The 55,845-nt window shown below is 75.2% G+C and carries 49 protein-coding genes, 2 tRNA genes, 2 pseudogenes and 1 riboswitch (1 of these 54 only partly in view); of the genes and pseudogenes, 28 read left to right on the plus strand and 25 right to left on the minus strand.

Translation table 11 applies throughout. The annotated features are described in order from the left end of the window. Positions 1-153: 153 nt before the first annotated feature. Positions 154-1,431, minus strand: a pseudogene (locus ACIQ87_RS36455) (SpoIIE family protein phosphatase); the annotation flags it as partial. 170 nt (positions 1,432-1,601) lie between these two features. Next, a complete protein-coding gene (locus ACIQ87_RS36460) occupies positions 1,602-2,987 on the minus strand; it encodes an NAD(P)/FAD-dependent oxidoreductase (RefSeq protein ID WP_402415772.1) in 1,386 nt (461 codons plus the stop codon). Between the two features lie 542 nt (positions 2,988-3,529). On the opposite strand from ACIQ87_RS36460, the gene ACIQ87_RS36465 reads away from it, so the two are divergent. Both ACIQ87_RS36465 and ACIQ87_RS36470 read left to right on the plus strand, forming a co-directional pair. Beyond that, positions 3,530-4,420, plus strand: coding sequence for a TetR/AcrR family transcriptional regulator (locus tag ACIQ87_RS36465; protein WP_402415653.1), 891 nt, complete (start codon positions 3,530-3,532; stop codon positions 4,418-4,420). Positions 4,421-4,758: 338 nt separating this feature from the next. Further along, complete coding sequence (locus ACIQ87_RS36470; RefSeq protein WP_402415656.1) at positions 4,759-7,017, plus strand: sigma-70 family RNA polymerase sigma factor; 2,259 nt, start codon at positions 4,759-4,761, stop codon at positions 7,015-7,017. Positions 7,018-7,121: 104 nt separating this feature from the next. Here the strand turns inward: ACIQ87_RS36470 and ACIQ87_RS36475 are convergent, their stop codons facing one another. The 3 genes from ACIQ87_RS36475 to ACIQ87_RS36485 all read right to left on the minus strand — a co-directional run bounded on the left by ACIQ87_RS36475 (position 7,122) and on the right by ACIQ87_RS36485 (position 11,265). Further along, on the minus strand, positions 7,122-7,826 hold the full coding sequence (locus tag ACIQ87_RS36475; protein WP_402415659.1) for a DsbA family oxidoreductase: 705 nt from the start codon (positions 7,824-7,826) through the stop codon (positions 7,122-7,124). An 86-nt stretch (positions 7,827-7,912) separates the two neighbouring features. Then, on the minus strand, positions 7,913-8,434 hold the full coding sequence (locus tag ACIQ87_RS36480; RefSeq protein ID WP_402415660.1) for a universal stress protein: 522 nt from the start codon (positions 8,432-8,434) through the stop codon (positions 7,913-7,915). Positions 8,435-9,114: 680 nt separating this feature from the next. After that, a complete protein-coding gene (locus ACIQ87_RS36485) occupies positions 9,115-11,265 on the minus strand; it encodes an asparagine synthase-related protein (RefSeq protein WP_402415663.1) in 2,151 nt (716 codons plus the stop codon). Between the two features lie 817 nt (positions 11,266-12,082). Between ACIQ87_RS36485 and ACIQ87_RS36490 the strand changes: the two genes are divergently transcribed. The 7 genes from ACIQ87_RS36490 to ACIQ87_RS36520 all read left to right on the plus strand — a co-directional run bounded on the left by ACIQ87_RS36490 (position 12,083) and on the right by ACIQ87_RS36520 (position 20,881). Further along, the gene (locus ACIQ87_RS36490) at positions 12,083-13,510 is read left to right on the plus strand and encodes an MFS transporter (protein WP_402415666.1); all 1,428 of its coding nucleotides are present in this window, start codon (positions 12,083-12,085) and stop codon (positions 13,508-13,510) included. Between the two features lie 629 nt (positions 13,511-14,139). Further along, positions 14,140-15,717 (plus strand): TROVE domain-containing protein, encoded by a 1,578-nt coding sequence (locus ACIQ87_RS36495; RefSeq protein WP_402415669.1) that lies wholly within the window; start codon positions 14,140-14,142, stop codon positions 15,715-15,717. Positions 15,718-15,877: 160 nt separating this feature from the next. After that, positions 15,878-16,708 (plus strand): tRNA (guanosine(46)-N7)-methyltransferase TrmB, encoded by an 831-nt coding sequence (gene trmB, locus ACIQ87_RS36500; RefSeq protein WP_402415671.1) that lies wholly within the window; start codon positions 15,878-15,880, stop codon positions 16,706-16,708. A gap of 115 nt (positions 16,709-16,823) precedes the next feature. Next, positions 16,824-18,158, plus strand: a complete 1,335-nt coding sequence (locus ACIQ87_RS36505; protein ID WP_402415674.1) for a PrsW family intramembrane metalloprotease — start codon at positions 16,824-16,826, stop codon at positions 18,156-18,158. Between the two features lie 50 nt (positions 18,159-18,208). After that, positions 18,209-18,282, plus strand: a tRNA-Met gene (locus tag ACIQ87_RS36510). A gap of 195 nt (positions 18,283-18,477) precedes the next feature. Next, positions 18,478-19,269, plus strand: coding sequence for a hypothetical protein (locus ACIQ87_RS36515; RefSeq protein ID WP_402415677.1), 792 nt, complete (start codon positions 18,478-18,480; stop codon positions 19,267-19,269). Positions 19,270-19,732: 463 nt separating this feature from the next. Next, positions 19,733-20,881 (plus strand): hypothetical protein, encoded by a 1,149-nt coding sequence (locus ACIQ87_RS36520; RefSeq protein ID WP_402415680.1) that lies wholly within the window; start codon positions 19,733-19,735, stop codon positions 20,879-20,881. Here the strand turns inward: ACIQ87_RS36520 and ACIQ87_RS36525 are convergent. The 4 genes from ACIQ87_RS36525 to ACIQ87_RS36540 form a co-directional block, all read right to left on the minus strand. Beyond that, entirely contained in the window at positions 20,878-21,330 is a 453-nt protein-coding gene (locus ACIQ87_RS36525) for a GNAT family N-acetyltransferase (RefSeq protein WP_402415683.1), read from the minus strand. The two genes, ACIQ87_RS36520 and ACIQ87_RS36525, sit on opposite strands and share 4 nt — an antisense overlap. Before the next feature lie 36 nt (positions 21,331-21,366). Next, entirely contained in the window at positions 21,367-22,113 is a 747-nt protein-coding gene (locus tag ACIQ87_RS36530) for a hypothetical protein (protein WP_402415686.1), read from the minus strand. Between the two features lie 94 nt (positions 22,114-22,207). Further along, positions 22,208-22,948 (minus strand): sensor domain-containing protein, encoded by a 741-nt coding sequence (locus ACIQ87_RS36535; protein WP_402415689.1) that lies wholly within the window; start codon positions 22,946-22,948, stop codon positions 22,208-22,210. A gap of 113 nt (positions 22,949-23,061) precedes the next feature. Then, positions 23,062-23,649 (minus strand): GNAT family N-acetyltransferase, encoded by a 588-nt coding sequence (locus ACIQ87_RS36540; protein WP_402415692.1) that lies wholly within the window; start codon positions 23,647-23,649, stop codon positions 23,062-23,064. A 42-nt stretch (positions 23,650-23,691) separates the two neighbouring features. Here ACIQ87_RS36540 and ACIQ87_RS36545 point away from each other — a divergent pair, with 42 nt between their 5' ends. Continuing rightward, positions 23,692-24,567 carry a hypothetical protein gene (locus ACIQ87_RS36545; protein ID WP_402415695.1) on the plus strand — a complete coding sequence of 292 codons (876 nt, stop codon included), beginning with the start codon at positions 23,692-23,694 and terminating at the stop codon, positions 24,565-24,567. A 60-nt stretch (positions 24,568-24,627) separates the two neighbouring features. On the opposite strand, the gene ACIQ87_RS36550 is transcribed toward ACIQ87_RS36545, so the two are convergent. Continuing rightward, entirely contained in the window at positions 24,628-25,476 is an 849-nt protein-coding gene (locus tag ACIQ87_RS36550; protein WP_402415698.1) for a M23 family metallopeptidase, read from the minus strand. A 12-nt stretch (positions 25,477-25,488) separates the two neighbouring features. Further along, positions 25,489-25,647: riboswitch (cyclic di-AMP (ydaO/yuaA leader) on the minus strand. A gap of 195 nt (positions 25,648-25,842) precedes the next feature. Here ACIQ87_RS36550 and ACIQ87_RS36555 point away from each other — a divergent pair. From ACIQ87_RS36555 to ACIQ87_RS36595, 9 genes are all read left to right on the plus strand, one after another. Next, positions 25,843-26,133, plus strand: coding sequence for a YiaA/YiaB family inner membrane protein (locus ACIQ87_RS36555; protein WP_402415701.1), 291 nt, complete (start codon positions 25,843-25,845; stop codon positions 26,131-26,133). Positions 26,134-26,222: 89 nt separating this feature from the next. After that, complete coding sequence (locus ACIQ87_RS36560; RefSeq protein ID WP_402415704.1) at positions 26,223-27,104, plus strand: alpha/beta fold hydrolase; 882 nt, start codon at positions 26,223-26,225, stop codon at positions 27,102-27,104. A 159-nt stretch (positions 27,105-27,263) separates the two neighbouring features. Continuing rightward, positions 27,264-27,830 carry a TetR/AcrR family transcriptional regulator gene (locus ACIQ87_RS36565; RefSeq protein WP_402415707.1) on the plus strand — a complete coding sequence of 189 codons (567 nt, stop codon included), beginning with the start codon at positions 27,264-27,266 and terminating at the stop codon, positions 27,828-27,830. A gap of 310 nt (positions 27,831-28,140) precedes the next feature. Then, positions 28,141-29,403 carry a sensor histidine kinase gene (locus tag ACIQ87_RS36570; RefSeq protein WP_402415775.1) on the plus strand — a complete coding sequence of 421 codons (1,263 nt, stop codon included), beginning with the start codon at positions 28,141-28,143 and terminating at the stop codon, positions 29,401-29,403. Next, entirely contained in the window at positions 29,387-29,800 is a 414-nt protein-coding gene (locus tag ACIQ87_RS36575; RefSeq protein WP_392881869.1) for a roadblock/LC7 domain-containing protein, read from the plus strand. Before ACIQ87_RS36570 ends, ACIQ87_RS36575 begins: the two co-directional genes overlap by 17 nt. Continuing rightward, positions 29,797-30,144 (plus strand): DUF742 domain-containing protein, encoded by a 348-nt coding sequence (locus ACIQ87_RS36580; RefSeq protein ID WP_392881867.1) that lies wholly within the window; start codon positions 29,797-29,799, stop codon positions 30,142-30,144. The genes ACIQ87_RS36575 and ACIQ87_RS36580 overlap by 4 nt, the downstream gene beginning before the upstream one ends. Next, the gene (locus ACIQ87_RS36585; RefSeq protein ID WP_402415711.1) at positions 30,122-30,757 is read left to right on the plus strand and encodes a GTP-binding protein; all 636 of its coding nucleotides are present in this window, start codon (positions 30,122-30,124) and stop codon (positions 30,755-30,757) included. Before ACIQ87_RS36580 ends, ACIQ87_RS36585 begins: the two co-directional genes overlap by 23 nt. Positions 30,758-32,078: 1,321 nt before the next feature. Then, entirely contained in the window at positions 32,079-33,296 is a 1,218-nt protein-coding gene (locus tag ACIQ87_RS36590) for a cytochrome P450 (RefSeq protein WP_402415714.1), read from the plus strand. A gap of 43 nt (positions 33,297-33,339) precedes the next feature. Further along, positions 33,340-33,600, plus strand: a complete 261-nt coding sequence (locus ACIQ87_RS36595; protein WP_402415716.1) for a hypothetical protein — start codon at positions 33,340-33,342, stop codon at positions 33,598-33,600. A 133-nt stretch (positions 33,601-33,733) separates the two neighbouring features. Here ACIQ87_RS36595 and ACIQ87_RS36600 read toward each other — a convergent pair whose 3' ends face one another. Continuing rightward, positions 33,734-34,558, minus strand: a complete 825-nt coding sequence (locus ACIQ87_RS36600) for an isocitrate lyase/phosphoenolpyruvate mutase family protein (RefSeq protein ID WP_402415719.1) — start codon at positions 34,556-34,558, stop codon at positions 33,734-33,736. Beyond that, on the minus strand, positions 34,555-35,055 hold the full coding sequence (locus ACIQ87_RS36605) for a carboxymuconolactone decarboxylase family protein (protein ID WP_402415721.1): 501 nt from the start codon (positions 35,053-35,055) through the stop codon (positions 34,555-34,557). The genes ACIQ87_RS36600 and ACIQ87_RS36605 overlap by 4 nt, the downstream gene beginning before the upstream one ends. A 141-nt stretch (positions 35,056-35,196) precedes the next feature. Between ACIQ87_RS36605 and ACIQ87_RS36610 the strand changes: the two genes are divergently transcribed. From ACIQ87_RS36610 to ACIQ87_RS36620, 3 genes are all read left to right on the plus strand, one after another. Next, positions 35,197-35,979, plus strand: a complete 783-nt coding sequence (locus ACIQ87_RS36610) for an NRDE family protein (protein ID WP_402415724.1) — start codon at positions 35,197-35,199, stop codon at positions 35,977-35,979. A 122-nt stretch (positions 35,980-36,101) separates the two neighbouring features. Further along, positions 36,102-36,302 carry a hypothetical protein gene (locus tag ACIQ87_RS36615; RefSeq protein ID WP_402415727.1) on the plus strand — a complete coding sequence of 67 codons (201 nt, stop codon included), beginning with the start codon at positions 36,102-36,104 and terminating at the stop codon, positions 36,300-36,302. A gap of 114 nt (positions 36,303-36,416) precedes the next feature. Continuing rightward, a complete protein-coding gene (locus tag ACIQ87_RS36620; protein ID WP_402415729.1) occupies positions 36,417-37,334 on the plus strand; it encodes an undecaprenyl-diphosphate phosphatase in 918 nt (305 codons plus the stop codon). On the opposite strand, the gene ACIQ87_RS36625 is transcribed toward ACIQ87_RS36620, so the two are convergent. Then, complete coding sequence (locus ACIQ87_RS36625) at positions 37,319-38,029, minus strand: alpha/beta fold hydrolase (protein ID WP_402415732.1); 711 nt, start codon at positions 38,027-38,029, stop codon at positions 37,319-37,321. The genes ACIQ87_RS36620 and ACIQ87_RS36625 overlap by 16 nt on opposite strands. A 188-nt stretch (positions 38,030-38,217) precedes the next feature. Between ACIQ87_RS36625 and ACIQ87_RS36630 the strand changes: the two genes are divergently transcribed. Then, a complete protein-coding gene (locus ACIQ87_RS36630; protein ID WP_402415734.1) occupies positions 38,218-39,660 on the plus strand; it encodes a PLP-dependent aminotransferase family protein in 1,443 nt (480 codons plus the stop codon). 128 nt (positions 39,661-39,788) lie between these two features. On the opposite strand, the gene ACIQ87_RS36635 is transcribed toward ACIQ87_RS36630, so the two are convergent. The 10 genes from ACIQ87_RS36635 to ACIQ87_RS36680 form a co-directional block, all read right to left on the minus strand. Continuing rightward, the gene (locus ACIQ87_RS36635; protein WP_402415737.1) at positions 39,789-39,965 is read right to left on the minus strand and encodes a DUF6126 family protein; all 177 of its coding nucleotides are present in this window, start codon (positions 39,963-39,965) and stop codon (positions 39,789-39,791) included. Positions 39,966-39,997: 32 nt separating this feature from the next. Further along, the gene (locus ACIQ87_RS36640) at positions 39,998-40,633 is read right to left on the minus strand and encodes a helix-turn-helix domain-containing protein (protein ID WP_402415739.1); all 636 of its coding nucleotides are present in this window, start codon (positions 40,631-40,633) and stop codon (positions 39,998-40,000) included. 85 nt (positions 40,634-40,718) lie between these two features. Continuing rightward, entirely contained in the window at positions 40,719-42,431 is a 1,713-nt protein-coding gene (locus tag ACIQ87_RS36645) for a pyruvate dehydrogenase (protein WP_402415778.1), read from the minus strand. Positions 42,432-42,547: 116 nt separating this feature from the next. After that, positions 42,548-44,953 carry a glycoside hydrolase family 65 protein gene (locus ACIQ87_RS36650; protein ID WP_402415741.1) on the minus strand — a complete coding sequence of 802 codons (2,406 nt, stop codon included), beginning with the start codon at positions 44,951-44,953 and terminating at the stop codon, positions 42,548-42,550. Then, a complete protein-coding gene (locus tag ACIQ87_RS36655) occupies positions 44,950-45,696 on the minus strand; it encodes an HAD family hydrolase (RefSeq protein WP_402415744.1) in 747 nt (248 codons plus the stop codon). Before ACIQ87_RS36655 ends, ACIQ87_RS36650 begins: the two co-directional genes overlap by 4 nt. A gap of 143 nt (positions 45,697-45,839) precedes the next feature. Next, on the minus strand, positions 45,840-46,640 hold the full coding sequence (locus ACIQ87_RS36660; RefSeq protein WP_402415746.1) for a VOC family protein: 801 nt from the start codon (positions 46,638-46,640) through the stop codon (positions 45,840-45,842). Between the two features lie 250 nt (positions 46,641-46,890). Beyond that, a complete protein-coding gene (locus tag ACIQ87_RS36665; RefSeq protein ID WP_402415749.1) occupies positions 46,891-47,376 on the minus strand; it encodes an SRPBCC domain-containing protein in 486 nt (161 codons plus the stop codon). Between the two features lie 132 nt (positions 47,377-47,508). Continuing rightward, entirely contained in the window at positions 47,509-49,209 is a 1,701-nt protein-coding gene (locus tag ACIQ87_RS36670) for an LCP family protein (RefSeq protein WP_402415752.1), read from the minus strand. Between the two features lie 525 nt (positions 49,210-49,734). Beyond that, positions 49,735-49,810 (minus strand) — tRNA-Lys (locus tag ACIQ87_RS36675). Between the two features lie 46 nt (positions 49,811-49,856). Continuing rightward, positions 49,857-50,627, minus strand: a complete 771-nt coding sequence (locus tag ACIQ87_RS36680) for a DNA polymerase beta superfamily protein (RefSeq protein ID WP_402415755.1) — start codon at positions 50,625-50,627, stop codon at positions 49,857-49,859. A 125-nt stretch (positions 50,628-50,752) separates the two neighbouring features. Between ACIQ87_RS36680 and ACIQ87_RS36685 the strand changes: the two genes are divergently transcribed. The 3 genes from ACIQ87_RS36685 (at position 50,753) to ACIQ87_RS36695 (ending at position 53,596) form a co-directional block, all read left to right on the plus strand. After that, the gene (locus ACIQ87_RS36685) at positions 50,753-52,018 is read left to right on the plus strand and encodes a DNA glycosylase AlkZ-like family protein (RefSeq protein ID WP_402415758.1); all 1,266 of its coding nucleotides are present in this window, start codon (positions 50,753-50,755) and stop codon (positions 52,016-52,018) included. 10 nt (positions 52,019-52,028) lie between these two features. Beyond that, complete coding sequence (locus ACIQ87_RS36690) at positions 52,029-52,790, plus strand: SDR family oxidoreductase (RefSeq protein WP_402415761.1); 762 nt, start codon at positions 52,029-52,031, stop codon at positions 52,788-52,790. A gap of 110 nt (positions 52,791-52,900) precedes the next feature. Further along, positions 52,901-53,596, plus strand: a complete 696-nt coding sequence (locus ACIQ87_RS36695; protein WP_402415763.1) for a tyrosine-protein phosphatase — start codon at positions 52,901-52,903, stop codon at positions 53,594-53,596. Positions 53,597-53,603: 7 nt separating this feature from the next. On the opposite strand, the pseudogene ACIQ87_RS36700 reads toward ACIQ87_RS36695, so the two are convergent. Then, positions 53,604-54,062, minus strand: a pseudogene (locus ACIQ87_RS36700) (RICIN domain-containing protein); the annotation flags it as partial. A gap of 89 nt (positions 54,063-54,151) precedes the next feature. Here ACIQ87_RS36700 and ACIQ87_RS36705 point away from each other — a divergent pair. Continuing rightward, a complete protein-coding gene (locus tag ACIQ87_RS36705; RefSeq protein ID WP_402415765.1) occupies positions 54,152-55,246 on the plus strand; it encodes a hypothetical protein in 1,095 nt (364 codons plus the stop codon). A gap of 74 nt (positions 55,247-55,320) precedes the next feature. Next, positions 55,321-55,656 (plus strand): hypothetical protein, encoded by a 336-nt coding sequence (locus ACIQ87_RS36710; protein WP_392881812.1) that lies wholly within the window; start codon positions 55,321-55,323, stop codon positions 55,654-55,656. A 94-nt stretch (positions 55,657-55,750) separates the two neighbouring features. On the opposite strand, the gene ACIQ87_RS36715 is transcribed toward ACIQ87_RS36710, so the two are convergent. Then, positions 55,751-55,845, minus strand: the 3' end of a protein-coding gene (locus ACIQ87_RS36715) for a TIGR02452 family protein (protein WP_402415769.1). It continues 739 nt past the right edge of the window; the window shows 95 of its 834 coding nt (coding positions 740-834); the start codon falls outside the window, past its right edge; it ends in the stop codon at positions 55,751-55,753.

Here is a 55,845-nt window from a genome sequence, read left to right on the forward strand (position 1 = left end):
GGCACGAACCGGAAGTGGTGTTTCAGAGGATTGGCTGCCCCGGGACCGTCCGCGCGGTGCGTGTCCGGTGCTCCCTGCCAGGCAGCTCGAAGAACATTAGACCTCTGGACCCTCCGGGTCAAGCGGCGCAAGCGGATTTCCGGCTCTCTCTTCCGCCGGCAGCTGGAAGGCCAGGACGGCGACGTCGTCGTCGTGCTCGGAGGTCACGCCCATCGCCCGCAGCAGCCGGGCGCAGACCACCTCGGGGGCGCCGATCGCTCCGGTCAGGGTGCGGGCCAGGAGGTCGAGGCCCTGGTCGATGTCCTCGTCGCGACGTTCGACCAGTCCGTCGGTATAGAGGACGCCGGTCGTGCCGGGGAGCAGGCGCAGGGTGTGGGAGACGTGCAGGCCTCCGCCGGTGCCGAGCGGCGGGCCGTTCTGTTCCTCGCTGCGCAGGATGGTGCCGTCGGGGCAGCGCAGCAGGACGGGCAGGTGTCCGGCGGAGGCGTAGGAGAGGGTGCGGCGCTGCGGGTCCCAGACGGCGTAGGTGCAGGTGGCGATCTGGTTGGCGTCGATCTCCATGGCGAGGCCGTCGAGCAGGCGCATGACCTCGTGCGGGGGCAGGTCGAGGCGGGCGTAGGCGCGGACGGCGGTGCGCAGCTGGCCCATGACGGCGGCGGCGCGCAGGCCGCGGCCCATGACGTCACCGATGACGAGGGCCGTGCGCCCGCCGTCGATGGCGATGACGTCGTACCAGTCGCCGCCGACCGCGGCCTCGGCGCCGCCCGGTTGGTAGGTGGCGGCGACCCGCAGGCCGGCCGGCTGGTCGAGCTTCTGCGGGAGCAGGCTGCGCTGGAGGGTGACGGCGGCCTCGCGCTGGCGGCGTTCGGCCTCGCGCAGGCGGGCGGCGGCGAGGACCTGGTCGGTGACCTCGGCGGCGAAGATCAGCACTCCGGCGGGTTGCCCCTCGACGGGGGTGTCGCCGCTCTCCCCGGCGCCGAGCGGGACGCAGGAGACGTTGTAGTAGCGGTTGCCGGTGAGGCCCAGGATGCAGCGGGCCTTGACGCTGCGCGGGCGGCCGCCCCGGATGACCTGGTCCATCAGGGGCAGGACGCCCATGGTGGCGAGTTCGGGGAGCGCCTCCGCGGCCGGCAGGCCGGTGGGGCGTTCGCCGAAGAGTTCGCGGTACGCGCGGTTGGCGTAGCCGAGCTGGTGGAGCGGGCCGTAGGTGACGGCGACCGGGGCGGGGATGCGGTTGAGCACCTCGCGCAGGTTCTGCGGCTTGTGCGGGTCGAGGAGCTCGGCGGGGGCGGCGGGGCCGGTCGGGTCCCGGGGACTGGGCACGACGACGCCCTCGGGGCAGGGCGCACCGTCCTCGGTGCCGGTCCCGGTGGGCGGGAGGGCACGCCAGGGGACTCCGGCGAGCCGGGCGCTCCAGCGCATGAGGTTCAAACGACGGCCGCTTCCTCGTTTTCCAGGCATATCATCACTTTTTGTGTGCGCAGCACCACAAGGGGTAATGACCAGGTCGGGCTGATCCTGTCAGGCGGAGGCCCGGTTCCGGAAGTCGCACGCCCGGCGTGGCCGTCCGGACGACTGCCGGGCCGGCCCGGCGGGCGCGGTCACCGGGGGGCATCCGGGCCGGCGTCGGACCGCCGCCCGGTCTTCGGGTCGAACCCTCCCTCGAAGGCCGAACGCGGGTGCTCCGTCGCGCCCAGCGAGACCACCTCGCGGGAGAACACCCCGCCGAGCACCCAGTCCATCAGCACCCGCACCCGGCGTTCGGCGCTCGGCAGCCGCCGCAGGTGCCGGGCCCGGTGCAGCCACCACGCCCGGCGGCCGGTGAGCGTGCCGCCCCGCCGGGTGTGCGCGACGGCCCGGCGCGGGCCGAGCGAGGTCGAGCAGGCGGCGGGTCCCGGCCGGTAGTCGGCCAGGCGGGGGTCGTGCGGCCCGCCGTCCAGCGCCACCACGACGTTGCGGGCGAGCAACTCGGCCTGGGCGAACGCGTGCTGGGCGTTGGGGGCGCAGGGGGCGCCGTCCGCGTTCGGGTCGGGTACGGCGGCGCAGTCGCCGGCCGCCCAGACCCCGGGCAGGGCGCGTCCGTCCGGTCCGACGGCCTGCAGGGTCGCCAGGCACCGCACCCGGCCGAGGGTGTCCAGCGGCAGGTCGGTCTCACGCAACAGCGGGGACGGCCGGACGCCCGCCGTCCAGACCAGGGTGCGGGCGCCGAAGCGGCTGCCGTCGGAGAGCGCCACGACCCGGTCGGCGGCGGACTCCAGGGTGGTGCGCAGCCGGACGTCGACGCCGCGCTCGCGCAGTTCGCCCAGGGTGTGTTCGGCGAGTTCGGGCGACTCCCCGGCGAGGATCCGGCCGGTCGCCTCGACCAGGATCCAGCGCAGGTCCTCGGCGCCGACGTTGTGGTAGCCGCGCACGGCGGTGCGGGCCATGTCCTCCAGTTCGGCGAGCGCGCCGACGCCCGCGTAGCCGGCGCCGACGAAGACGAAGGTGAGCGCGGACTGGCGCAGCGCCGGGTCACGGGTGGCGGAGGCCAGGTCGAGCTGCTCCAGGACATGGTCGCGCAGGCCCACCGCCTCGCCGACGGTGGAGAAGCCGAGGCCGTGTTCGGCGAGCCCGGGCACCGGAGCCGTGCGGGAGACCGAGCCGGGGGCCACCACGAGGACGTCGTAGGGCAGTTCGACCGGGGCGGGGGGTTCGCCGGGGCCGGCGGCGTCGGCCAGGGCGCGCCGGGCGGCGTGTTCGATCCGGGTGATCCGGGCGGTGACCACCCGGCAGTCCGGCAGGACCCGGCGCAGCGGCACGACCACGTGTCTCGGGTCGATCGAGCCGGCCGCCACCTCGGCCAGCAGCGGGTGGTAGGTGAAGTAGGCCTGGGGCTCGACGACGGTGATCTCCACCTCGCCGCGCCGCAGCCGTTCCCGCAGGGCGCGCTGGAGGTGGAGTGCGGCGGCCGTTCCGGCGCAGCCGCCGCCGGCGATCAGGATCCTGATGGTGCGCCTCCTGCCGATGCGACGTTTCGTCCCCGGCCGCCCCGCGGCCGGGTGTGTCCCCCCATCACGCCCCCTATGAAGGACCGGCGGAGGCGGTCTTGTCCACAGTCCGTACGGGGCTGGTTGCGACGCGAGTGACCACCGTGGCCAGTTGTGCCTACTGGGCGACTTTCTGACGCACTTTCGGCCTCGGAGACTGGTGAACTATGGTCGGATTGTGTACCGGGGCGGCCGTCGCCATGACAATCGGCGGCGACGCACCGTGGAGCGGCCACTACGGCCAGTTCCAGCGTTGGCGTGTAAACCCGACTGGGGGACAGTCATCCGGGGAAGGGTAGTTCCCGGACAGGGCCCCGGACGGTGCCGACGCGCCGAGCCGGAGGTGGACCCGGCACGGCGGCACGAACCGTGGTCACCGGATCGGGACGGGCGGCACGAGCAATGGGTCATCGGGTCATTTCTGACGGGCTGAGCTGCACCGGGGGGTGCAGGGGCCGGCGACGACAGGGTCCGGTTTCGGACGCCTGCGGGGGAGAGCTGGGATGATGGATCAGGAGCAGGTGTTGGGGCGGGCGGTCGCACCGCAGGCCGGGCCGGGCATGGTGCCCGAGCAACGCGGCCCGGTGGAGCTGCCGTCGCAGAGCGGGCTCGGGCAGCTCGGCACGGTCCAGGCGGCCGTGCCGTACCGGGCCGAGCCGGCGGCGGCCGCCGCGGCGGTGCCCGGGGCCAGGCTGCGGGTGGACGCCCGGCGGAACCTGGAGAGCGTGCTGCGGGCGGCCCGCGAGGTGTTCGGCGAGTTCGGCTACGGCGCGCCGATGGAGGAGGTCGCGCGCCGGGCCGGGGTCGGGGTCGGCACCGTCTACCGGCGCTTCCCGAGCAAGGAGGTGCTGGTCCAGCGGATCGCCGCCGAGGAGGTGGCGTGGCTGACCGCCCAGGCGCGGGAGTCGCTGTACGGCGGTGACGGCGCCTGGGACGCGCTGGCCGGCTACCTGGCCCGCGCGGTGAGCAGCGGTGCCGGGCGGCTGCTGCCGCCGGAGGCGTTCCGTTACGCGGAGGAGCTGGGCCGGGTGCCCGAGCAGCGGACGGTGGAACAGCCCGCGGCGGTCCGCTTCGACCTGCGGGGCGAGGAGGCCCGCTCCGGCGGGGTGGTCGAGCCGTCGGCGGCCGACGCCGACCCCCGGCTGCTGCTTCAGTTGCTGGCCGCCCTGGTGGCGCGGGCCGGTGCCGCGGGCGAACTGCGGCCGGGCGTCACGGTGTCGGACGTGGTGCTGGTGCTGACCGCCTCGGTGCCGGTGCACGCGGTCCGTCCGTCGCTCTCCGCGCCGGCGGCCGGCGGTTTCTCGCCGATTTCTCCGCAGACGGACGGTCAACCGGTGGCCGGGCCCTCGGACCGACTGCTGCAGATCCTGCTGGACGGTCTGCGGGAGCGCTGACGCCCGTCGGCCGGCCGGTCCGCCACGCCCGGCGGGCACGGGAGTTGAAGGAAGGACCGGCGCGCGGCCCGGGTGCGCGCGCCGGGTGTGGGAGTCGCACACCCCACCGCCGCACGCTGGGCGAACACTCCCGCGACGGCCCCTCGGAGGGGTGGAAGGCGGTCGCTCCGGCTACCGCCCGCCCCTGCGCTATGCCATCCTTTGCCCGTGGTTGGAGCCAATGTCCCGATGCGCGCCGTTCGCGCGCCGTCGGCGCCGTACGCCGGGGAACCGTGCGCCCACGCACGCCCGCGCGCGCTGCCACACTACGGGGGCTGTCGTGGAATCTGGGGTCCGTTGTGAGCGCCGAGGAACAGAACGACTACGGGTACGGGCTCGACTTCGGAGGCCTCTCCGGTGACGGCGCCGAGGGGTCCGCCGCGGGCCCCTGCAGCCTCGGCAAGACCGGCGGGGCGGCCCAAGTGCCGGGCTCCGCACCGGGCACGGCCGCCGGACACGTCCCCGACCAGGCCGGGATGCCCAGCCGCGAGACGCTCTCCGCCTCCGCGCTGCCCCCGGGCCGGGTGCCCGGGCAGGCCCCGGCGGGCCGCGGCGGTGTCTCCCCCGAGGCGTTCGTCGGCGGACCGTTCACCGGCGACGGCCGGACCGCCCGGCCGACCGTGCCCGCCCCCGCCGATCCGGTGGACGGCGAGCGCCCCGCCTCCGACGCCGAGTTGACCGCCCGGGTGCGGGCCGGCGACGACACCGCGTACGAGGAGATCTACCGCCGGCACGCCGACTCGGTGCGCCGCTACGCGCGCACCTGCTGCCGGGACAGCTTCACCGCCGAGGACCTCGCGGGCGAGGTGTTCGCCCGCACCCTGCAGGCGCTGCGGGCGGGCAAGGGCCCCGAGTTCGCCGTCCGCGCGTACCTGCTGACCGCCGTGCGCAACGTCGCCGCCGCCTGGCACCGCAGCGAGCGGCGCGAGCAACTCGTCGACGACTTCGCCGTGTTCGCGCAGACCTCGGCCGCCGTGGTCGACGTCGACCTCGCCGACCCGGGCGCCGACGCCTGGGCGATGGCGATGGCCGACCAGCGGATGGTCATGCAGGCCTACGCCGAACTGCCCGAGGACGACCGGGTGGTGCTCTGGCACACCGAGGTCGAGCGGGAATCCCCGAAGACCGTCGCGGTGATGCTCGGCAAGACCGCCAACGCCACCGCCGTCCAGGCCCACCGGGCCCGGGACCGGCTCGCCGCCGCGTTCCTCCAGGCGCACGTCTCGGGCAGCCAGGACCGGGCGTGCGAGGCGTACGCCAACCGGCTCGGGGCGTACGCGCGCGGCTCGCTGCGCAAGCGGGCCTCGGCGGAGGTCGGCCGGCACCTCCAGGAGTGCGACCGCTGCACGGCGGCCTGCCTCGAACTGACCGAGATCAACACCGGGCTGCGCGCCCTGCTGCCCGGCGGGGTGCTCGTCTGGATCGGCGTCGGCGGGTTCGGCGCCGCCGCGGCCGCCGTGGGCGGTGCCGCCGCCGTCGGCGGTGCGGCAGCGGCCGGGACGGCCGCCGCGGCCTCCGGGTCCTCGGGGGCGGCGGCCGGTGCGGCCGCCGGCACGGCTGCCGCAGGCTCGACCGGGGCGGCCTCCGGCGGGGCCGGTGCCGCCGCGGTCGGCGAAGGCCTGGGCACCGCGGCCAAGGCCGGGATCGTCGCCGCCATCGCGGTGGCCGCGGCCGCCGTCGCCGCGTACGCGTTCACCGGCTCGCCCGAGCCGAAGCCCCCGGCGGCCGCTCCCCCGGCCCCCAGCGCGCCGGCCGCCGCCGCACCCGGGACGCCGGCGGCCCCGCCCGCACCCGCACCCGCGCCCACGGCGGCTCCGGCCCCGGCGTCCAGCGCCGCCGCCGCGGCCCCGGGGGCGCCCGCGGCGAGCCCCGAGGCCAAGGCGGCCGCCAAGTCCACGCCGGTTCCGCCGCCCGCCACCGACCGGGCGCCGCAGCCCGGAACACCCGCATCCGGCAGCCCGAAGCCACCGGCGCCGAGCTTCACTCCCCCGGTCGTCACCGTGCCGACCCTGCCGCCGCTGCCCACGCCCGACGTGCCGGTCATCCCGACGCCCACCCTGCCGCCGGTGCCGACCCCGACCGTCAGCACGCCGACGCCGCCGGTGCTCAGCGACTTCTGGGGCGACTCGCTGCCCGTGCTGAAGCCCGGCAACAACCGGGTGCCGCCCCCCGAGCCGAGCATCCGGCAGAAGGGCAGCGACAACTTCTGGCAGCGTGACGGCGGCTGGATCGGCGGCGACTACCACCCGCACGCGATCACCGTGCACGCCCCGGCGAGCACCGTGATCGACCTCAACCGCACCTGCACGTCCTTCGACGCGGTGGCCGGGGTGGACGACGCGACGCTCTCACCGGGCGGGGTCGTCTTCAGCGTCCAGGGTTCCGACGGCAGCACCCTGTGGCGTTCCCGCACACTGGCCGTCGGCGACGACGCGGTGCCGGTGCACGTGCCGCTGGCCGGGCAGAAGTCGGTCAAGCTGACGGTCACACCGGTGAACGGGATCTGGTCGGCGCTGAACGTCGCGGACTGGGCCCAGGCCCGCTTCCGGTGCTCGTGACCCGGACGTGGTCGGGGCGGTCATGACCCGAGGCCCGCTCCAGGGGTCCTGGAACGGGCCTCGGGCCTCGCGTGCCGACGGTGACCGTCGGGTGGCGTTGACCGTCAGATGGCGCAGGAGCCGTCCGCGCAGGCCTCCCCGGCCGGGGCGACCTGCACCGGGGCGGGGCGGCGCTCGCCGATCTCGGTGGCGACCTGCTCCAGCACCTTGCGGAAGGTCGCCGCGTCCTGGCCGCCCTGGACGGCCCACTTGCCCTCGAAGACGAAGGTCGGCACGGCGCTGATGCCCAGCTCCCGGCCCTCGGCCAGCTGGGCGTCGACCTCGGCGGTGCCCTCGTCGCCCGCCAGGTAGGCCGCCACCCGGTCGCGGTCCAGGCCGGCCGAGACGGCGACGTCGGTCAGCGCGGCGCGGTCGCCGACGTCGACGCCGTCGGTGAAGTGCGCCTTCAGCAGCGCCTCCTTCAGCCGGCCCTGGACGGCCGGGCCGTACTCGACCTCGGCGAGGTGCAGCAGGCGGTGGCCCAGGAAGGTGTTGGCGTGCAGCGCGGCGTCGAAGTCGTACGTGATGCCCTCGGCGCGGCCCAGCTCGGCCACCCGCGCGTCCATCGCCACCGACTGCGGGCCGTAGCGCTCGGCCAGCCAGGCGCGGTGCGGGCTCGCGGTCTCGGGGGCGTCCGGGACCAGCTGGTACGGGCGGTAGACGACCTCGACCCGCTCCCGGCCCGGGAAGTCCGCCAGGGCCTGCTCGAAACGGCGCTTGCCGATGTAGCACCAGGGACAGGCGATGTCGGACCAGATCTCGACCTTCATGCGGGGGGCTCCAGGGGCGTCTTGTCAGGTGTGGACAAGATGGGTGAACGGTGAACCATCTCGGTACATTCCCGGCACCCCGTCGATCAGGCCGCGGGCGGCGCCGGGACCACCAGCACCGGGCAGGCCGCGTGGTGCACGACCGCCGAACTCACCGAGCCCATCAGCAGCCGGGCGAAGCCTCCGTTGCCCCGGGTGCCGACCACCAGCGTGTGCTGCCGGGTCGCCGCCTCCAGCAGCACCTCGATCACGTTGCCCAGCACCACGTGCAGCGACAGCTCCCCCGCGTACGGCGCGGGGCGCTGGCGCTGCACGGCGGCCACCGAGCGGCGCAGCCCGTCGGCCATGCTCTCGACCAGCGTCTCCACGCTCTCCTGCACCAGCTCCGCCATGCCCGGCGGGTAGCCGGCCGGCGCCGGGTTGACCACGGCGAGCACGTACAGCGGCAGCCCGAACACCTCGGCCTCCGTCATCGCCCGGTCCAGCGCCCACAGCGACCCGTCCGACCCGTCGCACGCCGCCAGCACCCCCGGCGGCCGCCCCGACGGCGGACGCCCCAGCACCGACAGCACAACCGGCACGTCCCGCCCCGCGCTCCCACCGGCCACCGCACACCCTCCTCGCCCCGGACCCACACCCCCGCCATCATCACCGTCCCGCCCACCCGGGCCCGGCAACCGCGCCGCAGACCGGGGCCGACGCACGGGAGGGCCGGGGCCCTGCGGCCAGCGGGCCGGGGGACGGGGGAACAGCTGGTGGCCAGGGCCCGCCGCCGGAGGGACGAGGGGAGCGGCCCGCGCCGCAGACCGGGGCCGACGTACAGGAGGGCCGGGGCCCTGCGGCCGGGGAACGGGAGGGCACGACCCGGGTGCCCCCGGCGATGGCTCGGGCCGAGGCGGAAGCGTCCGGCGGCCCACCGCCGGACGACCGGGGCGAGGGAGGGCGTCGACCCGGTCGTCCTGGCCTCGGCCGGGCGGCTGGGCGTACGACCGGCGCCCGGGGAGCAGGCCGGGACCGCAAGCGGGGCCCGGCCCCTGCCCGGCCGCAGCGCCTGGCGGAAGCACGGTCGCCATCGCGCCCGTCGACCGTCCTCGGGCGGCCGCCCGAGGACGGTCCGGTCGGTGCGCGGGCAGGCTCCCGAGCAGTGGTCGGCGGGCGGGCGGCCGGGACGTGGCCGCGGGGGTGCGCGGTCCGGTCCGACAGGCGCCGTGGCGGCGGGCACGAATGCGACGCGACCACGGCTCGCCGGACGGGGTGGCGGGCAGCGCCAGGGACGCGGCCGGTGGTGTCAGGAGGTGAGCGCGGGTTGGCGGGGGGTGGGCAGGCCGGTCCAGCAGGCGCCGTGGCGGCGGGCGCGGACGCGGCGCAGCCACAGCTCGGTGGAGACGAGGTCCGCGAGGCCGGCGAGGGCGACCGGGGAGAGCGGGGTGGCGGGGTCGGCGGAGCGGGCGAGGTCGGCCCGGACAGCGGGAAGGTCGATCAGGCCGGCTTCGGCGAGCAGCGGTGCGTCGAAGAGTTCGGCGAGTCCGTCGGCGGCGAGGCGCAGGCCGGCGCGGGTGGGGGCGGTGCGGTCGGGGCGGGGGCTGCGGCCCCAGTCGGAGGGCAGGTCGGTGCGGCCGGCGCCGGTGAGAACGGCGTGCAGGAGGGCGTGCCGGGCGCCGGGCTGGAGGCGGACGTCGTCGGGCAGCAGCCGGGCGGCGCGCACCACCTGGTTGTCGAGGAAGGGCGCGTGCAGCCGCTGGCCGGGCTGTTCGGCGGCGTGCACGAGGGTGCGGAAGGAGCGCGCCTGCCGGTAGAGGGCGTGCCGGGCCCGGTGCGCACCGGGGTTCTCCTCGGGCGCCGGTCTGCGCGCCGCCAGGCGCAGCCGCAGCGCGACCGAGGAGAGCGCCTCGTCGGAGAGCCAGCGGGCGGCCGGGCCGGGCACGCACCAGGCGAGGTCGACGGCCGAGCGGGCCCCCGCCGTGCCGTCGCCGTCCGGGACGTGGCGGGCGGTCAGCCTGGCGGCCACCTCGTCCAGTGCCTCCGCGTAGCGGACCCGGGAGAGCCGGTGGGCGGCCCGGAGCACGGTGAGCGGGGTGCGCAGCGTGCCGGTGAGGACGCCCGCGGCCGCCCGGTCGGCGCCGGCCAGCGCGACGACCGGGGGCAGGAGTTCGCGCGGCCGGCCGGCCCGGATCAGGTCGGCGAGCCGGGCCGGGTGCCCGTCCAGGACCTGGCGGGCGCCGTAGCCGGTGAGGTGGTCGGTGCCGCCGGCGTCGAAGCGGGCCTCGGCCCGGGCGGCGGCGACGAGTTCGGGCCCCGGCTCGTCGGTGAGCCGGCCGGACTGCGGGTCGGCGTCCAGCCCGGCGTACGGGAGGGTGTCAGGGCCGGGGTCGAGCACGGTGTGCCGCAGCCGCGGGGTGTCGGGGGCGAGCGCGAGCCCTGCCGGGGGCTCGGTCTCGCCGAGGGTGACGGCGGCCAGCTGCTCGGGGGCGGCGGGTTCCCGGGCGGTGGCGCGGGCCCAGGAGCCCTTGACCGCGCCGCTCCTGGCCCCGGCGGCGGCCCGGGCCGCCGGAAGGGGCGCCGTGGACGCGGCGGCCCTCGGCGCCGGCGGCAGCGGGACGGCGGCGGCGAGCAGCGCGACGGTCGCGGAGGCCGTCCCGTACGAGAGGTCGACGCCGAGCCGGGCCCGCCCGGCCGGATCGATGGCCGGGGTGGGGGTGCGGACCCGGGAGCGGACGGACTCCAGCAGGGCACGGGTGAGTTCGCGGACGGCGGGCGCCTCGTCGCGCGGCTGCTCGGCGCCGGCCGGGTCGTCGTAGCCGGACAGGTACGGGCGGCCGCCGCGGATGCCGAGCACGTGGCCGGGCGGCACCCGCTGGACGTCCAGGTACGGGGTGCCGGTGCCGAGCGCCTCGGGGGACTCGGGGCAGGCGAGCCGGGCGGCGAGGTGGCCGGTGTCGAGCGGGGCGCCGACCAGGTCGGCGAGCGGCAGGGCGGCGGTGGCGTACGCGGTGCCGCCGGCCCACGGGGTGTGGAAGACGGGCCGGGCGCCGGCGAGGTCGGTGAGCAGCAGGGTGGAGCGGGTGCCGGAGCGCAGCACGACGGTGTAGCTGCCGGGCCAGGCGGTCAGGTGGCGGACGGCGCCGCCGCGGGCGGCGGCGAGGCCGGCGGCGAGTTCGGCGTCGGTGGCGCCGCAGTGGCCGAGGACGGCGAGCCGGGAGGTGGCGGGGGTGTCCTCGACCTGGTCGGGGGCGGTGGGGCCGGTGCTGACCACGGCGGGGGCGCCGGGGCGGAGGGTGACCAGGCGGATCTCCCCGGGGCGCCAGTCGCCGACGGCCCAGAGCGGGTCGGGCCCGGCCCACAGGGGGCGCGCGGCGATCGGCTCGACCCTGCCGAGCGTCTCGTGCGCCGGGGTGCCCGCGCTCGGCGCGCCCGTGCACCAGCCCGTCAGCCACCGCATCGCGCCTCCACCGGACGAGGACCTGCATCCGTACGACGCGTTCGCCGCCGCCGGGCGGCCGGGTGGGGTGCCGGACCGGCCCGCGCGCGTCCCGGCGTGCCCCCGCAGCTCGACGCGCCGTCAGGAGACATCGTGCCACCGCGGGGCGCCGCCGTGGTCGGTGTTCCGGGTTCCGTTTCCGTTCGAACCGACCGTTCGACGGCCGCCGCGGCCACGACCGCGGACGGGGGCGGGCTCTCCCGGACCGCTCCGGGTCGGGCCTCCTTCGCCCCCTCCCGATCACTCCGGGCGGGCAAGTTCCGTGCGCCGGAGGTGAGTTCGATCCGCCCGGCTCCCCGGGGGACGGGCGGGCCGGGCCTCCCCCTCCCCGACCCGGAACCGCCCGCGAACACCTTTGACATGGGCATCGCGAGATGGCCGAAAGGCGTCGCCCGGCCCGGGAGGGCATCCGCATGCCCTCCCGGACTTCACCGCCACCCGCGGGGATTGAGGCGGCGGCTTCCCCGGCCCGCCGGGTCCTCGACGGCAGGCCGACCCACGACCACCAGCGAATCGCCGACCTGCCGGTCGGGCCAGGGGGCACGGCCGGGCGCATGTGAACACGGGACCGGAGCACGAGGCTCCGGAGCGCCGCGCGGTCGGCCGGATCCGAGTGGTCCGGACCAACTCCGGTGCGGCACCGCCGAGTGCGCGATCCCGCCATCCGGAATGCGACCTCTTAACCGTCGGAACGCGTCCGACTACGCTAGGTACTGCAGCTACGACCCGGTGCCGCCCGGGCCCCGCGCACAAGGCCGCAGGAGGTGCAGCCGCCACCATGACCGTCAGCCCACGTGGACCGAACGAACGGCTCGGCACGCTCCTGACCCTCGCCCAGATCAGCAACGCCGGGCTGGCCCGCAGGGTCAACGACCTCGGCGCCCAACGCGGGTTGACCCTGCGCTACGACAAGACCTCGGTGGCCCGCTGGGTCAGCAAGGGCATGGTGCCGCAGGGGCCCGTCCCGCACCTGATCGCCACCGCGATCGGCGGCAAGCTCGGCCGGCCCGTCCCGCTGGAGGAGATCGGCCTGGGCGACACCGACCCGGCGCCCGAACTCGGCCTGGCCTTCCCGCGCGAGGTCGCCGACGCGGTCCGCTCCGCGACCGACCTGTGGCGGGTCGACCTCGACCTGCGCCGGGGCCCCGGCGGCGGCCGCTGGAGCGACAGCCTGGCCGGCACCTTCTCGGTCGCCGCCTACGCGACCCCCGTCTCCCGCTGGCTGATCAACCCGGCGGACGGCTCGGTGGCCCGCGAGGTCCCGCGCTCCCCCACCGACACCTCCTCCTACCGGGTCGGCCACTCGGACGCCGCCAAGCTCCGCGAGGCCGCCCAGGAGGCCCGCCGCTGGGACTCCAAGTACGGCGGCGGGGACTGGCGTTCGTCGATGGTGCCGGAGTGCCTGCGGGTGGAGGCGGCGCCGCTGCTGCTCGCCTCGTACAGCGACGCCGTCGGCCGGGCACTGTTCGGCGCGACCGCCGAACTGACCAGACTGGCCGGCTGGATGGCCTTCGACACCGGACAGCACGAGGCCGCCCAGCGCTACTACATCCAGGCGCTGCGGCTCGCCCGGGCCGCCGCCGACGTGCCGCTCGGCGGCTACGTGCTGGCCTCGATGAGCCTCCAGGCGGGCTACCGGGGCTTCGCCGAGGAGGCGGTGGACCTCGCCCAGGCCGCTCTGGAGCGCAACCGGGGCCTGGCCACCGCCCGCACCATGAGCTTCTTCCACCTGGTGGAGGCCAGGGCCCAGGCCAAGGCGCGCAACGCGGCGGCGTGTGCGACGGCGCTCGGCGCGGCGGAGAGCGCTCTCGAACGGGCGCGTGCCGGGGATCCCGATCCGGCGTGGATCGACTTCTACGCCTACGACCGGCTCGCCGCCGACGCCGCCGAGTGCTTCCGCGACCTCGGAGTGCCCTCCAAGGTCCGGCAGTTCACCCGCGAGGCGCTGGCCACGCCCACCGAGGGCTTCGTCCGCTCGCACGGCCTGCGGCTGGTGGTCTCGGCGATGGCCGAGGCGGAGGCGGGCAACCTGGACGCCGCGGTCGCCGCCGGCGAACGCGCCGTCGAGGTGGCCGGCCGGATCTCCTCGCAACGCAGCCGGGAGTACGTGGTGGAGATGCTGCGGCGGCTGGAGCCCTTCCAGGGTGAACGCCGGGTACGGGAGTTGACCGAGCGGGCCCGGGCGGTGATCGTCGCCCCGGCGTGAGCGGCGTACCCGCCAGGCGCGCGCGGCGTATGCGCCCGGCGTGCGGGCCCGGGGCCACGATCCGGGCCCGCCGGTGGATCCCGGCGGTAAATGGGGTGCGGCGGCGGGAGGGGCCTGGCTAGGGTTTCTCCCGTCCAGGTGCGCAGGCAGAGGTTACTTCCACTCCAAATGGGCAGGTCGCGGGTTCGAATCCCGTCACCGGTGCTCCGTACCGGTGTAGCTCAGCCGGCCAGAGCAGCTTCGTCACCTCAGCCGCCTTCGATCTCTGGACACCCACACGTGAATAGATTCCGCACCTCCCGGTGCGACGGCAGCGGTTACTTCTTGGTGAGGCGTCCGTAGGACGCTGCGGTTCGAGCCCGCGAAACACCGCCGCCATCCCTGATCTCGGGAGGCACCGCGCCCCGGAGTGCCCGGTGCGCAGGCGGGGGTTACTTCGGATCTTGCGGTTCCGGGTTCAAGTCCCGGGCGTGCCGTGCGCGAGCGCGGCCGCTAGCTCAATCCGGTAGAGCACAAGGCATACACCTCCGCCGACGTCGGCCGCCCCGCGGCCGGCACGATCTCGGGCACCCCTGGCCGCGGCATGCCTCCCTCCCCACTGACACCAGCAGGCCGAGGGGGGCTGCCGCATGTCCAGGTTCAACTTCCGCAGGACCAAGGCGAGTCCGAGCTCGCCGGTGACCACCACCGGCCGGCGCACCGTCAACCACAACGGCGGCACCGGATTCGTCCGGGACCGCAAGTCCGAGCTCTTCCTGCTCGCGGTGGCCAACATGGTCGGCCAGGACACCTTCCACGAGCGCGGCGGCGAGCGCGACGACCGCTACACCGCGCTGGTGCGCGAACTCGCCGTCGCCGAGCCGGAGTGGACCCTCGGGCTGCTGCGCTGGCTGCGGTACGGCGCCCGGATGCGCACCGCCGCCCTGGTCGGCGCCGCTGAGTTCACCCGGGCCCGGCTGGACGCGGGTGCCCACGGCCACTCCCGGCAGGCCGTCGCGGCGGTGCTGCGGCGCGCCGACGAGCCCGGCGAGCTGCTCGCCTACTGGACCTCGCGCTACGGCCGGGCGCTGCCCAAGCCGCTCAAGCGCGGTGTCGCGGACGCCGTCCGGCACCTGTACGACGCCCGCTCGCTGCTCAAGTACGACACCGCGGGCAAGGGCTACCGCTTCGGCGACGTGATCGAGCTGACCCACCCCTCGCCGGCCCCCGGGAAGGAGTGGCAGGGCGCCCTGTTCGCGTACGCGCTGGACCGCCGCCACCGGCCGGAGGAGGCCGTCCCGCCGACCGCCGACCGGATGCTGACCGCCAACCGGGCGCTGCTCGCGCTGCCCGTCGAGGAACGCCGGGCAGCGGTGACCGCCGAGGGCGGCGCCGAGCGGCTGGCCGCCGCCGGGCTGACCTGGGAGGCGCTGGCGGGCTGGCTGCAGGGGCCGCTGGACGCCGCGGTCTGGGAGGCGGTCATCCCCTCCATGGGACCGATGGCGCTGGTGCGGAACCTGCGCAACTTCGACCGGGCCGGCGTCTCGGACGCCGTCGCGGCCGAGGTGGCCCGGCGGATCTCCGACAAGGACGAGGTGCGGCGCTCGCGCCAGTTCCCGTTCCGCTACCTGGCCGCGCACCGCAACGTGACCTCGCTGCGCTGGGGGCACGCGCTGGAGACCGCGCTCGGCCACTCGCTGGCCAACGTGCCCGAACTGCCCGGCCGGACGCTGGTCCTGGTGGACCGATCCGGTTCGATGTTCGACCGCTCCGGCGGGCCGACCGAGCTCAACCGGGCCGACTCGGCGGCGATCTTCGGCACCGCGCTGAAGGTCCGGGCCGCCAGGGCGGACCTGGTCGAGTTCGGCACCACCAGCCGGGTGGTCGAGGTGGGCCGGGGGGAGGCGGTGCTGCGGGTGCTGGACCGTTTCTCCGACCTCGGCGGCACCAACACCGCCGACGCCGTCCGCACCCACTACCGCGGCCACGACCGGGTGGTGATCGTCACCGACGAGCAGACCGGCCCGAACCACTGGGGCGGCGACCCGCTCGCCGCCGTCCCGGCGCACGTGCCCGTCTACACCTGGAACCTGGCCGGCTACGCCACGGGCCACGGCCCCAGCGGCGGCGCCCACCGGCACACCTTCGGCGGCCTGAGCGACGCGGCCTTCCGGCTGATCCCCCTCCTGGAGGCCGGGGCGAACGCCCACTGGCCCTGGGAGGAGTAGCGGAACGCCGGGACGGCGCCGGGGAGAGGGGAGGGAGCCACCGACGGGGACGGCTCCCTCCCCTCTCCCCTTCCCGGTGTCCGGCCCCGGCGGCCGGGCGGATGAGCCCGGTCACAGGCCCCGTCGGAGCGCCCCGACAGCCCCGTAGACTCGGGTGATTGTGACTGCCACCGCCCCGATCCCCCAGCCCTCGCCGTCCGCCCGGCTGTCCGCCGCGCCGGCCGCCTACCCCGCGCCGATGTACCCGCACAAGGCCACCGAGGCCCAGCACCGCGAGCGCCGCATCCGCAGCTTCCAGCCGCGCCGGGGCCGGATGACCAACGCCCAGGCGAGCGCCCTGGACCGGAGCTGGGAGACGTACGGCATACCCATCGACGGCACCCCGCTGGACCTGCCGGAGCTGTTCGGCGGCCTGCCGGTGACCCTGGAGATCGGCTTCGGCATGGGCGAGACCACCGCCGCGATGGCCGCCGCCGACCCGGACATGGGCATCCTCGCCGCCGACGTGCACACCCCCGGCCACGGCAACCTGCTCGGCCTGCTGGAGCGCGACGGCTCCCGGAACGTCCGGACGGCCGCCGGCGACGCGGTGATCCTGCTGCGCGACATGCTCCAGGACGCCTCGCTGGCCGGTCTGCGGGTCTACTTCGCCGACCCGTGGCCCAAGCCGAAGCACCACAAGCGCCGGCTGGTCCAGCCCGCCTTCCTCGACCTGGTGCTGCCCCGGCTCGCCCCCGGCGCCCTGGTGCACTGCGCCACCGACTGGGAGCCGTACGCCGAGCAGATGCTGGCCGTGCTGTCCGACTCCCCGGAGCTGGAGAACCTGCACCCCGAGGGTGACGGGACCGGCTGGCTGGAGCCCGCGGACCACCCGGACGGCAGCATCCCCGGCTACGCCCCGCGGCCGGACTGGCGCCCGGTCACCAAGTTCGAACGGGCCGGGATCGCCAAGGGCCACGTCGTCCACGACCTGCTGTTCCGCCGCCGCTGACCCACCGGCACCGTTCGAACGGGCGCCCGCGCGGCGGCCGTTCGGGTCGGCCGGGGACGGCCGGTCCGGCCCGATTCCCCCCGACGGGCCGCCGCCGTGGCCTACCCTGTGCCGCATGGGCAGCCCGTCCGGCGGCGGGTTCCGGACGAACGGCCGGACGACGGTCAGCGCCGCCGCCGACGCACCGGAGACGGTCCCGAGCACCGGCGGCACCCGGACCATCCCGGGGCCCCGGAGGCTCCGGGCCCGCCGCCTGCTGTCCCGGCCTGGTACCGCCGCCGTGCGGGTCCCGGCCGTCGGCCCGGGGGAACGGCGCGAACGGCCGGCCGATCCCGGGGCCCCGCCGGGCCGCGGCCGCTCGGTGGCGCTCTCCTCCGTCACCGCGGCCACCGTGCTGACCCTGATCGGCTGCGGGGTGCTGATCCTCCACCTGGTCCAGCGGCAGACCGGCACGGTCGGCCTGCTGGTCGGCCTGGGCCTGGCGATGGTGCCGCTGCCGTTCGTCCTCGGCGGCCTGGCCTGGCTCAACCTCACCGCCCGGGTGCCGCTGCGGCACACCGTGTTCTGCCTCGGCTGGGGCGCCTGTGCGGCCACCACCGTCGCGATCCTGGCCAACAACTGGACGGCGGACTACCTGACCCGGCACCGGGGCCCGTTCGGGGAGCTGCTCGGCGCCGGGATCGCCACCCCGGTGATCGAGGAGACCGCCAAGGCCACCGCCCTGCTGGTGCTCCTGCTCCCGCTCGGCCAGCGGCTGCGCTGCCGCGGCCGCCACACCGGGCGCCCCTGCGCGCCGCTGCTGCACCGGTCGCCCGCGCCCCGGAGCCCGCGCCCGTACCCGCGCCACCCGGTCGGGCCGCACGCCCGCGGCCGGCTGCGGCTGCGCCCGTACCTGCGGCCGCTGCCCTACCTGCGCCCGGCCCCGCCCGCCGGCTCGCCGCACCACCGCTCCCGGCCGCGCACCCTGGCCGCCGGGGTGGTGCTCGGCGGGATGGCCGCCTGCGGCTTCGCCTTCACCGAGAACGCCCTCTACCTGGGCCGGGCCTTCACCAGCGACCAGCGCCAGCGGCTGGACAGCATCGGCCTCGGCGACCCGCCCAGCCTGCGCGACTTCGACAGCACCGTGCAGACCTTCGTGCTGCGCGCCCTGCTCTCCCCCTTCGCCCACCCGCTGTTCACCGCGCTCACCGGCATCGGCCTGGCCGTCGCCCTCACCACCGCGCGGCGCTGGCTGGCCCGGTTGGCGGCGCCGGCCGGGCTGCTGCTGGCGATGGCGCTGCACGGCGTCTGGAACGCCGCCGCCGACCTCGGCACGGACGGCTTCCTGGTGGTCTACGGGGCCCTGATGGTGCCCTGCTTCGCCGCGCTGGTCTGCTTCGCGGCCTGGGCGAGATGCCGTACGGCCCGGCATCCGGTGCCCGGCCGGGTGCCGGGCGCCGGGGTGTCCTGAGGAACCGATTTCCCATCTCGGCGACTTCCCCGTATGGTTGTGTTCACCGACGCGGGGTGGAGCAGCTCGGTAGCTCGCTGGGCTCATAACCCAGAGGTCGCAGGTTCAAATCCTGTCCCCGCTACTCAGTAGCCGAAAGGCCCGGAGGATTCTTCCTCCGGGCCTTTCGCGTTTCCGGGTACGCGCAGAACACGGTCCTGCCACGAAGCTGTAACAGCGGCCGGTCCCGTGATCCACTGTCGGGGGCCTGAACCATACTGATGAAAAATTCATCACATTTGGGGCGGGCTTTTCGGGCCGCCCCGGACAGGAACACCTCATGCTGTCGAAGCGACTGGTCAGCACCGCCGCGATCTGCCTCGTCCTGGCCGCCGGCACCGCCGCGTGCGGCAGTGAGAAGAGCGACGGGAAGGGCGGCGACGCCAAGGCGGGCGCCTCGAAGAAGCTCGACACCGACAAGCTCAGCGCCCAGGACATCATGAAGCAGGCCAAGGACGCCCTGGCCTCCGCGACCTCCCTCAAGATGGCCGGCACCATCGACGCCGGCGAGGGCAAGATGGAGATGAACCTGTCGCTGGACAACAAGAGCCAGTGCACCGGCACCATGGCGATGCCGGGCATGGGCAAGTTCGAGATCATCAGCGACGGCAAGACCTCCTACGTCAAGCCGGACACCGCCTTCTGGACCAACATGGGCGGCCCGAACGGCGCCAAGGCCGCCGAGCTGTTCAAGGGCCGCTACCTGACCGGCTTCGAGAACGACCCGACGATGGGCTCCCTCACCAGCATCTGCAACCTGGCCGAGTTCAGCAAGAAGATCACCGAGGACAAGAGCGCCGCCAACGAGAAGGCCGAGAAGGGCTCCGCCGGCGAGGTCAACGGCGTGAAGACCTTCAGCCTGAAGTCCACCGACGCCAAGGGCGGGGTCTCGACCATGCAGATCGCCACCGAGGGCAAGCCCTACCCGGTGCGGGTCGAGCACTCCGGCGGCGAGGACGGCAACGGCAAGATGGACTTCTCCGACTTCGACAAGCCGCTGACCATCCAGGTCCCGTCGCCCGACAACACGATCGACTTCACCAAGTTCAAGGACCAGCTCAAGACCGCCTGAGCGACGGACGCGGGCACCGCGAAACAAATCCGTTGCCCTCCGACCGGTGTGCTGCCTACGCTGGCAGCACACTGAAGGGAGGTGATCCTGAGTTGAGTTACATCAGGATGCGTGAGGTGGCTGCTCGCTAGAGCCGCCCCTGCCTGCGCAGGGTGAGGCCCTCGGCCTCCGGCAGGCGAAATCCAAGCAGTCACCCGGCCCGCGGGCTCACCGGTACATCCCCGGTGCCTCGGCGCCTGGCCAGTGCACGGGCCGGCGCGGAGGAGCAGCCCGCGGGCCGTCTGCGTTCCCGGGGAGCTTCCGGCATCGGTTCCGGAGGCTCCCCGCGGCGTGTCCGGGGTCGGCCCGGGGCGTGGCCGGGGCGTTGCCAGGGCCACCCGGGGCGTGGCCGCGACTGCGGCGCCGCGGCGCTAGAGTCGGCCCGGATTCCGGGGCGGAGCGGCGCGGACACAGGGGGTAGGCGATGGCGAAGGCGCGACGGCTGGGCGGCGGGGCGAGCGTGCTGCGGACGGCGCGGTGGGGCGCCGCCGGGGCACTGGCCGGGACGGGGCTGGTCGGACTGCTGCTGTTCGCGCTCGGCCGGGAGCATCTCTGGCAGGCGCTCGGCGGCGGGCTGGTGGTGGTCGGCGCCTCGGTGGTGCTGGGCGGCGGGCTGGGCTTCCTGTTCGGGGTGCCCCGGGTGCGCGGCGGCGCCGGCTCCGACGAACCGCCGGGCTCGTACGCGCCGAACACCAATCTGGAGCAGGTCTCGGACTGGCTGACCAAGGTGCTGCTGGGCGTCGGGCTGACCCAGCTCGGCTCGCTCGGCGAGCGGCTGCACGACCTCGGTACGGCGCTGGCGCCCGTGCTCGGCGGGGGCGAGGCGGCGGTGCCGTTCGCGGCGGCGCTGGTGCTGTACTTCCTGGTCTTCGGCTTCCTGGCCGGCTGGCTGGTGACCCGGCTGGCGCTGCCGCAGGCGCTGACCGAGACCGACCAGGCGCTGGACCTCTTCCTCGCCGGGCAGGACCGCGACCGGCACGGCGACAAGGTGGGCGCGGACGACCTGCGGGTCCGCGCGATGCAGCAGCTCGGGCTGCTGGGCGGCACCGCGGAGCGCCCGGCCGCGCTGGCCGGGCAGCTGCCGCCCTCCTCCGGCGCGCCGACCGGGCCGGAGGGCGTGGTGGCGGAGGTCCGCTCGACCGCGCGGCGCTCGGCGCTGACCGCCGAGCAGGTGCGGGCCCTCTTCGCGGACGGCTCCGAGGGCCGGCGGATCCAGGCGCTCGCGCTGATGCAGGGCGATCCGGCGCTGGCGGACCTGTCGAGCGTGCTGGACGCGATCGAGCGCCCGCACTCCGACTTCGAGCAGTACCACGCGCTGCTGGCCGCCCGGGGGCTGCTGTCCCGGCTGCCCGCCGCCGGGGCGCAGCGGCTGCGGGACGCGGTGGCGCGGCAGCTGGTCGACCCGCGGGGCATTCCGTACGGGTCGGACCGCAGCTGGCTGGCGGAGAAGATCCTCTCCCGGCTCCCGGCGGCGGCCGTCCTGCCGGAGCAGCAGCCGGCGGCGCCGGCCGCGCAGGGCGTACCGACGGTGCCGGCCCAGCCTGGCGGGCCGTCCGCCGAGGCGACCTCCTAGGAGCCGACGGCGAAGCGCAGCTCGGGCCGGTCCCAGGTGATCCGCCCCCGGGCCGGGAAGGTGCCGACGCGCTCGGCGCCGACGCGCAGATAGAACTGCTCGGCGGGCGGGTTGGAGACGACCCGTACCTCGGCGATGCCGGTGCTGCGGGCCAGCTCCAGCATGTGCGCGATCAACTCGCGGCCGGTGCCGCGCCCCTGGGCCTCGTCGGCGACGAACATCAGGTCGAGTTCGGCCGGTTCGCGGATCAGGGCGTAGAAGCCGAGCAGTCGGCCGGTGGCCGAGTCGGCGGCGAGGAACACCTCGTGGCGGGCGATGTACTCGGGCGTCACCCGGTAGCCGTCGATCATCGGGGCGTACTCGCCGTGGTAGGCGGAGGACGCCTGGACCAGGTCGGTGAGCAGGTCGGCGTCGGTCTCGTCGGCGCGCCGGATCATGGTCTCGTTCATGCCGGCGAGTATAGGAGCGCACCCCGACACTGACCATTACATGCTCACTCGGAGCGCGGCCCGGCGGCGCCGGTCGGCGGCCCGCAGCACCAGGACCCGGCAGGTGCGGCCGTCCACCGGGCCGGGCAGTCGGCGGACCTCGCTGGCTATCCGGCGCTCGCCGAGCGCGTACCGCAGCCGGTCGAGGTGGCCGCAGCGGCGGCCGTACCCGTCGTTCAGCGGCTGGACCCGGACCTCGCCGTCCGCGGCGGTGACACGGACCAGCTCCACCAGTGCGGCCACCTGGCGTGCCGGGCCGAAGAGTTCGGGATAGGCGAAGAGCAGGTGTCCGCTCAGGGTGAGCGCGAACGAGCCGTCCGCGAAGGGCAGCCGGGGCAGCTCGGCGGCCACGTACCGCTGCGGGTGGGCGGCCGAGTCGGCGGCGAACAGCCGGCGGGCGCGGTCCCAGCTGCGCAGGTAGCGCTCGGACCGGTACGGGCGGGGCGAGGGGTAGAGGTGCGGGCGGGCGGCCATCGCGGCGGCCATCGCCGCCCGGGCGGCCAGGGCGCGGTCCGCGACCACCGGCAGCGGCAATGCGTACGCCGGGTCGACGGCGATCACCCGGCAGCCCAGCTCGCGCGCCTCGGCGGCCAGTCCGGCCGCACCGCCGGGGCAGTCCAGCAGCGGCCCCGGCAGGGCGGCGAGCCGAGCCCGGGTGAGGCCGAACAGGGCGCAGTACTCGTCCAGTGGGCGGGAGGTGACCAGGACGTCCGGGGGCGCGGGGGGAATGCCGGCGGCGGCCACCCGGCCATCCGAACACGCGGCGGCCCCGGCCGCATCCGGAAGCGTCCCGGGTGCGGGCGGGGCCTGGGTGGGGAGCCGGGCGGGGCCTGGGCGGTCAGCGGCCGAGCAGGCCCTGGGCGGCGGCCCGGTTGACGTTGGTCAGGCCGCGGACCAGCTGGGTGGTGAGGAAGACCAGCACCAGCCCGAGGACCGCGAGTCCGGCGATCTGCCACGGCGCCTGGACGTCGTACACGTGCCGGATGCCCTCGTCGTCGGTGAAGTCGAACACCCGGTACCCGTTCCAGGGGGTGTAGGTCGGGAAGACCCAGTGGTACAGCGGGTAGAGCGTCAGGACCCAGCCGAGCACCAGGAACACCAGCGTCACCGCGAAGCTGAACACCGCCCAGGGGAACATCACCACCTGGTACAGCACCGCCTTCCAGCCGGCCCCGTCCGCCAGCCGAGCGGTGACGGCGCCCCAGCCGCCCGGGCGGACCTGGCGCACCGGCTCCGGGCCGGGGACGTCCAGGGCCAGCATGCCGCGCACCCGGGCCCGCTCCAGCCGGCCGAAGCCGCGGGCGAGGCCGGTCAGGGCGCCCAGCACGGGCAGGCCGATGACGGTGACGAAGGTGCCGAGGCCGAGGCAGAACAGGATGATCGACGCGGCGAACCCGGCGATCGCCACCGGCAGGCCGCTGAGCGCGAAGCCGACCTCGCGGTAGTAGTAGGCCGAGAACGGCGCCCGCCACAGGGCCGGCCGCCGCTGCGTCCGGCGGGCCCGGACAGGGCGCGGGTCGTCACCGTAACCGCCCGGGACATCCCGACCCCGGTCCTCCATGCTGCGGCTGCTGCTCATGCTCCCGGCCCCCGGCCCCTCGTACTGTCGGTCGTTCGTCCCGCTGACGAGGTCCAGTCTGGCGGACGGGCCGGCCGGCGGGGATCCGGAGGCCTGGCGGATCCGGGGTGGGGTTAACCCCCCTCCGCCCGGACGGCCGGGCCCGGCCACTCGTCGGCGAGCAGCGAGTAGAGGTACGAGTCGGACCAGACGCCGTCCTCGAACACGTCGTGCCGCAGCCGCCCCTCCAGCCGGAAGCCCAGCCCGGTGAGCACCTTGACGGAGGCCGTGTTGGCCACGGCGACCCGGGCGGCCAGCCGGTGCAGGTCCAGCGGGCCGAAGGCGAGGTCGCAGAGCAGGCCGACGGTCTCGCCCGCGTAGCCGCGGCCCCAGCACCCGCGGGCCAGCACGCACCCGAGCCAGGCGGCACGGTGCCCTTCGAGGGTGAGCGAGGCCTGCCCGATCGGCGTCGCGTCGTCCGGCTCCTCGGCGTCGGCGAGCCTGGTGACGGCGAGCCGGTAGGTGTCCCGCTCCTCGGCCATCGCCTCCTCCAGGTAGAGCTCGACCTGGTCGGCGCAGTCCTCCCGGTCGCTCGGCCCGAAGGGCAGGTACCGGGTGACCTCCGGGTCGCCGAGCAGCGCGTGCAGCGCGTCCACGTCGCCCTCGGTGTGGTGGTACTCGCGGACGGCCAGTCGCGGGCCGGTGAGTCGTACGGGGACCATGGCTGCCGACCCTATCCCCGCCCGGCGGCTACCGTTCGGACTATGAACGACGAAGACCTGCGGCTCGCCCCGCGCACCAAGGCCGCCGACCTGCTCGCCTGGGCGGCCGAGCAGGGCCGCGCGCCGGTGGCCGAGGGGCCGCTGCGCGCGGTGCTGGCGCTGCTGGAGCTGGGCGAGGGCAGGATGCACGACGGCTGGCCCGAACTGACCTCCGACGCGGTGGAGCACCTGCTCCACGAGCGGCTCCACCTGTACGTCCAACCCGCGCCCGAGGAGGACCCGCTCGCCTACGGCGACGCCGTCCGGCTGCTGGTCGACCACCAGCGGGCGGCCCGCCGGCTGAACGCCAAGCGCCAGGAGCGGCTGCACGAGGAGGCCGAGTGGCAGGGAGAGGTCGCGACCGGGCTGCTGCGCCGCGCCGACCTGGTGACCTGGCCCCGGCTGTACGCGCTGCTGCTGCACGCGCACGGGGCGGACGTCACGGACCCGGAGGCGGTGCGGGAGTGGCTGGCCGGCTTCGGGGAGTTCGCCGAGGAGGAGCGGCTGGCGGCGTTCGAGGCGCTGGCGTCGGCCGGCTGGCTGGACGAGCCGGACGAGCGGGGCTGGGGCCCGGCCCGGGTGCTGTCGGTGGGCATGGCCACGGACGGCGCGCGTCGGCTGCTGGAGCAGGGCCTGATGCGGCGCAGCTACCGCAACCTGGCGCGGCTGACCGCGCTGGGCCGGCCGATGCCGGACGAGCTGGCCGGGGACTTCGGGAGGTTCGAGGAGGCGGCGGTGGACGCGGCGCTCGACCTGTTCGGCGCCTGGACGGTGCCGGGGCTGCCGCGGCTGCTGGTGACGGAGTTCCCGGAGCTGGCGCCGGAGCCGGGCCCGGAGGAGATCGACGCGTACCTGGCGCAGCTGCCCGTCGAGGAGTGAGACGCGGCGCGGGAGGCCCCCGGCCCGGGGGCCTCCCGCGGGTGCGTCGGTGCGCGTGCGTCAGGGGTTGAGGCCGCGCTGCTGGAGCCAGGGCTCCGGGTCGACCGGGGCGCCGCCGCCGGGGCGGACCTCCATGTGCAGGTGGGGGCCGGTGACGTTGCCGGTCGCGCCGACCTTGCCGATCTGCTGGCCGGAGGCGACCTTGCCGGAGCCCTTGGTGATCGAGGAGAGGTGGCAGTACCAGATCTCGGTGCCGTCGGGCAGGGTCTCGACGATCCGGTAGCCGTACGAGCCGGCCCAGCCGGCCGAGGTGATGGTGCCCTGGCCGAGCGCGTAGACGGGGGTGCCGGTGTCGGCGGCGAAGTCCAGGCCGGTGTGCAGGTTGGCCCAGTAGCGGGCGCTCTGGCCGTAGTGGGCGGAGAGCCGGTAGTCGTTCACCGGGAGGGTGAGGGCGGCGGCCTTGGCCCGCTCGGCCTCCTCGGCGGCGCGCTTGGCCTCGGCCTCCTTGGCGGCGGCCTTGGCCTCCGCCTCCTGGGCGGCCTGCACCCGGGCGGTCTCCTCGGCGGCGGTGCGCTGGCTGTCGGCCTGGTGCTGGATGCGGGCGGCGAGCGCGAGGCCGGGGTCGGCGGCGAGGGCGACCGGGGTCTCGTCCGGGACCTCGACGGCGGGGGCGGCGGCCGGGGTCGCCGAGGCGAAGCCGGTGGCGCCCAGCGTGGCGGCGACGGCGGTGACGCCGAGCAGCGGGGAGGCCCCGCGGGTCTGACGCGGCATCCGGTGGCGGTTGGTGTCGGCCTCCGCGGCGAATGCCTCCGGGCCGAAGGCCTCGGGGCCGTCCGTGCCGGGGTGGTCGAGGAGCTGGGTACCGGCTGCGGGGCCGGCCGGGTGTGCCGGGGTGTGCGTCGACGCCACGGAGGCGCGCTCCTTTCCTTCCTTCGCGCCTACCGGGTTAGCTGACGGGTTCGGAGCAGGAAGGTCTCCTACGGCCGGGCCGGAGCCCCGCCGATTCACCCCAAGGAACGTGGTTCCCCGGCTCCCTGACCTGCCCGGAGGCGGGTCTGCGGGATTAGGCGACGGCGCACGGTGCCGTCTGGGTACGGCGTTGACGACCGCGCTGCGTTATCAAACGTTAATCCTAGGAGGCTCTGATTCCAAGCCATCCGTTTCGGGCCGCCCGATGGCAGGTGAACGGACGTCAACGAACGGCCCCTCACGCACGGCCCCATCTGAGTACCCCTACTCATGTGCGGCCCGGCCGGACGGCCGCATCCTGACGCCATGAGCGCACCGATGCAGACCCGCACCACGGCCGCGTACCACATCCAGGCCGTCCTCTCCTTCGCCCTGTCGGGCATCGCCCTCGCCGCCGGGATCGCCTACCTGCCGGTCGGCGGGTGGACCAGGGCCTTCCTGGGGATCGGGCTCCTCTACACCGTCACCTCCGCGTTCACGCTGGCGAAAGTGGTCCGGGACCGGCAGGAGTCCAACGAGATGGTCACCCGGGTGGACCAGGCCCGGCTGGAGAAGCTGCTCAGCGAGCACGACCCGTTCAAGGTGGAAGGGGCCTGACCACACCCGCCCGACCGCACCCGCCCGACCGCACCCCCTTCCCCCGGCCCGCAGACCGCTTGACGGCTAAGGCTATTAGCCTTAGCTTTATGGCTATCGGCAGTACCGCCGATGCCCCGCACCGGCGGCCCGAGGAGGACCCCGTGAACGGCACCATCACCCCGAGCACCCAGTACCTGACCGTCCCCGGCGGCCGGATCGCCTTCGACGACACCCGGCAGGGCAACGGCACCCCCGTCGTCCTGCTCCCGGGCATGCTCGACAGCCGGGCCGCGTACCGGCACCTGCGCCCGCTGCTGGTCGCCGCCGGCCACCGGGTCGTCACCATGGACCTGCGGGGCTTCGGCGAATCCTCGATCGGCTGGGACGACTACGGCCCGGCCGCCATCGCCGGCGACGTCCTCGCCCTGCTGGACCACCTCGGCATCGAGCGCGCCGTCCTCGCCGGCAACTCCTACACCGGGGCGACGGTCGTGAAGGCCGCCGGGGACGCGCCCGAGCGGGTCGCCGGGATCGTCCTGATCGACGCCTTCGTCGAGAGCCCGCCGCCGAACGCCCTGATGCGCGGCGTCATGGCCCTCATGGGCACCGCCCTCGTCCACTGGCCGGCCTCCTGGGGCTTCTACCTGCGCCGGATGGCCTTCCCCGGCGCCAAGCCCGCCGACTTCGACGCGTACGTGGGCGGGCTGGTCGCCGCGCTGCGCACCCCGGGACGGAAGACCGCCACCCGCGGCTACGTCCACGGCGACTCGGCGCCGGTCGGCTGGACGGCCGCGGTGCGGTGCCCGGCACTGGTGGTCATGGGCGGCAAGGACCCCGACTTCCCGAAGCCGGAGCTCGTCGCCGACCGGCAGGCCGCCGCGCTCGGCGCGCGGAAGGCGATGATCGAGGGGTCCGGGCACTACCCGATGGCCGACAACCCGGCGGCCACCGCGGACGCCCTGCTGCCGTTCCTCGCCGAGCTCGGCTGAGCGGCGCCCCCGGCCCCACCCGGCCCCGTCCGGCCCCGTCCGGCCCCGCCCGGCCCCGCCCGACCCCGCCCGACCCCGCCCGACCCACCGACGTCACCGGCACCCGCCCGACAGCGCCCGACGTCACCCGACTTCGACCCGTACGGAGAGCCCGAGCCCATGCCCCGCGTAGGACTGACCCCCGACCAGGTCGTCGACCACGCCCTCGCCCTCATCGACGAGCAGGGCGCCGAGGCCCTCACCCTGGCCTCCGTCGCCGCCCGGGCCGGGGTCGCCACCCCCTCGCTGTACAAGCACGTCAGCGGCGGCCTCGCCGAACTGCGGCGGCTGATCGCCGTCCGGGTCACCGGGGAGCTGGCCGACCGGCTGGCCGAGGCGGCCGTCGGACGCAGCGGGGACGACGCCGTCGCCGCCGTGCTGCGCGCCTACCACGCGTACGCCACCGAGCACCCGCACCGCTACAACGCCCTCCCCCAGGCCCCGCAGCCCGACGACGACCTGGCCCGCGCGGCCGCCCGGCTCGTCGGCGTGATCGTCGCCGTCCTGCGGGAGTACGGCCTCGACGGCTCCGAGGCGATCCACGCCGCCCGCACCGTCCGCTCCCTCGCCCACGGCTTCGCCTCGCTCACCACCGCCGGCGCCTTCCAGCTCGCCGAGGACCTCACCACCACCCACGACCGCCTCATCGCCACCCTCACCACCGGGCTGCGCGCCTGGCCCGCGTAGCGGAACGGCGCCGGAGCGGAACGGCACCGGAGCGGACCGGCGCCGGTGTTCCCGCACCCGGCCGCTCCCCTTCCGAACACCGTGCGCACAGACCCCACACACCGTGGAACGCGATCCGGCCACCCGGCTCGATTCCGACGCCGTCCGCCGGTGCCGGTCAGGCAGGTCGGGCCGCTCGTCAGGCGGTGGGGTCGGGGTCGAACGAGTGCCGATTGCCGCCGAATTGACTCGATATTGACGAGATCCGGTCACTTGGCGAGATCCGTTCACACCTTCGTAGGATCATCACCCTAGAATTCGCCGCGTGACGATGACTCAGTGGTCCGTAACGGCAACCGGCGTGCTCGCCGTCCTCGCCCTCGTGGCCGCCGCGCGGTACCGCGCCGTGTCCGTCACCCAACGCGGCCGCGCCGACCGGCTGCACGGCGAACTCACCGCCGTCCAGGAACAGCTGGCCACCGAACTCTCCCGCCGCGGCGCCGACCTCGCCGCCGTCCAGCAGGAGCATGAGCACACCGCCTCCACCCAGCGGGCCTTCCTCAGCGTCGCCCGCCGGATCCTGGTGATGGCCCACGACCAGCAGGCACTGCTGGACGAGATGGAGCGCACCCACGACGACCCGGCACTGCTGGAGGGCCTGCTCAAGGCCGACCACGCGGCCGCCCAACAGGCCCGGCTGGCCCAGACCCTGGCCGTGCTGTGCGGCGCGCGGGCCGGCCGGCACTGGCCGGAACCGGTCTCCCTGGAGGACGTCGTCCGCGGCGCCCAGTCGCGCATCCTGCCGTTCCAGCGCGTGGTGGTGCGCAGCCGGATCGAGACCGCGGTGGTCGGCGCCGCCGCCGAGGCGCTGATCCACGCGATCGCCGAGCTGCTGGACAACGCCACCCGCTACTCCCCGCCCAGCACCCAGGTGTTCGTCACCCTGATGCCGGTGCACAACGGCGCCGTCATCGAGATCGACGACGGCGGCGTCGGCATGCCGGAACAGGCCGTCGCCAAGGCCGCCGCCGCACTGGCCGGCGGCAGCACCCTGGAGGTCTCCCGGCTCGGCGAGGTGCCCCAACTGGGCCTCGCCGCGGTCGGCCGGCTCGCCGAGCAGTACGGCTTCCGAGTCACGCTCAGCTCGGCACCCTCGCCGTACGGCGGCGTGCGCGTCGTCCTGCTGCTCCCGAACGCGCTGCTCACCGAGCCGCTGCCGCCCACCGTCCCCGGCCTCGGGCCGGACGACCGCGCGTTCAACCCCGGCCCCCCGCCGGCCTCTCCCGCCGGCCACCCCCTGGTGGAGACCCCACCGCCCGGCCGGCACGCCGCCGACGGCACCCCTCCCCCGCTGCCCCGCCGGAGCCACCGACGCGACCGCAACAGCCGCCCGGCCCAGCACGCCGCTCCCCCTCCGCCGCCCGCGCCGCCCTACCGCTCGGCCCGGGACGCGCAGGCGTTCATGGCGATGTTCCAGGCCGGAACCGCCAGCGGCCGGTCCGCCGCCCGGGCCCAGGCCCAGTTCGACCCCTCCCTGCCCGTTTCCCCCCGACTTCCCCAGCGCTCCGGAGAGTTCCATGACCACCACCCCTGATCTCGGCTGGCTGCTCGCCGACATCATCGCCGTCCCGCAGGTCCAGCACGCCGTCGTCGTCTCCAACGACGGCCTGGAGATCGGCCGCAGCGAGGGCATCGGGCGCGACGACGCCGAACGGCTCGCCGCCGCCTGCTCCGGACTGCAGTCGCTGGCCCGCGGCGTCGCGACGGGCTTCGGCGGACCGGGCAGCGCCACCCGGCAGATCATCATCGAGTACGGCGGCGGCTACCTCTTCGTCGTCGCCGCCGGTGCCGGCGCGCACCTGGCCGTGGTGACCAGCGAGGCGGTCGACGCCGGCCTGGTCGCCTACCAGATGCAGGTCCTGGTCGAACGGATCGGCACCCACCTCACCAGCCCGCCGCGCGTCGACCACGCGGCGGGGGGCCACCGGTGAGCGGGCCGGTCCGGCCGTACGTCATCACCGGCGGCCGCAGCCGCCCCACCCGGGCCGAGCTGGCCGTGGAGAGCCTGGTCAGCGCGTCACCCGAACCACCGGACCTGCCCGAGCACGAGCTGCTGAACCGCGAACACCGGCGCATCCTCGACCTCTGCCACAGCCTGCTGTCCATCGCCGAGGTGGCGGCCCACCTGGGGCTGCCGCTCGGCGTCGTCAAGGTGCTGGTCGGGGACCTGTGGGACCTCGGTGCCGTGCAGGTGCTCCCTCCCGTCCCGCAGGCCGAACGCCTGCCCGCAACCCTCCTGGAAGAGGTGCTCGTTGGCCTCCGCCAACTCCGCTGAAGCCGTCCCCGGGGCCGCCGGGTCCGCCGACGGGCCGCGGTACCTGCCCTCCTCGGTGCAGGGCGCGGTCAAGATCCTGGTCACCGGTCCGTTCGGGGTCGGCAAGACCACCCTGGTCGGTTCGCTGAGCGAGATCACCCCGCTGCGCACCGAGGAGACCATGACCGCCGCCAGCGCCGGCGTGGACGACCTCACCGGGCGCCCCGGCAAGACCACCACCACGGTGGCGCTGGACTTCGGCCGGATCACGCTCAACTCCCGGCTCGCGCTGTACCTGTTCGGCACGCCCGGGCAGCAGCGGTTCTGGCCGCTCTGGGACGACCTGTCGCGCGGCGCGCTCGGCGCCATCGCCATGGTCGACCTGCGCCGCCCGGACGAGAGCTTCGACGTGCTCGGCCGGCTGGAGGAGCAGCGCATCCCGTTCGCGGTCGCGGTCAACACCTTCCCGAACACACCGAGTTACCCGGAGGAGGAGCTGCGCTCCGCGCTGGACCTGCTGCCGGAGGTGCCGATCCTGCACTGCGACGCGCGCGACCGCCGGCAGTCCTACGACCTGCTGATCGACTTCGTCGACCACCTGCACCGCAGCTCGATCCTGGAGCTCCAGCGATGACCGCTCCCGAACACCCCGTGACCCCCGGCACCGCCGGAGGATGCCCCGTCGCCCACGGCGGCGGCCTGCCGGGCGGCCTGCCCGTGGGCGTGCCGCTGACCCCGCTGTACGGCCCGGCCCTCGCCGAGGACCCGCACGGCCTGTACGCCCGGCTGCGCGAGCGCTACGGGCCGGTCGCGCCGATCGAGCTGGAGCCCGGGGTCGAGGCCTGGCTCGTCCTCGGTTACCCCGAGCTGCTCGAACTCACCCGCAACGAGGCCCTGTTCTCCAAGGACTCGCGGCGCTGGCGGGTGCCCGCCGAGGGCCGGCTGGCCGCCGACTCCCGGCTCCAGCCGATGACCTCCTGGCGCCCCACCGTGCTCAACCTGGACGGCGCCGAGCACCAGCGGCTGCGCACCGCCGTCGCCGACACCCTCGCCCAGATCGACCACCGGCAGCTGCGCGGCACCACCGAGGCCGCCGCCAACGGGCTGATCGACAGCTGGGGCCCGGACGGCACCGCCGACCTGGTCACCCAGTACGCGAACCGGCTGCCGCTGCTGGTCTTCACCCAGCTGCTCGGCCTGCCCACCGACGCCGGTCCGCACCTGATCCGGCTGATCAACGACATCTCCGACAGCGGCGCCGAATCGGTGCGCGCCAACGAGGAGTTCCACGCGATCCTGGTCGACCTGGTGCGCCGCCGCCGGGCCGAGCCCAGCGCCGACCTCACCTCCTGGCTGCTGGCCCACCCGGCCGCGCTGACCGACGAGGAGGCGGTGCACCACCTGGTGGTGATGATGGTCGCCGGGAACGAGACCACCATCGGCTGGACCGGCAACACGCTGCGGCTGCTGCTCACCGACCGGCGCTTCCGGGCCACCCTCACCGGCGGGCGGCTGACCGTCTCCGACGCGCTGGAGGAGGTGCTCTGGCGCGACCCGCCGACGCAGAACTTCCCCGGCCGCTGGGCCACCGGCGACACCGTCCTCGGCGGCCAGTACATCAGCGCCGGCGACCTGCTCGTGCTCGGCCTGGCCGCGGCCAACGCCGACCCGGCCGCGCAGGGCGCCTCGGCCGCCGCGCAGGGTTCGCTGGGCGGCAACCGGGCCCACCTCGCCTGGGGCGCGGGCAAGCACGTCTGCCCGGCCCAGCAGCCGGCCCGGATCATCGTCGAGACCGCCGTCGAGACCCTGCTGCACCGCCTCCCCGACCTCCAACTGGCCGTACCGGCCGGCGACCTGACCTGGCGCCCGTCCCCGTGGGCGCGGGCCCTGAACGCCCTTCCGGTGCTCTACAGCGCCTTCACCCCACCCCGTCCGCCAGCCCCCGAGAGGCCCGCATGGACACCACCGACGACGGAACCCGCGCCGAGCCCGTCAGACTCGACCCCTTCGGCCGCGACCACCACGGCGAGAACGCCCGGCTCCGCGCGGCCGGCCCCGCGGTCCTGGTGGAGCTCCCTGGCGGGGTGGTGGTCTGGGCGATAACCCACCACGACACCCTCCAGTCGCTGCTGGCCGACCCCCGGGTCGGCAAGGACGCCCGGCTCTGGAACACCTTCCGGGAGGGACGGCTGCCGGAGGGCTGGCCGCTCCTCAACTTCGTCACCGTCCCCGGCATGGTCACCGCCGACGGCGAGGACCACCGACGGCTGCGCGGACTGGTCTCCCAGGCCTTCACCCCGCGCCGGATAGCCGACCTGGCCCCCGCCGTCGAGGCCCGGACGGTCGCGCTGCTGGACGAGGTCGCGAAGCTGGAGGGCGAGTTCGACCTGCGGCGGCACTTCGCCTACCCGCTGCCGATGCAGGTGATCGGCGAGCTGCTCGGCCTCGCGCTGGAGCAGCAGGACGACCTGCACGAGCTGTCCGACACCATGGTCTCCAGCTCGGCCACCCCGGCGGCGGCCGTCGCCGCGCAGCGGGGCCTGAACGCGCTGCTGGCCAAGGTCGTGGCGGCCAAGCGGGCCGAGCCCGGCGACGACCTGACCTCCGACCTGATCGCCGTCCGGGAGGAGGGCGACCGGCTCAGCGAGGCCGAGCTGGTCGGCACCCTGCTGCTGATGCTGGTCGCCGGGCACGAGACCACGCTCAACCTGATCACCAACGCCGTCCGTGCCCTGCTCGCGCACCCGGACCAGCTGCGGCTCGTCCTGGACGGGGAGCAGCCGTGGTCGGCGGTGGTCGAGGAGACGCTGCGCTACGACTCCCCGGTCGGGCAGTTCCCGCTGCGCTACGCGATCGAGGACATCGAGGTCGGCGACGTGGTGATCCGGCGCGGCGAGGCGCTGCTGGCCTCCTACGCGGCGGCCGGGCGGGACTCCGGGCACCACCCGGACGCGGACCGCTTCGACCTCACCCGGCAGCCCGCCAGGCACCTGTCGCTCGGCCACGGCCCGCACTTCTGCCTCGGCTCCGGGCTCGCCCGGCTGGAGGCCGAGACGGCGCTGCGGCACCTGTTCGCCCGCTTCCCGGGGCTGGCCCCGGCGGAGGGCAGGACCGACGAGCCGATCGCCTCGTTCGTCAGCAACAGCGTGCGCACCCTGTGGGTGACGGTCTGAGCCGACCGGTTACCTGAGGGCGGTCCGGGTCGTTCGGCAGGGCATGAAGAAACTCGCCACCCTGGCCGCCCTCACCATGGCGGGCCTCGCCCTCGCCGTCCCGGCGGCCTCCGCCACGACCCAGACCGCCGCCGCGCCGGACGTCACCGGCGGGCTCACCGACGGGCTCACCCTCTCCCCGGCCGACCTCGCCCTGAAGACCGCCGGCAGGCTCCCGGTGGTCGGAAAGGCCGCCAACGAGATCGAGGCGATCGGGGACAACCAGATGGAACACCCGGGGCTCAGCGGGCACGTCCTGAACTGACCGGCCGCCCGGGTGCCCGACCCGTGGGCGGCCGACCGACCCCCGAACGGTCGGCCGCCCACGGCCGTCGGGCCACGGCACCGAGCCCCCGCGGCCGCACGGCAGGCGGCGGTCGGCGCCGGCGGGTCGGCGCTCAGCCCGCGGACAGCCGGTTGAGCTCCGGGTAGCTCAGTCCCTCGGCGAGCACGGTGAACGTGCCGCTCCGGTACACCTCCTCGGCGGCCCGGCGGACCGCCGCGTACGCCACCTCGGCGAGGCCGGGGCCCAGACTGATCCTGGCCACCCCGAGCTTCGCCAGCTCGGCGACCGCCGGGGCGCCGGGGCCGGCCAGCACGTTCAGCGGCGCCGGGACGGCCTCGACCAGGGCGGCGATAGTCTCCGGGTCGGACACCCCGGGGGCGAACACCCCGTCCGCGCCCGCCGCGACGTACGCCCGCAACCGGCGGACCGCCTCGTCCAGCCGGCCCTCCGGGGCGCCGATCCCGTGCAGGAACACGTCGGTGCGCGCGTTGACGAAGAGCGGCACACCGGCCGCGTCCGCCGCGGCCCGGGCGGCCGCGATCCGTTCGGCGGCCTCCTCCAACGGGCGGCCCTCGTCCTCCAGGTTCACCCCGACCGCGCCGGTGGCGAGCAGCCCGGCGACCGTCTCGCCGACCCCGGCGGCGGTGTCCGCGTAGCCGCCCTCCAGGTCCGCGGTGACCGGCAGGTCGACCGCCCGGACGACCTGGGCCGTCCGGGCCAGCACCTGCTCGCGGTCCGCGCCGCCGCCGTCCGCGCTGCCCAGCGACCAGGACACGCTCGCGCTGGCCGTCGCCACCGCGCGCGCCCCGGCACCGGCCACCAGCCGGGCGCTCGGCACGTCCCAGGCGTTCGCCAGCACCAGCGGCTCGCCCGGGCGGTGCAGTTCGCGCAGCAGCCCGGCCTTCTCCCGCCGGACGCTCCGATCGGCGGCGCTCACTTCGCGGCCGGGCTCATGCGGGTGGCGATGCTGAGCCGGTTCCAGACGTTGATCGTGGCGATCAGCGCGATCAGCTGGGCCAGCTCGGTCTCGTCGAACTGCGCGGCGGCCTGCGCGTAGACGTCGTCCGGCACGTGGGTCTGGGCCACCAGGGTGATCGACTCGGTGAGGGCCAGGGCGGCGCGCTCGCGGGCGGTGAACCACGGGGTCTCGCGCCAGGCCGGGAGGGAGAGCAGACGGTGGTCCAGCTCGCCGGCCTTCTCCGCCTCGGTGGAGTGCATGTCGATGCAGAAGGCGCAGCCGTTGATCATCGAGGCGTGCACCTTGACCAGGTGGGCGAGCAGCGGGTCGAGGCCCTGCCGGGAGGCCCGCTCCACGGCGATCATCGCCTGGTAGTAGTCGGGGGCCAGCTTGAACATCTCCAGCCGCTGCTCGGGGGCGGGCACCGGGCTCTGGTTCGTACGCGTCGTCTCGTCCGTCGTCTCGTTCGTCGTCATGGCCGCCAGCCTAGGAGCGCGGCGGCCCACCGTCCTGGTGCGATCGGCCGTCCGTTCCTTGGGCCACTTCCGGCGTACGAACGGCCGTGCGAGGATCGCTGGCAGGAGATCGCCGACAGGACGAGGTCAGGGGGCGCGGTCGTGTGCACGGCGTTCGTCAGCATCGAGCCGGAAGCGGCCGTCCCGGTGCTGCTGCTGTCCGTCCGGGACGAGTACCTGGGCCGGGCCTGGCTGCCGCCGGACCACCACTGGCCGGACCGGCCCGAACTGCTCGGCGGCCTGGACCTCGCGGCCGGCGGCACCTGGCTGGCCGTCGACCCCGACCGGCGCACCGCCGCCTGCCTGCTGAACGGCTTCGGCCCGCTCGCCCCCGCCGACGCCCGGCGCACCCGCGGCCGGCTGCCGCTCACCGCCGTCCGGGAGAACGGGATCGGACACCTCGACCTCACCCCGTACGACCCGTTCCACCTCGTCCTGGTCCGGGCCGACGGCGCCCGGGTGTTCAGCTGGGACGGCGGACGGATGGACGAGCGCGAACTGCCGACCGGCCTGAGCGTGGTGCTCAACGACGGGCTGGAGGGCGTGGCCGCCGGCCGGACCACCTCCGCGCGGATCCGCGCCCTGATGGCCGCGCGGGCCGCCCACTTCCGCGCCCGCCTCACCGCCGAGCCCCGGCCGGAGCCGACCGCCGAGGGGCCGGCCGCGACGGCCTGGGGCGGCTGGCTGCCGGTGGTCGCCGGGGACGGGCTGGCGCCGGACGCGGACGCCGCGCTGATCCAGCGGCGGGACTTCGGCGACGGGCGGATCTGGGGCTCCTCGTCGATCTCGCTGCTCGCGCTCGGACCGGACCTGCTGCGCTACGACTTCGCGGCCGCGCCGGTGGCCGCGGACGGGCCGGGCTGGCGGCGGGTGACGGCAGGCTGACGGCGACGGGCTGACGGCGGCTGATGGCGGACCGCCGGCGGGCGTCCGCGGAGAAAAGGACTTGAACCTGACGTCGCGGTAGGCGGCATCGTGGCGCGGGTCGAGCCCGAAGGAGCCCCGCCGTGACCCGTCCGGACCGCCCGCACCGCCCCCGCCGCCTGCTCGCCGTACTCACCGTCGCCCTGCCGCTGGCGGGCACCCCGGCCGCGGTCACCGCCGTCGTGCTGCTCGGCGACGCGGCGCACCGGGCCGTCCCGTCCGCCACCGTCCTGGCCACCGTGGCGGCGGTGTTGCTCGGGCACCTCGGCCATGGTGTCCCGTAGCCGTACGGTCGGTGAACTTCCGACGGCGGGGTTGGCGAACGTCTACATGCGCGTAGTAGCTTCGCGAGGGCCCCGGATCCGGCCGGCCACCGACCCCCCGAGCGAAGGTGCGCGATGTCGACCCTGACCTACCCGGAAGCGATAGGCGTCGGCCTGCTCCAGGGCGTGACGGAACTCTTCCCGGTCTCCAGCCTCGGCCACAGCATCCTGCTGCCCGCCCTGGTCGGCGGGAGGATCCAGCACGACCTCGACATGACCGCCGAGGGCTCCTCGTACCTCGCCGCCCTGGTCGCCCTGCACCTGGCCACCGCGCTGGCGCTGGTGGTCTACTTCCGCAAGGACTGGGTGCGGGTCTTCGAGGGGCTGGTCGGCTCGATCCGGCACCGCCGGGTGGAGACCCGCAACGAGAAGCTCGCCTGGCTGCTCGTCCTCTCCACCATCCCGGTCGGCGTGGCCGGCCTCGTGCTGGAGAAGGCGCTGCGCAACGCGCTCGGCAAGCCCGTCCCGGCCGCGGTCTTCCTCGCCCTCAACGGGCTCGTGCTGCTCGGCGCCGAGCGGCTCAAGCGCGGCGGCACCGGCCGCCGCCGGGCCGGGCACGCGGCGCCCGCCGACGAGCCGGGCGTGGACCCGGCGATCGCCTCCGACCACCGGCTGACCGGGCTGGGCTACGGGCAGGGCGCCTGGATCGGCGCCGCGCAGATCCTCGCGCTGTTCCCTGGCATCAGCCGTTCCGGCGTCACCATGAGCGCCGGCATCCTGCGCGGACTGCACCACGAGGACGCCGCCCGGTTCTCCTTCCTGCTCGCCACCCCGGTCATCCTGGCCGCCTCGGTGCTGAAGGTGCCCGAGCTGTTCAGGCCGGAGAACTCCGGCGTGCTCGGCCCGGTCCTCGCGGGCAGCGTCGCCGCCTTCGCGGCCGGCTACGTCTCGGTGCGGTTCCTCACCAGGTACTTCGAGACCCGCAGCCTGACGCCGTTCGCGCTCTACTGCTTCGTGGCGGGCGTCGGCAGCGCGGTCTACCTGTCGCTCTGAGCCCGGCTCCCGGCCCCGGCCAGGACCCGCGCGAGTTCGGCCGGCCGGGAGAACATCGGCCAGTGCCCGGTGTCCAGCTCCACCAGCCGCCAGTGGCCCGCCTCGATCAGCTCGGCGGCCACCGGCGGCGGCTCCGGCCAGTCCAGCAGGCACTTCACGTACGCCGCCGGGAGCGCGCTCAACGGGCCCGCCAGGACGGCGGGTTCGGTCAGCGACGGGCCCGGGTGCGGGGTCGCCCCGGCGGCCATCCGGTTGATCTGCCCGACCGTCAGCCCCTGCCCGGCGAACTCGGCCGGCGGCAGCGGCGGCCACCAGCCCCCGTGCGCGGCGAGGTCCGCCCGCAGCGCGGCCGGCTCCGGCATCTGGTCCGCGAAGGACTCCCCCGCCACCGGCACGTTGGCGTCCACCAGGACCAGCCCGGCCAGCCGGTCTCCGATCCGTTCGGCGGCCTGGCCCACCGGGATGCCCGAGTAGCTGTGCCCGACCAGCACCACGTCGCGCAGGTCCAGCCGCTCCACCTCGGCGACGACGTCCGCCACGTGCGCCTGCTGCCCGGCGGGCGTGCCGCGCCTCTCGGCGAGCCCGGACAGCGTCAGCGGGTACGCCCCGTGCCCGGCCGCGCGCAGCTCCGCCACGACCTCGTCCCACGCCCAGGCCCCGAGCCAGGCCCCCGCCACCAGCACATAGTTCGCCATGGGCGGCACGGTAGCGCGCGGGTACGACAGCGGCCCCGGACGCACCGGGAAACACCCCGTGGAGGAAGTGTGACGACCGCCCCGGCCCTTCGGGTGACCCCGCCGGCCGGCGGCCGGCCCCGCTGCCCGTCGCCGGCCCCGGACTCCACGGTGCCGAGGCCTGCGGACAGCCGGGCGAGAATGGGGCCGTGAGCACCTCCCGGACCACCTCCTGGACCACCTTCGGCGGCGACCTGCACCTGGACCTCACCGAACGGCGGGCCGCCGGTACCGGACTGCGGGCCGCCCTGGAGGACGCGCTGCGCGAGGCCGTCCAGGACGGACGGCTCGCCCCCGGCACCCGGCTGCCGTCCTCCCGGGCGCTCGGCGAGGACCTCGGCATCGCCCGCAACACCGTCGTCGAGGCGTACGGCCAACTCACCGCGGAGGGCTGGCTCAGCTCCCGGCAGGGGTCCGGCACCACCGTCGCCCGGCAGGCGGTGCCCGAACCGGCCCCGGGCCGACGGCCCGCCGCCCGGTCGGCACAGCAACGGCCCACCGCCCGCTACGACCTGATGTCCGGGCGGCCCGACCTCTCGCTCTTCCCCCGCACCGCCTGGCTCGCCGCCGCCCGCCGCGCCCTCGCCACCGCACCGCACGAGGCCCTCGACTACGGCAGCCCGCTCGGCCGGATCGAACTGCGGCAGGCACTCACCCACTACCTGGCCCGTGTGCGCGGCGTGCGCACCGACCCCGACCACCTGCTCGTCTGCACCGGCGTCACCCAGGGCCTCGCCCTGCTCTGCGCGGCCCTGCGGGAGCGCGGCGCCCGCACGCTGGCCGTCGAGGAGTACGGGCTGCCGCCGCAGCACGTGGTCGTCCGGGCCGCCGGGCTCGCCACCGCCCCGGTGCCGCTGGACCGGGACGGCGCCCTGGTCGACCGGCTCGACGCCCGGGCCGGCGCCGTCCTGCTCACCCCCGCCCACCAGTACCCCACCGGCGCGGCGCTGTCCGCCGACCGGCGGGCGGAGGCGGTGCGGTGGGCGCGGGAGCAGGACCGGTACGTCGTCGAGGACGACTACGACGGCGAGTTCCGCTACGACCGGCAGCCGCTCGGCGCGATGCAGGCACTGGACCCGGAGCGGGTGGTGTACGCCGGGACGACCGCCAAGAGCCTCGCGCCCGGCCTGCGCATCGCCTGGCTGGCCCTGCCGGACGCGCTGGTCGAACCGGTCGCCCGGCTGAAGGCGCTGGCCGACACGATGTCCCCGGTGCTGGACCAGCTGACGCTGGCGGAGCTGATCACCTCCGGCACGTACGACCGCCACGTGCGGCGCTGCCGGCTGCACTACCGGCGCCGGCGCGACCATCTGGTCGCCGCGCTCGCCGAACACGCCCCGCACGTCCGGATCACCGGGATCGCGGCCGGCCTGCACGCCGTCCTCCAGCTGCCGCCCGGCTCCACTCCCGAACCCGAACTCCTCGCCCGCGCCCGGCAGGCCGGCCTCTCCCTCAACGGCCTCACCTGGCACCGCGCCACCCCGTCCCCCACCGAAGCCCCGCCCGCCCTGGTCATCGGCTACGGCACCCCGCCGGAGCACGCCTTCCCGGCGGCGATCCGGACCCTCTGCGAGCTGCTGCGCGGGGCGTAGGGGAACGCCGGCGGGGTCGGACCCTCGGCGGACCCGCGCGGGGCGCGGCAGTCCGGGGACGGCGGTCCGGGAACGGCGGTCCGCCCGCCTCCCTCGGGGGTGGGGGCGGGCGGACGTCGGGGGCGGAACTACTTGTTGCGGCTGCCGAGTTCGAACAGGAGGATGATGAAGCCGGCGAAGAGGTGGCCACCGGCGGTGTAGATCAGCAGGCGGAGGTAGATCCGCTTGTTGGCCCACTTGCCGGCGTCCATGGTCTTCGGGCCGGCGGCGGTGTCGGGGGCGACGCTGGTGGTGGGATCGGCCATGGTGATCTCCTCCGGGATGTTCTGACGGCGGGTCAGTGCAGGGCGGCGGGGCCGCCGCCGAGGCAGAGTTCGCCGCCGGGGCTCTGCAGCAGGGTGTGGACGAAGAGCAGTTCGACGCCGCTGTCCGACTCCGCGGCGATGCAGTGCGGGGTCAGCGAGTCGTAGTGGGCCGAGTCGCCCACCGCGAGGTGGTGGACGCGGTCCCCGAGGGTGACCCTGAGCGCGCCCTTGAGGACGTACAGCCACTCCTCGCCCGGGTGGACCCGGACCACCGCGTCCTGCACGCCCGGCGGGACGTGCACCCGCAGGGCCTGCATGGCGCGACCGGGGGCGCCGGCCCGGCGGTAGCCCCAGCCTCCGGCCCGGCCGGGCTCGATGGCGCCGCCGCGGACGATCGGGTCGGGCTCCGCCAGCGTCTCGCCGAGCAGACCGGAGACCGAGGTCCCGTACGCGCGGGCGAGGCCGAGGAGGACGGGCAGCGAGGGCTGCCGACGGCCGGTCTCCAGCCGGGACAGATAGGCTGGGGAGAGTCCGACCCTCCCGGCGGCCACCTCCAGGGTGAGGCGGCTGCTGAGCCGGTGCTCACGAAGGCGGGCGGCGAGGCCGGCGACCTCCTGGTCGTCGAGCTGTTCGCCCGTGGCGGCGGCACCGGTGGAGCTGCTGGTCATGTGTCCAGTGGACACCTGCCGTGCCGCACGGGCAAGAAATTTGCCCCAGAGGCAAACCTCCCCGGATCCCCCGGCGGACCCGCGCTCACGGCCGCGGGATGTTCCGCAGGTTGCTCCGCGCCAGGTCGATCATGCGCCCGACGCCGCCCGAGAGCACCGTCCTGCTCGCCGCCAGCGCGAAGCCCTTCAACTGGGCGGCGGTGATGTGCGGCGGGATGGACAGCGCGTTGGGGTCGGTGACCACGTCCACCAGGGCGGGGCCGGGCCGTTCCAGCGCCTCCACCAGCACCTCCCGGACCCGGGCCGGCTCGGTGACCCGCTTGGCCTGGATGCCCATCGCCCGGGCGATCCCGGCGTAGTCCACGTCCCCGTTGTCGATCTCGGACTCCGGGTAGCCGGAGACCAGCATCTCCAGCTTGATCATGCCGAGCGCCCCGTTGTTGAAGACCACCGTCTTCACCGGCAGCCGGTGCTTGGCCACCGTGAGCAGCTCGCCGAGCAGCATGCCGATCCCGCCGTCGCCCGCCATCGCGACCACCTGCCGCCCGGGGCAGGCGAGCTGGGCGCCGATCGCGTGCGGGAGGGCGTTGGCCATCGAGCCGTGCAGGAAGGAGCCGATCACCCGGCGGCGGCCGTTGGGCTGGAGGTAGCGGGCGGCCCAGACGTTGTTCATGCCGGTGTCCACGGTGAACACGGCGTCCTCGGCGGCCACCTCGTCGAGCACCGAGGCGACGTACTCGGGGTGGATCGGCAGGTGCTTCTCGATGTCCCGGGTGTACGCGCCGATCACGCCCTCCAGCGCCCGGACGTGCTTGCGCAGCATCCCGTCCAGGAAGGCGCGGTCGGACTTGGCGTCCAGCAGCGGCAGCACCGCCCGCAGGGTGGCGGCCACGTCGCCGTGGACGGCCAGGTCGAGGGCGGTGCGGCGGCCGAGCCGGGTGGCGTCGTGGTCGACCTGGACGGTGTGCGCCTGCGGCAGGAAGGAGTCGTACGGGAAGTCGGTGCCGAGCAGCACCACCAGGTCGGCGGAGTGCAGCGCCTCGTGGCAGGCCCCGTAGCCGAGCAGGCCGCTCATGCCGACGTCGTACGGGTTGTCGAACTGGATCCACTCCTTGCCGCGCAGGGAGTGGCCGATCGGCGCGTTCAGGGCCTGCGCGGCCGCCGTCACCTCGGTGTGCGCGCCGCGCACCCCGGCGCCGCAGAACAGGACCACCTTGCGGGCCGCGTTGAGCAGCCGGGCCAGTTCCTGCACCTGGGACCAGGGCGGCGCGGCGACGGCCTGCTCGGTGAGGAAGTGGCTGGTGCCGGTGGGCGCGGCGGCGGGGAGCGCGGCGACGTCCCCGGGGAAGGAGAGCACCGAGACCCCGTGCGAGCCGAGCGCGTGCTGGATGGCGACCCGCAGCAGGCGGGGCAGCTGGGCGGGGGTGGAGAGCATCTCGCACCAGGTGCTGCAGTCGGTGAACACCCGCTCGGGGTGGGTCTCCTGGAAGAAGCCGGTGCCGATCTGCCCGGACGGGATGTGCGAGGCGAGCGCCAGCACGGGCAGGCCGCTGCGCTGGGCGTCGTAGAGGCCCTGGATGAGGTGGGTGTTGCCGGGGCCGCAGGAGCCGGCGCAGACCGCGAGCCGGCCGGAGAGCTCGGCCTCGGCGGCGGCTGCGAAGGCGCCGGCCTCCTCGTTGCGCACGTGCACCCAGGCGATGCCGTCGGCCCGGCGGATCGCGTCCACGACGGGGTTGAGGCTGTCGCCGACGACCCCGTAGACCCGCTCCACCCCGGCCTGCCGGAGCACCTCCACCATCTGTTCGGCCACGCTGGGCACGGCTGCGCTCCTTCGGTCGCCACGGGACACCTGCACCCTCCGCCGGGGAGGTCGGGGGCGCAGCCGGGGCGGGCCGAAGGAGTGACCGGGTGCGGCTACTCGGCCGCCAGGTGGTCCTGCTGGCCGAGCTTGCCGGCCGCGAGGCCGGCCTGGGGCTGGCGGCGGGCGGGTTCCCGGCCCGGGGGCTGGGCGACCCGCTCCTGGGCGGGCGGGACGGTGGTCGGCACGGTGGTCGGGGCGCCGGTCTTGACCTGCACCGCCTCGCCGTCGTGCCGCAGGTGGAGGACCTCGCCACGGCGCAGCGTGTACGTCGTCCGTTCGTGGGTGATCTCGATGCCGAGCAGGTGGCCGCGCACCAGCAGCGAGAAGCTCAGCCGCATCAGCCCGGAGGGCAGCCGGGGCCGGAACGAGAGCGTCTCGCTGTGGTCGCGCAGTCCGCCGAAGCCGGCCACCAGGGCGATGCAGGCCCCGGCGAGCGAGGCCATGTGCAGGCCGTCGCGGGTGTTGCCGCCGAGGTCGTGCAGGTCCATCAGGGCGGCTTCGGCGGTGTAGTCGTAGGCGAGGTCGAGCTGGCCGACCTCGGCGGCGATGACCGCCTGGGTGCAGGCGGAGAGCGAGGAGTCCCGGACGGTCAGCCGCTCGTAGTAGGCGAAGTTGCGGGCCTTCTGCTCGTCGGTGAAGGCGTCGCCGCGGACCTGCATGGCGAGCACCAGGTCGGCCTGCTTGACCACCTGCTTGCGGTACAGGTCGAAGTACGGGTAGTGCAGCAGCAGCGGGTAGTTCTCCGGCGGGGTGTGCTCGAAGTCCCAGACCTGGTGGTGGGTGAAGCCGTCGGCCTGCGGGTGGACGCCGAGGTCCTCGTCGTACGGGATGTACATCGCGGCGGCCGCGTCCCGCCAGGCGGCGGTCTCCTCGGTGTCCACGCCGAGCAGGGCCGCCTCGTGCGGGTGGCGGACGGCGGCCTCGGCGGCGGCCCGCAGGTTGGTCTGCGCCATCAGGTTGGTGAAGACGTTGTTGTCCGCGACGGCGCTGTACTCGTCGGGGCCGGTGACGCCCTCGATGCGGAACCTCCCGGCCACGTCGTGGTGGCCGAGCGAGCGCCACATCCGGGCGGTCTCGACGAGCAGTTCGAGCCCGTACTCGCGCTCGAACTCCGCGTCCCCGGTGGCCCGGACGTAGCGGGCGACGGCGGCGGCGATGTCGGCGCCGATGTGGAAGGCCGCGGTGCCGGCCGGCCAGTACCCGGAGCACTCCTCGCCGCGGATCGTCCGCCACGGGAACACCGCGCCGGACAGGCCGAGTTGGATCGCCCGCTCACGGGCCAGCGGCAGGGTGGTGTGCCGCCAGCGCAGGGCCTGGTTGACGGCGGTGGGCAGGCAGTAGGTGAGCACGGGCAGGACGAAGGTCTCGGTGTCCCAGAAGCTGTGCCCGTCGTAGCCGGGGCCGGTCAGCCCCTTGGCCGGGATGGCCCGCTCCTCGCTGCGGGCGCCGGCCTGCAGGACGTGGAAGACGGCGAACCGGACGGCCTGCTGGAGTTCGACGTCGCCCTCGATCTCGATGTCGCTGGTCTCCCAGAACTCCTTGAGGAACTCGGCCTGTTCGGCGACCAGACCGTCCCAGCCGGTGTACCGGGCGGCGGTCAGCGCGGCCTCCACCTGGTCCCTGAGGGCGGGCAGCGAGCGGGTGCCGGACCAGCCGTAGGAGACGAACTTGGTCAGCCGAAGCCGCTGTCCGGGCTCGAGCACGGTGGTGACGCTGATCCGGCAGTGGTCGGCCTCGGCCTCGGCGACGGTGTCGGACTTCTCCGGGCCCTCGATGACGTGGTCCATCCCGGCCGCGACCCGGATGCCGCTGTAGCGGGTGCGGTGCACCAGGACGGCCTTGGTGGCGCTGGCGTGGTGCGCCTCGGGTTGCAGCGGCGCCTCCAGCACTGCGGCGGCCCGCGGATCCCCCTCGGGGCCGCCGGGCAGCTGCTCGTTGGCGACCAGCTCGGACTGGAGCACGATCCGCACCGGGCCGTCCACCGCCTCGACGCTGTACTCGACGGCGGCGATGGCCCGCTGGGTCAGCGAGACCAGCCGGGAGGAGCGCACCCTGATCGTCCGCCCGGCCGGGGAGGTCCACTCGGCCTCGCGGTGCAGCAGGCCCTCCCGGAAGTCCAACCAGCGCTTGTGGCTGACCAGTTCGCCGTAGCGCAGGTCGAAGGGCTCGTCATCCACCAGCAGCCGGATGATCTTGCCGTTGGTCACGTTGATGACGCTCTGGCTGGACTCCGGGTAGCCGTAGCCGCCCTCGCCGTACGGCAGCGGGCGCAGTTCGAAGACGCCGTTGAGGTAGGTGCCGGGCAGGCCGTGCGGCTCGCCCTCGTCCAGGTTGGCGCGCAGGCCGATGTGCCCGTTGGAGAGCGCGAAGACAGACTCGGCGCGGGCCATCGAGGCCAGGTCCAGGCCCTGTTCGGTGATCTGCCAGGGGTCGATCGTGAAGTTGGCCTCAGGGCTCACGACGTGCCCCCCAGGAGTTCGGAGAGGTCCTGGACGACCACGGTGGCGCCGTCCCGGCGCAGTTCGGCGGCCTGGCCCGTGCGGTCCACCCCGACCACCGCGCCGAAGCCGCCGGCCCGGCCGGAGGCGACCCCGGCGAGCGCGTCCTCGAAGACCGCGGCGTGGGCGGGTTCGACGCCGAGGGCGCGGGCGGCGTAGAGGTAGGTGTCGGGGGCGGGCTTGCCGGGCAGGCCCTCGGCCTTGGCGACGTTGCCGTCGACGACCACCTCGAACAGCTCCTCGATGCCGGCCGCCCGCAGCACGTCGCGGCAGTTGGCGCTGGAGGAGACCACGGCGCTGGGCAGCCCGGCCGCGCGCAGCCGGTGCACGTAGTCGACCGAGCCCTGGTACGGCCGGACGCCCCGCTCCCTGATCAGCCGCAGCACGGTGTCGTTCTTGGCCCGGCTGATCCCTTGCACGGTACGGGAGTTGGGCGGGTCCTCCGGGGTGCCCTCGGGCAGTTCGATCCCCCGGCTGCGCAGGAACGCGCGGGTGCCGTCCAGGCGTGGGCGGCCGTCCACGTAGGTGTCGTAGTCGGTGACGGCGTCGAAGGGGACGAACTGCCCGCCGGTGCGGGCGGCTTCGGCGCGCAGGAAGGCGTCGAAGGTGTCCTTCCAGGCCGCGGCGTGCACCTTCGCGGTCTGGGTGAGCACCCCGTCGAGGTCGAAGAGGAAAGCACGGATGTCGTCCGGTAGCCCCAGCATGGGTGCAGTCTTACCCGGGAACGCGGGGGAAGCCGCCCATTTCCCGGCGGCGCGTCGCGGGAAGGGCGGCTTCCGGCCGGGGGCCCGTCGGTCGGCGGTCCCGGGTCGGTCGGCCGGCCGGGGCGGAACGGGCCACGGCGGCGTTACGGGGAGTCCGGCATCTGGGCCTCGGGCGACTCGATGACCGCGAAGGCCGCGCCCTGCGGGTCCTGGACCACCGCCATCCGCCCGGACTGCATGTCGAAGGCCGGCTGGATCACCGAGCCGCCGGCCTTGACCAGGGCGTCCACCGTGGAGTCGGCGTTGTCCACCGAGAAGTAGGTCATCCAGTGCGAGGGCGTGCCGGGCGCCAGGTAGTCGGGGATCCCCTGCATGCCGCCCACCGTGCGGTCGCCGACGTTGAGCGAGAAGTAGCCGTCCATGCCCTGGATGGTGGCCGGACGCAGCCCGAGGGCCGGTTGGTAGAAGCGGCCGGCCGCGCCGGTGTCGGCGGTGTTGAGCTCGTTCCAGACCAGCGCGCCGGGCTCGTTGACCACGCCCGCGCCGATGAAGTCCATCGCCTGCCAGACCCCGAACACCGCGCCGGTCGGGTCGGCGGCGACCAGCATCCGGCCGATCGTGCCGACGTCCATCGGGTCGTACAGGACCGTGCCGCCGGCCCCGGCGATGGACGCCCTGGCCGCGTCGGCGTCGTCCGAGGCGAGGTAGGTGGTCCAGGCGACGGGCGGCACCGGCTGCCCCTCGGGCGCCGTCTGCGCCATGATCCCGGCGACCGGCCGGCCGTTGAGCGTGCACACGGCGTAGCCGCCGAACTCGGCCGGGCCGACCTCGCCCTGCCAGCCGAACAGGTCGCGGTAGAAGTCGAGCGCGGCCTGCTGGTCGCTCGCCATCAGGTCGACCCAGCACGGGGTGCCGGGCGTGTACGGATCGGTGACTACGGGCATTGCTGGGCCTCCCGGAGGCGGTGGTGGCCGGCTGTGGTGGTCGGGGCGGTCGGGGCGGCCTGAGCCGTCCGGCCGTCTGGGCTGTCAGGACGGTCGGGCCGCCGTTCCGGCCGGGCCGGGTGGGGGTGCGGCCCCGGCCGGGAGGACGGCGGTACACCGCCACCTTCGGCCCGCCGCCGCGATCCCGCCACCGGACGGCGCCCTGGCGGGCGACCGGCGGCCGAACCGTCACGGGGCGTCCGCGGGGTGTTCACGGGGCGTCGTGGCGGTGCGCGGTGACGAAGTAGGGCTGTACCTTGCCGCTCTGCGCGTAGTCCTTGAGCCGGACCAGCAGTTCGGCCCAGGTGCCGGCCACGGCCGGGACGCCGTCCTCGCTGCCCGGCTGCCAGCCGCCGTGCCGGAACAGCAGCCGGGTGCGCTCGGGCGCGGCCTGCCCTTCGGGCACGGCGGGCTGCTCGGGGGCGGCGGGCTGGTCGGCCAGCTCCCAGCTGATCCAGGTGCCGGCCCAGTGCGGCGGGAAGGAGCCGGCGTTGGTCCACACCACCCGGTCCCGGTCGGCGCGCTCCACCCGCAGCCGGAACGGCTCGGGGACGTCTGGGAAGTCGAACAGCAGGACGTCGCCGTCCCGGTCCACCCCGGTGGTCCACCAGGCGGTCAGCCCGTCGTGCGTGGTGAGCGCGGCGAGCACCACGTCCCGGGGCGCGGCGATGTCGAGCTGGAGGGCGATCTCGGGCATGGGGGTCCGCCTTTCGCGGTGACCGCTGGGTCCCCGCCCTGGGGCCCACCATGGCACGACCCCCGGGCCCGCGCGCCCCGGAGGGCGCCGGCCTGCGGGTCGCCCCGTGCTCCGGTGATCAGGTCGGCCCGGTCAGCCGCCGCTGCCGAAACTGGTGTTCGCGCAGATGTCGTCGTCCGCGGAACGGGCCTCGTTGGTGATGGTTGTCGGCAGCGGCTGCGGGGGCGCCGGGACGCCGGGGGCCGCGGACGGTGCCGCACCGCCGGCGGGCGCGCCGGACGCCATCCCCGCGGCGGCCGCGAAGTCCTGGCCGACGATCACCGAGATGCCCCGTGCGCTGCTGGGCTCCAGGTTGGCGCCCGGGAACAGCTCGGCGACCTTCTCGGCGTTGGCCTTCTGCCCGGAGCCGTACTCGATCGTGGTGGTCTTGTACCTGGTGCTCGCCGCCTGGCCGGCGGTGCTGGCGGTGAACTTGGCGCCCTTCAGCTGCTCGGTCGCCTTGCCGGCCAGGCCGTTGAAGAGCGTGCCGTTGTAGACCGCCACCCGGATCGCCGAGTTGCCGGCGTCCGTGGCCGGAGCGGCCGGGGTGGTGGCCGGCGCGGGCTGCTGCGGGGCCGCGCCGGCGCCGCCGGTCGGGGCGGCGTCCGGCTGCTGGCCGGTGGCGTTCTGCCCGTCGATGGTCTGGTCGGCCTTGAGGGTCTCCCAGAGCTTGTTGGCGTCCGGCTGGACCAGGTCGAGGTCCTTGTCCTGGGTGCGGTAGCGCCAGGGCGCCGTCACGAACTTGAGGTCGTGCATGTCGATGTTCTTCAACGACAGGCCGAAGGAGAGCAGCTTGTCGGCCGAGTCCAGCCCCGGGTCGACGACCAGCGACTTGGTGGCGGCGTCGGCCAGCGGCAGGAGGGTGGTGGGGTTCATCCCCTCCTTCTTGATCTTGGCGGCGAGCGAGCTCAGGAACGCCTGCTGGCGCTTCATCCGGCCGATGTCCGAGCCGTCGCCGATGCCGTGCCGCAGCCGGACGTAGTCGAGCGCCTTCTGCCCGTCCACCGTCTGCTTGCCCTGCGGCAGGACGAGCGCGCCCTTCTTGGGCAGCTTGGGGTTGATGTCCCCCTCGTAGATCGGCTGCGGCAGGCATATGTCCACGCCGTTGACGGCCGAGGTCATCGCGGCGAATCCGTTGAAGTCGACCACCATCGTGTGGTCGACCCGGATGCCGGTGAGCTTCTCCACCGTGTTCTGGGTGCAGGCCGGGTTGCCGTCGTCACTGCCGCCCATCGAGAACGCGGCGTTGAACAGGTCGACGTTGCCGCCCTTGGTCCACTTGCCGTTGGGCAGCTTGCAGGAGGGCAGCTCGACCTTGGCGTTGCGCGGGATCGAGATGCCCACGGCGTGCTTGTGGTCGGCGTAGACGTGCAGCAGGATCGTGGTGTCGGAGCGGGCACCGCCGTCCTCGCCGCCGCCGAGGTCGGAGTTGTTCTTGCCGCGGCTGTCGGAGCCGATCAGCAGCACGTTGACCGGCTTGTTGCCGTCCGCGTCGGCCTGTGCCTCCGGCGGGCGGTTGCGGGCTATCGCGTCGGCGTCGAAGGACTTGATGTTGGCGTTCAGCTTGAAGTAGATCGCGCCACCGACACCGGCTATGACCACCAGCACGCCGGCCGTCGACCAGGCGACGATCTTCTTCACGTTCTTCTTGGGCTTGGCGCTCTTGCGCGCCGCGGCCCTGCCTCCGCCCGCGGCCGCCGAACCGCCGCCCTTGCCCTGGGCGGCACGGCGGGCTTCCGCCCGGCCGCCGCGCGGTCCGGGTACGGAGCCCGTGGCGTCTTCGGTCTTGGGCACGTCCCCACCCCGAGTCGGGCTCTCGCCCCTCCGACCTGACATGCGCGTACCTTTCACCGACGGAAGCGACGCCCCTGACGATCCGGCGCACCGCACACAGAGAGACGGTCCGGACCGTTCCCAGGTTGCACATACGACCGTCACCACTAACCGACGATCGTGGCTTCCGATCATATTTAGGCCCGACACGATCACCGACGCTCGCCCCTCGAACAACCCCACCGGCCGGTAGGCAACATCCGTACAGAACGGCCGAAAATGCCCTATTCCGGCGTGACCCATGCCACTCCACCGGCGCCGGGCCTACGCCGAAATCCGGCCACCGGCACGCCCCGTGGGCGTCGTGGCGGCGGCACCCGCCGCGGACCCCGTCCCGCCCGCGGCGGCACCGGAGCGGCCCACGGCGCACACGGATCCGCAAGGCCGCGGTGGGGCAAGGGAGTTGGGCACGGGCCCCCGTCGGAGAGGCCCGCGCCGGAGAACGGCGGAGGCCGGATCGGAGATCGCCCGATCCGGCCTCGCACGTGGTGGGCCACCAGGGGCTCGAACCCTGAACCTACGGATTAAAAGTCCGCAGCTCTGCCAATTGAGCTAGTGGCCCGCGGCCCTTGCGCGCCGGAGTTCCGGACAGGAGGACCACGGCGATCCTACCCGGTGGGGCCCAGGGCTCCGCCAGTGGATTGCACGGGCGTGCCGGGGTCGTGGAACGGTTCCCGGGTCGGGGTGTAGTGGGCGGCGCGGACCCGGCGGAGCCAGGACTCGACGGGACGCGGGTCGGGCGCGGCGGGCAGCACGCCGGGGCGGGCGAGGCGGTCGGCGGCCCCGGCGAGCAGGCCCTCGGCGAGGGTGGGCCGGTCGGCGATGCGTTCGCCGAGTTCGCGGACGCGTTCGGGGTCGGGCAGCCGGATCAGGTTGCGGCCGGTCTCGTGCAGGCGGACGGCCTGCTCGACCAGCCGGACCAGGTGCCGGGCGTGCTTGGCGGCCCGCCGGCGGGTGGCCGGGTCGGTGGTGTCGCGGGTCAGCAGTTTGCGGAACTGCCGGTCGGCGTAGCCGAGATAGGCCTTCCGTACGGCCGGCGCACTGAGGAACGACGCACGCAGGCCGACCAGTTCGTCACCGAGCGGGGTGCGGACCTCGTACAGCTCCTCCGGCAGCCAGACCAGTTCGGAGGCGGTCGGGTTGCAGCTCAGCGCCAGCCGGCACCACTTGGCAGCCTCGTGCAGGGTGAGGTCGGGCGCGGTGCCGACATGGGACTCGGCGGGGCGCTCCAGGCCGTGCAACTCCTCCGTGGGAGTGGCGAACAGGCCCAGCCGGTCGATGTCGGAACCGGCGTGGGCGAAGCCGTACGCGGTGGAACCGACGATGCCGGAGAGCAGCACCGCGCCGGGGACGGCGGGGACGGCGGGGGCAGTGGGCATCGGCGGGCTCCTCTCGGACGGACGGGCGGGCACCGCATCCTCGTTCCGGCATCCTCGCCGGAGGGGGCCGCGCCGGGGAAACGAATTCCCGTCCGGGGCCGGTCCGGCCGCCGATACTGGGGCCCATGAAGCACGACCCGCTCACCGAAGGACCCCCGGAAGCCGCCGGAACCGCCAAGCTGCGCGCCTGGTGGTCGCACCGGCAGTGGCTGGACCGCCCGCACACCGGCGCCGGTGTCGCCGAGGTGCTGGCCGCCACCGGCTGGGCCCGCTCGGTGGGCGGCGCGGCGCCGTACCTGGGCCTGTTCGCCCGGGCCGGGCTCGGGCGCGCGGCGGTGGACGCGGCGGTGGCCCGGCTGGAGGTGCACGAGCTGCCGTCCGCGCGCGGCTGCACGTACGTGCTGCCGGCCGCCGACTTCGCGCTCGGACTGGCCGCGGGGGCGGCCGCGCCGGCGGGCGAACTGGCGGCGGCGGAGAAGCACCTGGGGATCGGCCGGGACGAGGTGGAGAAGCTCTGCCTGGCCGTCGAGCGGGTGCTGTCCGAGGAGCGGCCGCTGGCCCCCGCGGCGATCCGGGAGGCGGTCGGCGACGCCGTCCGGCCGCTCGGCGAGGCGGGGCGCAGGCGGGGCCTCACCAGCACCCTGCCGCTCGCCCTCGGGCTGATGCAGTCCCGCGGCCGGATCCGCCGGGTGCCCGTCAACGGCCGTCTGGACCAGCAGCGTTACGGCTACGTCGGCTGGGACCAGCCGGTCGCCGGGGACGCCGTCGACCTCGCCCACCGCTACTTCTCCTGGGCCGGCCCGGCCACCCTGCGGCACTTCCGCTGGTTCTCCGGCTTCACCGCCGCCACCGCCCGCCGGGCCGTCGCCGAGGCCGGCCTGGTACCGCTCGGGCCCGGCTCGGAACTCCTGCTGCCGCCCGGACTCGCCGAGGAGTTCGCCGGGTTCGAGGTGCCGGACGAGCCGCACTACACCCTGCTCGCCGGCATCGACGGCATCCACCTGCTGCACCGCGACCTGCCCCGGCTGCTCGACCCCGCCGACGCCGCCCGCCCGCTGCCCGCCGGCCGGGCCGGGCGCGCCTTCGGCACCGAGGCGGACCCGCAGACCCACGTGGTGCTCGACCGCGGCCGGATCGTCGGCCTCTGGGAGTACGACGCCGAGCGCTCCGAGCTGGTCCTGCTGCCCTTCGTCCCGCTCGACGACGCCCTGCGGGAGGCGGCCGCCCGCACCGAGGCCTTCGTCCGGGACGACCTGGGCGACGCCCGCGGCTTCAGCCTCGACTCGCCGAAGAGCCGGGCCCCGAAGATCGCGGCCCTGCGGGAGGCGGCCGCGCGGGCCCCCGGCGTCCGGGGTCCGGCCGCGGGTGTCCTGGGCCCGGCCGCCGGGTAGCGTACGGGCCATGCCGACCACCCCGACCGACGAGGTCCTGATCATCACCGGCGCGAGCCGCGGCATCGGTGCCGCCACCGCCCTGCTGGCCGCCCGCCGCGGCTACCGGGTCTGCGTCAACTACCGTACGGACGAGGCCTCGGCGGCCGCCGTCGTGGACGCGATCCGGGCCGAGGGCGGCACCGCCCTCGCGGTCCGCGCCGACGTCTCCCGCACCGCCGGGGTGGAGCGGCTGTTCACCACCGTGGACGACGAACTCGGCCCGCTCACCGGGCTGGTGAACAACGCCGGCACGCTGGAGAAGCAGTGCCGGCTGGAGGAGATCGACGAGGACCGGCTGAACCGGATCTGGGCCGCCAACATCACCGGCCCGTTCCTGTGCGCGGCGCAGGCCGTCCGCCGGATGTCCACCCGGCACGGCGGGCGCGGCGGCGCCATCGTCAACGTCGGCTCGGCCGCCTCCCGGATCGGCTCGCCGAACGAGTACGTCGACTACGCGGCCGCCAAGGGCGCGGTGGACTCGATGACCCGCGGCCTGGCCCTGGAGGTCGCCGCCGAGGGCATCCGGGTCAACGCGGTGCGGCCGGGGCTGATCCACACCGGCATCCACGCGCTCGGCGGCGAGCCCGGCCGGGTCGACCGGGTCGCGCCGAACCTGCCGATGCGCCGCGGCGGGCAGCCGGAGGAGGTCGCCGAGGCGATCCTCTTCCTGCTCTCCCCGGCGGCCTCGTACACCACGGGGGCGTTCCTGGAGGTCTCGGGCGGGCGCTGAGCGGCCCGCTCCGCCCGGCCGGGAGCGGTTTCGGCCGACGTCGTCCCGCCACCGGACGGCCCGCTCCGGTCTCCTTCCGCCGGTACGCCCCCGCCCGTACGGTGGTGGCCATGACCGACGCCTTCATCGACATCCCCGGGGTGCGCAACTTCCGTGACGCGGGCGGGATAGGCGCTCTCCGCCGGGGCGTGCTCTACCGCTCCGGCTCCTTCCACACCCTCACCGAGGAGGGCGCCCGGCGGCTGGAGGCCCTCGGCCTGCGGACGGTGTTCGACCTGCGCAGCGCGTACGAGCTGGAGGCCTGGCCGGACCAGCGGCACGGCCTCGACCACGGCGCCCTCAACCTGCCGACCCTGCCCCCGCACCCCAGGAACGGCGACCGGCCCTGGCCCGAGGACCAGGCCGCCCTCTACCCCTTCATGGCCGAGACGGCCGGCCCCTCGATCGCCGCCGTCGTGCGCCGCCTGGCCGCCCCGGACACGCTGGCCGCCGTCGTCCACTGCGCCGTCGGCAAGGACCGCACCGGGGTCACCATCGCCGTCCTCCAGTCCCTGCTGGGCGCCTCCGAAGCCGAGATCACCGCCGACTTCCTGCTCTCCAACATCGGCCTCGGCCTCGACAAGGGCCCCATCCCGTACTTCGACGAGACCGGCACCGAGCGCCTCTCCCGCCCGGTCGGCGCCGAACTCCTGGCCTCCTCCCTGGCCTGGATCCACGACCACCACGGCACCGTCCCCGGCTACCTCCGCCATCACGGCACGACGGACGCCGAACTCGACGCCGTCCGCGCCCACCTGTCGGACTGACCGGGACTCAGCCCGCCCGGCGCTCGAAGCGCCACCACTGGGTCGGGGCGTCGACGTCCTCGTGCTGGTGGACGTCGGCATCCGGGGCGTCGCCCGCCGTCAGGGGCTTGCCGCTGATGAAGCTGCTGACCGTGTAGGTGCCGGGGGCGTCGACGTGGGCCTCCAGCAGCCACTCCTGGGCGCCGAAGGCGTTGGTCCACCACTGCTGGATCCGGACGCCGTCCTGCGTCGACGCTCCGGTGACGTCCAGGCGCTTGCCGCTGTGGACGTTCTCGATGTGGAACAGCGCGCCGCCCGGGTGGACGGCGGTGAGGCGCCAGAGCTGGGCGTCGCTGCCGTCGTCCGCGCCGAGGACGATCCGGGCGCCGCCGCGCCGGGAGGCGCCGGCGACCTGCAGCAGCAGGCCGCTGCCGACGTTGCGGACGACGTAGCTGCCGTCGGTGATCTCGGAGTCCGTCACGCTCGCAGTCTGCCACCGGGCACCGACAGACCCCGCACGGCCGGGGAAGCGGAGGAGTTTCCACCGGACCGGCTCCGCCCCCTATGCTGCGGCGAATGTCCACCGAGCAGATACCGTCGCACCGTCAACAGCCCACCTTCGCCGAAGCCGTGGCCGCCCTGGAGGCCGTGGTCGCGGCCGGCGACGACGAGCGGTTCGGGCCCGCCCTCGGGCAGGTCGGCGGGCTGTTCGGCGCGGCCGACCCGGCGGAGCGGGTGGCGGCCGGCCCCCGGCTGGCCGCGCTGCTGCCGGACGCCCCGCCGTTCCCCCGCGCCCACCTGGCGATGGTGGTGGGCGCCTGCGTCGAGCACGGCGCCGACCCGGTCGCCTGCTCCGGCCCGGTGCTGGCCGGCCTGCGCGGGGCGCTGACCGGCGCCCAGCTGCTGGTGCGGCGGTGGGTCTCCACCGGCGGCGGCCCGCTGCCCGACCCGGAGCAGGACGATCCGGCCGAGGCGCACGAGCGGATCGCCGACCCGGCGCACCTGGACGAGTGGCACGCGCACCTGGCCGTGGTCGCCTGGTGGACGCTGCACCTGTGGCAGCAGGCGGCCTGGGCGGTGTACGCGCACGCGGAGGTCCGGGCCGAGGCCCGCGCCACGGGCGTGACCGAGGTGCTCCTGGAGCTGTTCGACCGCCACCAGGGCGAGCAGCACGACTTCAAGGGCCTGGTCCACCTGGCGCTGATGCTGGACGACGAGCCGCTGCTGGTCCTCGACCGCCCCACCGGCACCGGCTACCTGCTGCGGATGAGCGGCCTGAGCGACACCTTCCAGCTGCACACCCTGCTCGCCGACGTCCTGATCGGCGGCGGCCACCTGCCCGGCGCCCCGCAGGACCGGGAGGTGGTGGCGCTGGCCCGGACGGCGTTCCTGGACGGCCGCCGGGTGATCGCCACCGGCGCCTTCAACCTGGTCGCGCCGGACGGCTCCTGGATCTGGAACGAGGGGACGCCGAGCGACGTCCCGGTGGTGGACGGCGTGCGCACCCTGGTGCTGGAGCCGCTGCCGTACGAGCGGAGCTGGTCGGCCGGGCGGTTCATCCAGGAGGTCCCGGGCGACCTGCGGCTGGAGCGGGTGCTCGACCCGGCGGAGGCCGCCCGCCGGCTGGCCGCCACGGTGCCGGGGCAGACGCCCGCCGAGGCGTTCCGGTAGGAGGCCCCGACGGCCGCGACGGTCCACCGGGTTATGGTCGGAAACCGACACAGCCCCTACGAGTGGAGTCGACGATGGCGAAGGTCCCGAACGTTCTCGCGGCGGCCGCGCCCGCCGCGCTGACCGCGGCGAGCGGTCTGGTCGGCGGTTACGGCGTCGCCCGCTGGAGCGGCCGGCGCGAACTGGGCGGCGCGGTGCTGGCGGTGGCCGGCGCCGGAGCGGCCGCGCAGTGGCGCCGCAGCTCGGGCACGGGCACCGCGGCGGCGCTGACCGGCCTGTACGTGGCCGCCTTCGGCGGCTCGCACCCGCTGGCCAAGCGGATCGGCGCCTGGCCGTCCGTCTTCGCCGTGACCGGCGTGGTCGCGGCGGCCTCCACGGCCGCGACGGCGCTCTCGGCCCGCCGGAAGTAGGCCGCCGGAAGCAGCCTGGCCGCCGCCGGAAGCGGGCCGCCGGAAGCGGGCCGCCGGCCGGGGGTGGCCGGCGACGCCCGCGGGGCGTGGCCGGCTACCGGACCGCCGCGCCGAACCGGGCCTCGAAGGCGGCCCGGTTCGCGGAGACCGGCGAGCGGTCCCAGACCGCGAACACCACCCGCTCGAAGG

The organism is Kitasatospora sp. NPDC096204 (assembly GCF_044763205.1).
In the GTDB taxonomy this organism is placed as follows: domain Bacteria; phylum Actinomycetota; class Actinomycetes; order Streptomycetales; family Streptomycetaceae; genus Kitasatospora.

Excerpts from the sequence above, each read along its gene's own strand:
- ACIQ87_RS36465 (WP_402415653.1), top strand. The coding sequence starts at position 3,530 with ATGATGGATCAGGAGCAGGTGTTGGGGCGGGCGGTCGCACCGCAGGCC.
- ACIQ87_RS36475 (WP_402415659.1), bottom strand. The coding sequence starts at position 7,826 with ATGAAGGTCGAGATCTGGTCCGACATCGCCTGTCCCTGGTGCTACATC.
- ACIQ87_RS36485 (WP_402415663.1), bottom strand. The coding sequence starts at position 11,265 with ATGCGGTGGCTGACGGGCTGGTGCACGGGCGCGCCGAGCGCGGGCACC.
- ACIQ87_RS36490 (WP_402415666.1), top strand. The coding sequence starts at position 12,083 with ATGACCGTCAGCCCACGTGGACCGAACGAACGGCTCGGCACGCTCCTG.
- ACIQ87_RS36495 (WP_402415669.1), top strand. The coding sequence starts at position 14,140 with ATGTCCAGGTTCAACTTCCGCAGGACCAAGGCGAGTCCGAGCTCGCCG.
- ACIQ87_RS36505 (WP_402415674.1), top strand. The coding sequence starts at position 16,824 with ATGGGCAGCCCGTCCGGCGGCGGGTTCCGGACGAACGGCCGGACGACG.
- ACIQ87_RS36515 (WP_402415677.1), top strand. The coding sequence starts at position 18,478 with ATGCTGTCGAAGCGACTGGTCAGCACCGCCGCGATCTGCCTCGTCCTG.
- ACIQ87_RS36520 (WP_402415680.1), top strand. The coding sequence starts at position 19,733 with ATGGCGAAGGCGCGACGGCTGGGCGGCGGGGCGAGCGTGCTGCGGACG.
- ACIQ87_RS36525 (WP_402415683.1), bottom strand. The coding sequence starts at position 21,330 with ATGAACGAGACCATGATCCGGCGCGCCGACGAGACCGACGCCGACCTG.
- ACIQ87_RS36535 (WP_402415689.1), bottom strand. The coding sequence starts at position 22,948 with ATGAGCAGCAGCCGCAGCATGGAGGACCGGGGTCGGGATGTCCCGGGC.
- ACIQ87_RS36540 (WP_402415692.1), bottom strand. The coding sequence starts at position 23,649 with ATGGTCCCCGTACGACTCACCGGCCCGCGACTGGCCGTCCGCGAGTAC.
- ACIQ87_RS36545 (WP_402415695.1), top strand. The coding sequence starts at position 23,692 with ATGAACGACGAAGACCTGCGGCTCGCCCCGCGCACCAAGGCCGCCGAC.
- ACIQ87_RS36555 (WP_402415701.1), top strand. The coding sequence starts at position 25,843 with ATGAGCGCACCGATGCAGACCCGCACCACGGCCGCGTACCACATCCAG.
- ACIQ87_RS36560 (WP_402415704.1), top strand. The coding sequence starts at position 26,223 with ATGGCTATCGGCAGTACCGCCGATGCCCCGCACCGGCGGCCCGAGGAG.
- ACIQ87_RS36565 (WP_402415707.1), top strand. The coding sequence starts at position 27,264 with ATGCCCCGCGTAGGACTGACCCCCGACCAGGTCGTCGACCACGCCCTC.
- ACIQ87_RS36570 (WP_402415775.1), top strand. The coding sequence starts at position 28,141 with ATGACTCAGTGGTCCGTAACGGCAACCGGCGTGCTCGCCGTCCTCGCC.
- ACIQ87_RS36575 (WP_392881869.1), top strand. The coding sequence starts at position 29,387 with ATGACCACCACCCCTGATCTCGGCTGGCTGCTCGCCGACATCATCGCC.
- ACIQ87_RS36590 (WP_402415714.1), top strand. The coding sequence starts at position 32,079 with ATGGACACCACCGACGACGGAACCCGCGCCGAGCCCGTCAGACTCGAC.
- ACIQ87_RS36595 (WP_402415716.1), top strand. The coding sequence starts at position 33,340 with ATGAAGAAACTCGCCACCCTGGCCGCCCTCACCATGGCGGGCCTCGCC.
- ACIQ87_RS36605 (WP_402415721.1), bottom strand. The coding sequence starts at position 35,055 with ATGACGACGAACGAGACGACGGACGAGACGACGCGTACGAACCAGAGC.
- ACIQ87_RS36620 (WP_402415729.1), top strand. The coding sequence starts at position 36,417 with ATGTCGACCCTGACCTACCCGGAAGCGATAGGCGTCGGCCTGCTCCAG.
- ACIQ87_RS36625 (WP_402415732.1), bottom strand. The coding sequence starts at position 38,029 with ATGGCGAACTATGTGCTGGTGGCGGGGGCCTGGCTCGGGGCCTGGGCG.
- ACIQ87_RS36635 (WP_402415737.1), bottom strand. The coding sequence starts at position 39,965 with ATGGCCGATCCCACCACCAGCGTCGCCCCCGACACCGCCGCCGGCCCG.
- ACIQ87_RS36640 (WP_402415739.1), bottom strand. The coding sequence starts at position 40,633 with ATGACCAGCAGCTCCACCGGTGCCGCCGCCACGGGCGAACAGCTCGAC.
- ACIQ87_RS36645 (WP_402415778.1), bottom strand. The coding sequence starts at position 42,431 with ATGGTGGAGGTGCTCCGGCAGGCCGGGGTGGAGCGGGTCTACGGGGTC.
- ACIQ87_RS36655 (WP_402415744.1), bottom strand. The coding sequence starts at position 45,696 with ATGCTGGGGCTACCGGACGACATCCGTGCTTTCCTCTTCGACCTCGAC.
- ACIQ87_RS36660 (WP_402415746.1), bottom strand. The coding sequence starts at position 46,640 with ATGCCCGTAGTCACCGATCCGTACACGCCCGGCACCCCGTGCTGGGTC.
- ACIQ87_RS36665 (WP_402415749.1), bottom strand. The coding sequence starts at position 47,376 with ATGCCCGAGATCGCCCTCCAGCTCGACATCGCCGCGCCCCGGGACGTG.
- ACIQ87_RS36680 (WP_402415755.1), bottom strand. The coding sequence starts at position 50,627 with ATGCCCACTGCCCCCGCCGTCCCCGCCGTCCCCGGCGCGGTGCTGCTC.
- ACIQ87_RS36685 (WP_402415758.1), top strand. The coding sequence starts at position 50,753 with ATGAAGCACGACCCGCTCACCGAAGGACCCCCGGAAGCCGCCGGAACC.
- ACIQ87_RS36690 (WP_402415761.1), top strand. The coding sequence starts at position 52,029 with ATGCCGACCACCCCGACCGACGAGGTCCTGATCATCACCGGCGCGAGC.
- ACIQ87_RS36695 (WP_402415763.1), top strand. The coding sequence starts at position 52,901 with ATGACCGACGCCTTCATCGACATCCCCGGGGTGCGCAACTTCCGTGAC.
- ACIQ87_RS36705 (WP_402415765.1), top strand. The coding sequence starts at position 54,152 with ATGTCCACCGAGCAGATACCGTCGCACCGTCAACAGCCCACCTTCGCC.
- ACIQ87_RS36710 (WP_392881812.1), top strand. The coding sequence starts at position 55,321 with ATGGCGAAGGTCCCGAACGTTCTCGCGGCGGCCGCGCCCGCCGCGCTG.